Source organism: Winogradskyella sp., from assembly GCF_013042245.1.
Classification (GTDB): domain Bacteria; phylum Bacteroidota; class Bacteroidia; order Flavobacteriales; family Flavobacteriaceae; genus Winogradskyella.
Genome location: NZ_JABDQL010000075.1, coordinates 1 through 45,237, shown reverse-complemented (window position 1 = coordinate 45,237; position 45,237 = coordinate 1). Strand labels below are relative to the sequence as shown.

Genomic DNA, 45,237 nt, shown 5'->3' with positions numbered 1-45,237 from the left:
GGAAAATGCCTATTAGAAATTGGGGAATCATTTTAAACCAATTTTTAGCTATATTTGAAAACAGAATTAAACTATGAAAAAGCTAATCCTGTAAATTTTACTTACACACTTCGCGGGAAAGTGTCTTAAAATTATTTTTCAAAAACACAAAATTCTGGATAGACTCATAAATTTAGGTAAACTCGACTACCAACTGTTTACCGAATACTGCTTACTAAATTAAAGTCCCGGAATATTAGGCATACCTTCTTTTGCAACAGCAGCTAATTCTGTTTCGTTTACTGTAGTTGCGCGTTCAATAGCTTTGTTTAATGTTAAGATTAAATAATCTTCAAGCATTTCTTTATCGGTCAATAACTCTTCGTTGATATCTATAGATTTTAAAGTTCTGTTTGCTGTTATTGTTACTTTGAGCTTATTGTCATTACTTGCTTCATCCAATAAAACATCATTCAAACGTTCTTTAGTTTCTTCAACTTTCTTTTGGGCTTCTTTCAATTTATTCATCATGCCCATCATGTCTCCAAACATATTTATTGTATTTAAAATTATTACGCTTCAAAATTAGTAAATTGCGTTTCTTTTTTTGAATTCATTGATTTAAAATTTTCATAATTCAGCATGGCAAATATTTCAGATGTAAAACCACCAAAAGCAAAAAAAATTCCAAAATTGTTAGAAGCGCATGCAGATGTGCGAACAGACCACTATTTCTGGATGAAAAATCGTGAGGACGAACAAGTTATTAATCATCTAAGAGCTGAAAATGATTATACGGATGTGATGATGGCGCACTCCAAAGATTTTCAGAAAGATTTATTTGAAGAAATGAAAGCCAGAATTAAAGAAGATGACGAATCTGTGCCATATAAATACAATGGCTATTGGTACATTACACGTTTTGAGAAGGGGAAAGACTACCCAATTTATACCAGAAAGAAGGAAACACTAAAGGCTGTAGAAGAATTACTTTTCGATTGTAATAAAATGGCTGAAGGCGAGAGCTATTTTAAGTTAGTTGGTATATCAATAAGTCCTGATAATAAAAAGGTTTCTTTCGGATTGGATTTAACCGGAAGACGAAACTATACCATCTATATCAAGGATTTGGATACTGATAAAACAGAAACTGATAAAATTGTACAAACGACAGGTTCGTCGAGTTGGGCAAATGATAATAAGACACTGTTTTACACCAAGAAAGATAAAAAGACGCTGAGGGCTTTTCAGATTTACAAACATAAATTAGGAGAAATTGAAGACAAATTGGTATTTCAAGAAGGTGATGATACCTTTGGCGTTGCGGTTTATAAATCAAAATCTAGAAAGTGGATTATCATTGCATGTTATAGTACGTTGACTAATGAATATCATGTTTTGAACGCCGATACACCAGATGAAAAATTCAAAATATTCAGTCCGCGAGTCCGTGGATTAGAGTATAGTATAGCACATTATGATTCGCACTTTTATATACTAACTAATAATGATAAGTCGACGAACTTTAAATTGATGAAAACGTCTGAAGATGCTACCAATATTAATAATTGGGAAGAATTGATTCCACACAGGAAGGAAACTTTATTAGAAAGTATAGACATTTTTAAAAATTATTTGGTGTTGAGCGAACGTACTAATGGACTGAATCAAATTCGGGTTATGCGTTGGGACAAAACGGAAGATTATTATTTACCGTTTGAATCTGAAACATATACCTGCTACACAGGTACAAACATAGATTTTGATACTGAAATTCTTCGTTATGGGTATAATTCTATGACAACACCATCATCTGTTATAGAATTTAATATGCGCTCAAAAGAAAAAACAGTTTTAAAAGAGCAAGAGGTACTAGGTGGAAACTTTGATAAGAATAACTATACAGAAGAACGTATTTGGGCAACCGCAGAAGATGGCACGAAAATTCCGATGTCAGTGGTTTACAGAAAAGACATTAAAAAAGACGGAAACAATCCAGTGTTACAATATGCTTATGGTTCTTATGGTTCAACTGTAGACCCTTATTTCTCTACCATTCGCTTAAGTTTATTAGATAGAGGATTTATATATGTTATTGCTCATGTTCGAGGTGGAGAATATTTGGGACGTCATTGGTACGAAGACGGAAAACTTTTGAATAAAAAGAATACGTTTTCAGATTTTATTTCATGTTCTATCCATTTGATAAAAAAGCGTTACACGTCATCTGAGCATTTATACGCTATGGGTGGAAGTGCAGGTGGTTTACTAATGGGTGCAATTATTAATGAGGCACCAGAATTATATAATGGTATTATTGCAGCGGTACCATTTGTAGATGTTATAACAACCATGTTAGACACATCGATACCTTTAACGACAGGCGAGTATGACGAATGGGGAAACCCTAATGATAAGTTGTATTATAATTACATGAAAAGTTATTCGCCTTATGATAATATTTCAGCTAAGAATTATCCTAATATGTTGGTGACAGCTGGACTCCATGACTCTCAAGTACAGTATTGGGAACCAGCTAAATGGGTTGCGAAATTACGGGAATTAAAAACAGATTCTAACAAGCTATTTCTAAAAATAAATATGGATGCTGGACATGGTGGTGCTTCAGGACGTTTTGAGTCTTTAAAAGAAGACGCTGAGGAGTTTGCCTTTCTTTTGGACCTTGAGGGAATTACTGATTAATTCAAAAAAATATTGTAGTTTTGCACGGTTTTAGGTAATAATTTTTTATATTATTACTAGTAAATTACAAATATGACTAAAAGTAAACACATTTACGATAATGTACTTCAGTTAATAGGAAGTACACCCTTAATTAAATTAAACAAGGTTACTGAAGGTTTCCAAGGCAATTTTTTTGCTAAAGTAGAAGCTTTCAATCCAGGTCACTCTTCAAAAGACAGAATCGCACTTCATATCATCGAAGAAGCAGAGCGTCAAGGCATTTTAAAACCTGGAGATACAATTATAGAAACAACCTCTGGCAATACAGGTTTTAGCATTGCTATGGTTAGTATTATTAAAGGATACGAATGTATTTTGGCGGTTAGTTCTAAATCTTCACCAGACAAGATTGATATGTTGAAGTCAATGGGAGCTAAGGTTTACGTATGTCCTGCTCATGTAAAAGCAGATGATCCAAGGTCTTATTACGAAGTTGCTAAACGCTTGCATAAGGAAACTAAAGGCTCTGTATACATTAATCAATATTTCAATATTCTAAATACTGAAGCACACTATAAAACAACTGGTCCTGAAATTTGGGAACAAACTGAAGGAAAAATAACGCATTTAGTTGCTTGTAGTGGAACTGGCGGTACTATTTCTGGGATTGCAAGATTTTTGAAAGAGAAAAATAATGACATTCAAATCATTGGTGTCGATGCTTATGGCTCGGTATTAAAAAAATATCACGAAACTCGTGAGTTTGACTCCAATGAAATTTATCCATACCGTATAGAAGGTTTAGGTAAAAATTTAATTCCAACAGCAACCGATTTTGACGCTATTGATAAATTTGTCAAAGTCACGGATGAAGAAAGTGCACATTCTGCTCGTGAGATTTCATCTACAGAAGGTCTTTTTGTGGGTTATACAAGTGGTGCAGCGTTGCAAGCCATAAAGCACTTAAATGAAGAAGGAGAATTTAAATCAACAGATAATATAGTTGTTGTTTTTCCAGACCACGGTTCACGCTACATGAGTAAAGTTTATAATGATAAGTGGATGCAAGACCAAGGTTTCTTTGATACACAAACTGAAATGCAAGCAGCAATTGAATACATAAAATAATTTCAATAAATTAATGTTAAAAACTCACTAAGTAATTGGTGGGTTTTTATGTTTAAAACTTGGTGGATATTAAGATTAAATAAATTATGCAGTCATAATAATTTGACTTAATTTTGCCCAATTAAACTAAACTATTTTACAAATATTTAAGAGAATTTAACAATTCAATTAAAAAAGATTTCTAATGCGATAATATGAAGGATTTATTCGAAAAGATATACAGAGATAAAGGACCGCTAGGAAAATGGGCATCACAAGCCGAAGGATATTTTGTTTTTCCAAAATTAGAAGGACAAATTTCTAACCGAATGAAATTCCAAGGTAAGGATGTTATTACTTGGAGTATTAATGATTACTTAGGACTCGCAAACCATCCTGAAGTACGTAAAGTTGATGCTAAAGCTGCTGCAGAATATGGTTCCGCTTACCCAATGGGTGCACGTATGATGTCAGGCCACACAGAATTACACGAGCAACTTCAGAATGAACTAGCTCAATTTGTAAATAAAGAGGCCGCTTATCTCCTTAATTTTGGCTACCAAGGTGTCATGTCTACTATTGATGCTTTAGTTGGTAAAGATGATATTATAGTTTACGATGTAGATGCGCATGCTTGTATTATAGACGGTGTGCGTTTGCACATGGGTAAACGTTTTACATATAAGCACAACGATATAGTTAGTTTAGAGAAAAATCTTGAGCGTGCTACAAAAATGGCAGAACAAACAGGAGGTGGTATATTAGTGATTTCTGAAGGTGTGTTTGGAATGCGTGGAGAGCAAGGCCGATTGAAAGAAATTGTTGAGCTTAAAAAGAAATTTAACTTTAGATTCTTAGTTGACGACGCCCACGGTTTTGGAACGCTAGGTGCTACAGGCGCTGGTGCAGGTGAAGAACAAGGTGTGCAAGATGATATAGATGTTTATTTTGCAACATTTGCAAAATCTATGGCAAGTACAGGAGCATTTATTGCTGGTGACCAAGAGATTATCGATTACTTAAAGTATAACTTACGTTCGCAAATGTTTGCAAAATCATTGCAAATGACGTTAACTAAAGGGGCTCTTAAGCGTTTGGATATGTTGCGTACGATGCCAGAATTAAAGCAGAACCTTTGGAAGATTGTAAACGCTTTACAGTCAGGTCTAAAAGAGCGTGGTTTTGATATTGGGACTACGCAAAGTTGTGTAACACCTGTATATTTAAAAGGCAGTATTCCTGAAGCAATGGCTTTAGTTAGAGACTTAAGAGAAAATCATGGAATCTTCTGTTCTATAGTAGTTTATCCTGTGATACCTAAAGGCTTAATTTTATTAAGAATGATACCTACTTCGACTCACACTCTAGAAGATGTAAGTCTTACACTTGATGCTTTTGATGCAATTAGAGAACGATTAGATAATGGAACATACAAACGTATGTCAGCTGCTCTAATGGCTGCAATGGGTGAGTAGTTTCTATTGGAAATTGAATATTAAAAAGCTACCAATTGGTAGCTTTTTTTGTTTATATATCTTTCCGGAATGTTTTTCGTCTTTTATAAACTTTAGGGTCAAAATGTTTCCAGATTTTGTGTATTGCTTCATTATCTTCTAATTCTGGAGTTCTGTAGCAATATTGAATTCCTTTTGCAGTAAAGGTTTCATACATTTCATTAAATAATATGGCATGAACACCTTTATTCTGATAGTCAGGGTGAACACCAATTAGATAAAAAATGACATCTTTACTATGTTTCTTAGCCTTAAGAATATGATATACTCCGAAGGGAAATAATTTCCCATTAGCTCTCTGTAAAGCTTCAGCAAAACGCGGCATTACAATAGCAAAGGCTAAAAGTTTTTCATTTTCATCAACTACAAACTTTATGTATTCAGGATTAACAAAGCTTATGAACTTCTTTTTAAAGTATTCTTTTTGGATATCCGTAATCTCTACAAAAGAAGATAACGAGGCATAACTTTCATTAAATAAATCAAACATACGGTCGGCGTAGGGCATGACTTCACTTGTTTTACTAAAGTTAAGTGCTTTTAGTTTATAGCGTCGTTTTATAAGGTCTTGTGCCTTTTTAAAGAATTCTGGTTTTACATTTCTAAAGGGAAATTTACTTTCCGAATATTCTTTTTCTATTTTATAGCCATGAGCTTTGTAGTGCTCAGCATAATAGGGGTAATTATACCACGTTATCATGGTAGCAATGCTATTGAAACCCTCAGTCATGACGCCAACCTTATCGAGATTTGAAAAGCCGACAGGACCTTCAGCATACTTTAGATTATGAGATTTTCCGATTTCTATAACTTTTTCAAGTAAGGCTTTACTAACTTCTAGGTCATCTATAAAATCGAACCAACCAAAACGCATCTTCTTTATATTTTGGTTTTTTATCTCGAGCCAATTCATTATCGCAGCAATTCTACCAACGATTTTCCCATTTCTATAAGCTAGAAAAAAGCGTGCATCAGCGTCATTAAAAACTGGATTTTCAGACTTGTCGAAAGTTTTTAATTCTTCAGAAATTATTGGCGGTACCCAATATTTCGAATCTTTATAGAGTTGAAAAGGAAATTTGACAAATTGTTTGAGTTCCTTTTTTGAAATTGCTTCTTTAATTTCAATCATTAGGCATAGTTGTTATTTGTCAAAATCAGATTTCTTTTTGCGCTTATTAATTTTTCGTTTAGATGTATCAACCTTATCATCTACTTTACCGCCATTGTCAATTTTCTTATCCTTATGCCAGTCTAATCGATAAGAGGCGCCAAAAGCAATATTGAAAACAGAAGGTGTATCCTTTGTGTTAAATGCAATATTGGCGTCTAATTGAAAATCTTTTGACCACAAATAAGCACCTCCAAATCTAAAGATATTGTCGGAGTAAAAATCACTCTTTATACCTTGGGCTTCACCGAACAAAACCCATTTATCTGAAAAAGAATGTGTTAAGGTTAATACATATTGAAAATCAGAAAAATCGCTACCAATACGGTCTTTCAAGAAGTTCATAACAAATACCCAACCACCTGAAAAGTTGTTTTGTGTAACCACCATTATTTTTGGACTGATACCACCTTCACGAGAAGGAGCGAAAATTGGAGAGTAGGGAACAAAAGGATTATTCTCTGAATCAAAATTAACACCAGCATAAACCGAAACAGCAGGTATTAGTGTTTTCCACTTAAACTTTCTGTTGGCATGATAGCTGTAAATATTGGGTTTATCTTCTTCGTCGTTTTTATAAGGATCAAAAACTAAATATTTGGCACCGATTGTAAAGCTTCTAAAGTTTGATCGTGATGTTTCAGGAGCATTATTAAATGAGAACGAATCATTTTGATAAACTCCCTCCATATTTATTTCTAATTCTTCTAATAATAAACCAAATCGCGCTGCAAAGTCAATACCAAAACCTGAAATTTCATAATTAAGAGGTGTATGTTCCTCCTTAACACTAAAGCCACCTACCTCAAACTGTAAAACATTTGTGCCCACAGAAAAAGCTGCTTTAGAAACTCCTGGTCTATTAGAATTTATGACATCTGTATATTGAGCTAAAGCTGGTATAGAGGCAACCAACATTAGAGAAACAAATATTAATTTTAATTGTCGCATTGTACATAGGTTAGAATTCAAATATAGATATTTTATAGATTTTTTAGGGAATTATAACGGATTATAAATGATGATAATTGTATTTTTGAAATATAATAAAAACCTATGATTTTTACATTATCAGTTGTTGGAGTCGCTAGAACTCTACTATGGATAGTCGCTATATACTTTATAATAAAAATTTTATCACGAATATTTGCGCCAATTTTGTTGCGCTATGCGGCTAAAAAAGTAGAAAAGAAGTTTGGTCAACAGTTTAATCAACAGCGCCAACAATCAGAACAAAAAGAAGGTGAAACGATAATTGATAAAATGCCTTCTGATAGTACCTCTTCGAACAAAAATGTTGGTGAATACATCGATTACGAAGAAATTGATTAATTTTCGCCCATATCCATTTAATTAGTTTTCATGTCTTTATATTTTAAGCGATTGCTGCCACACCTATTGGTATTACTAGGATTTGTTGTTTTATCACTTGCCTATTTTAGTCCTGTTTTGCAAGGCAAAAAAATATACCAAAGTGATATTTTGCATTACAAAGGTATGGCGAAGCAACAATTAGATTATGCTAAGAAGACAGGTAAAGAAACGTATTGGACCAATAGTGCCTTTGGAGGTATGCCTACCTACCAACTTGGCGCAAAGTATCCACATAACTATATCAAAAAATTAGATTTAACTATAAGGTTTTTACCTCGACCTGCAGACTATTTATTCTTGTATTTTATTGGATTCTACATCTTATTGCTAAGTCTTAAAGTAGATTTTAGATTATCGGCATTAGGAGCACTGGCTTTTGGTTTTTCTACTTATATGATAATTATACTTGGTGTTGGCCATAACTCCAAAGCTCATGCTATCGCTTACATGCCATTAGTATTATCTGGCATAATTCTTACATTTAGAAAAAAATATATTTGTGGATTTTTACTTACAGTCATAGCCTTAGGGTTAGAAATAGTAGCTAATCATTACCAAATGACCTATTATTTATTGCTTTTAGTAGTGGTATTAGGTTCTGTGTATTTGATAGATGCCTACAAAAAGAAACAACTTACTCATTTTTTTAAATCTGTTGGTTTATTATCTGTTGCAGCTATTATAGCCGTTGGTCTTAATGCTACCAATATTATGGCAACGCGAGAATACGTTAAAGAGAGTACGCGTGGAAAAAGTGATTTAACTATTAAAGCAGATGGTACTCCAAAAGTAAACAGTGATGGTTTAGACCCAAGTTATATTACAGAATACAGTTATGGGCTTTTGGAATCATTCAATCTATTTATCCCAAAATTTATGGGTGGAGGTAGTGGAGAAGATGTAGGTAAAGACTCTGAAACTTATAAGACCTACATTAATCTTGGTGCTTCACCAATAGAAGCTATTGAAGCTTCTAGAAATGCGCCAATGTATTGGGGAGGCCAAACTATTGTTGAAGCACCAGCTTATGTTGGAGCAGTGATTATATTTTTGTTTGTACTGGGTGTATTCTTGGTGAAAGGACGTTTAAAATGGTGGCTTGTAGGTGGCACTTTGCTATCTCTATTTTTATCCTATGGAAAGAATTTTAGTTTACTTACTGATTTTTTCATTGATTTTGTCCCTTTATATGATAAGTTTAGAGCAGTAAGTTCTATCCAAGTTATTCTGGAATTATGTATACCTGTTTTAGGCATTTTTGCTTTGGTAAGACTATTCAATAATTTTCAGAGTAAAGAAGAAAAGTTTAAAGCTTTAAAGAATACAGTTTTAATTTGCGGAGGTTTAGCTCTATTTTTTCTTTTGTTCCATTCAGTTTTATTTGATTTTAAAGGTGCGATAGATGAAAGAGCACCAGAACTTTTAGCAGAAGCGTTTGTTAATGACAGAAAATCACTTTTTTTATCGGATACTATTAGAACATTAATTTTGGTACTCCTTTCAGCTCTGGCTATATTTTATTTCTTAAAAGAAAAATTATCCGAAAATACTTTAATTTTAGTTTTTGGAGTCTTAATCTTATTTGATTTGGTCACTGTTAATCGAGAATATGTTAATACAGAGAACTTTATTGCAGCACGTCTGGTTGATAAACCATACCGAGCCACAGCGGCAGATAACGAAATATTTAAAGATAAGGGACATTATCGCGTTTTTGATGCTTCACCAGAAGGGCAACAAAAACCTGCAAGAGCGGCATATTTTCATAACTCTTTATCGGGTTACCATGCGGCGAAACTGAGTCGATTTGATGCCCTATTGGATTTTCATATTTATAGAAACAATCCTGAAGTCCTAAATATGCTAAACACAAAGTATGTTATTGTAGGCGATGATAAGGGTAGAGTAGAAGCATCAACCAGGTATACGCAACCAAATGGTAACGCTTGGTTTGTAAATAATCTAAGAATTGCAGAAACAGGAGATGAGGAGATTTTGGCCTTAGACAGTTTAGAGACCAAAACAGAGACTATTTTACAAAAATCATTATTCAATGAATTTAAGCTTAAAAGCGATTACATAAAAGATAGTACAGCTTCAATCAAACTCATTGAATACAAGCCTAACTATCTTAAGTACCAGTCCACAAATCCTAACGCTGGCTTTGCTGTATTTTCAGAACTTTATTATTACAGAGGTTGGAAAGCTTATATTGATGGAGAATTTTCGCCACATCTTCGCGTTAACTATGCATTACGCGCTATGGAGATACCAGACGGTAAGCATATTGTAGAATTTAAGTTTGAACCTGAAGTAGTAGAAACAGGAAGTAAAATAGCTTTGGGTAGTTCCGTTATATTTGGCTTTTTATTACTTCTAGGTCTCTTCTTTCAATTTAAAAGAAGTAAGTCCACATCATAGGTTATGGACGGTAAGAAAAAGGTACTAATTATTACATATTATTGGCCGCCAGCAGGCGGGCCAGGCGTCCAACGGTGGCTAAAGTTTGTAAAGTATTTACCAGAATATGATATAGAGCCAATAGTCTATTGTCCATTAGACCCTAATTATCCTATTGTAGATGAGAGTCTTTTGGACGAGTTACCAGAGCATATAAAAGTGATTAAACAGCCTATATCTGAGCCGTATCGCTTTGCAAAATTATTATCTAAGAAAAGCTCCAAAGCCATAAGTACAGGTGTTATACCTAAAAAAGAAAAACAGTCTCTAATAGAACGTTTGTTGCTTTATGTGAGAGGTAACTTCTTTATACCAGATGCACGAAAGAGCTGGGTAAAGCCTTCAGTGAAATTTCTTTTAGATTACATTAAAAAAAATGATATTGAAACTGTAATTACAACTGGCCCACCACACAGTCTGCATTTAATTGGCTTAAATTTAAAGCAGAATATAGGTCTAAATTGGATAGCCGACTTTAGAGATCCATGGACAACTATTGGTTATCATAAAGCTTTAAAATTGAGAAAAAGTGCTAAGCAAAAGCACTTACAATTAGAAAGTGATGTCTTAACAAATGCAGACCAGATTATAGTAACTAGTAATCATACTAAAAAGGAGTTTTTAACCAAAACAGATAAGCCAATAGATGTTATAACCAATGGTTATGATTCGCACTCAGTCATTGTCGAAAAAAAAGATTCAGATTTTACCATTTCACATATTGGTTCGTTACTTTCAGAAAGAAATCCTACGATTTTATGGGAAGTACTTTCCGAATTAGTGAAAGAAGATGAAGCATTTGCTTCAAAATTGAAATTGAATTTAATAGGTGTGGTCAGTGATGCTATCATTCGCAGTATTAGTTCTTATGGTTTAGTCAACCATTTAAATACTCCAGGCTATGTAAATCATTATGAAGCGATTGCTTTTCAAAAAAAATCCCAATTATTATTACTCATTGAAATTGATTCCGAAGATACAAAAGCCATTATTCCAGGTAAATTGTTTGAATATATGATTTCAGAAACACCTATCGTCGCTTTTGGTCCAGAAAACTCAGATGTAGAAGGCATAATTAAGAAAACAAATACGGGGACATACTTTAGATATTCTGATAAGTTTATATTAAAAGAACATATAAAAGAAGCTTTTAATACCTATAAAGCAGGAGCGCTAAAAACACATCCAATTGGTTTACAGCAATACAGTAGGCAAAGTCTAACAGAATGTTTGGCGAAGTTGGTTAAAAACGTATAATACGTTTAAAAAAATTGTACATTTAATTCTGTGGGAATAGTTATAAAGCAATCATTTAGAAATATTTTAAGCACTTATATCGGTTTTGGTATTGGTGCTGTAAATGCACTGTTTCTCTACACCAATTTCCTTAGTGAAGATTATTATGGTTTAGTCGCATTTTTACTTTCTGCAGCCAATATTATGCTGCCATTTATGGCATTTGGAGTGCATAATGTTCTTATTAAATTCTATTCGTCTTTTAAGACAAAAAACAGCTTGAATAGTTTTCTTACTTTAATGCTTTTATTGCCTTTGGTGTTTATTATACCTGTCGGTTTATTAGGAGTCTTTGGCTATGATTTAATCGCAGGTTTATTATCTCAGAAGAATAATTTAATCGAAGGTTACGTATGGCATATTTATATTACTGCGATTGCTATGGCATATTTCGAAATCTTTTTTGCATGGTCAAAAGTGCAAATGAAAACAGTCTTTGGCAACATCATGAGAGAAATTTTTCATCGTATTTGCATCATGGTGCTTTTAGGATGTGTTTATATGGATTGGATTGATGTAAAGCTGTTTATAAATGGAGTAGTCGGCGTATATGTTGTTAGAATGCTTATTATGAAATTCTATGCTTATACCTTAAGATTTCCTGTCATTAAGTTCAATAAAATCTATAATATCTCTTCAATTTTAAAGTACAGCTTCTTAATTATTATTGCGGGTTCCATCGCTATGGTAATTTTGGATTTAGACAAGTTTATGATTGGACAATATCTAGAAATTGAAAATGTGGCCTACTACAGTGTTGCTATTTTTATTGCCACAGTAATATCAGGGCCACAACGTTCAATGCATCAAATAATGATGCCACTTTGCGCACAATTTTTGAATAGTGGTGATGATAAAGAGTTAAAATCTCTATACCAAAAAAGTTCATTGAACCTTTTAGTAATAAGTGGTCTGATTTTTCTGCTAGTGGTCATTAATATTAATATGCTTTACCAAATATTACCAGATAAGTTTACAGGAGGTTTGTTTGTTGTAATTATAGTATCATTAGCGAAGCTATATGATAATGCACTAGGAAGTAATAATGCTATTTTATTTAATAGCGACTATTATCGTGTGGTTTTATTTTTTGGTGTTTTATTAGCGTTTTTAGCAGTAATTTTTAATATGATTTTTATTCCGTTATATGGAATTAATGGTTCAGCATTAGCAACATTTCTAGCGATAGCTATTTACAATACACTCAAGTTAATGTATGTAAAGCTGAAATTAAAAATGCAGCCTTTTAGTTGGGCTACTTTTAAAATGATTGGAATTTTAATGGTGTTAGGATTTGGTTTTTATCACATAGAATTTAGTTTTCATCCTCTTTTAAATATTGCTTTAAAATCTTTTATTGTGACTCTAATCTATCTCATTACCATTTATAAATTCAATATTTCTGAAGATATAAATTTACAGTTACGAAAGTACTTTTCATTTTCGTAAATAAGAATATCCCGCAATGAGCTTTGAGGCATACACTTGCGAGATATTCAATCTAACTATACAAAAAAAATATTTTACTCTCTTGTTCTTGAGCGTCTTTCTGTTGCTCTACTGTTAGCACTTCTAGAAGATTTTGTAATTCGTTTTACTTTACTACTTGCGTTGTTTTGTCTTACTGTAGTACTTCTAGAGCTTACTTTAGGCTTAGCCTTTGAAGCTTGTTTCGTTCTAGCAGTTCTTGCTGAAGATGAATTGCTACTTCTCGTTCTTTTATTAACAGTACTTCTTTCAGTTCTCGAACTTCTGGGTGAGCGTGCTTCAGACTTTACTCTACCTCTTGAGCTTCCTACAGTATTATCATTACGGTTTGAAGTTGTTCTTTTAGCAACTCTATTACTTGAACTACGTCTATTAGTTACTGTACTATTTCTTCTAGACGATTCTGCTCTAGCCACAGTGTTTCTTCTTCCGCTGTCTGCATTTGCAACTCTTGTACTTCTGCTTCTTGAAATACTCTGATTTCTTTCCTGTATGCGTCTACCTATTGAACGTTCACTAGCATTTCTAGGAGTTTGTACATAACGTCTATTAAAGTTATTATTACCGCGTCTTCCAAAGTTATTATTACCGCGTCTTCCAAAGTTGTTATTTCCTCTACGACCGTTGACATTCACAAGTCTGGTATTGTTTCTGTATGGTCTGTAGTATACATGTCTAACAGGGCTATAAAATTGTCTGTAAGGTCTTGTGTTTACAATACACAAATCAAACGCAGGAACTCTGTAAAATCTATGCCATGGTCTATATATATAACCTCTATTCCAGCGGTTTATGAATCCCGAGTGTCTCAAAAAGACATTACCATTCCAAAATATATTTAATCCTCCAAGTCTATTAACTCTACCAAATCTATTGTAATTAATAAAGATGTTTCCTATTTGTGATACACGACCATAGAAGTCATAAAATATTGGTGTGTTTTCAACTTGAATAACAGCTCCAAAGCTATCGTACTGAACAAAAGGGTTGTAGTCAAAACCTGTGTTGAAACTGAAACTTACATTTCTGTTATTAAAACCAACATTAAGGTTTGGTCCAAAATTTTGTGCATAAAAATCGAATTGTCCATCAGGGAAAACAGCGAATTCAATTCCGCCTTCAACAAATATGAAAGAATTTCCATAACCTCTCACAAAATTTGTTAATGAAGCTTCCGCTTTCATAGTGTTGGTTGTCGCTGTTGCAGTTGTGCTAACTGACACTAACATTGCAACTAAAAATAATACTCTTTTCATAATCATTGGGTTTTAAAAATTAAACTCACTTATCTTATAACCAAACAGCGTGCCAAATTTCAATACTTATGTTTATGTATTGATTATCAGTTGTATAATATTTTTTAGTTTGAAATGAAACAAATCGGGATATCAATCTTTGTATATAAATAAGACTAGTTTAGTTTTTGTAATTTTAACGTATCTAGCTAAAAAAAATGAAAACAGAGAAGATAAAATGTCTAAATTGTGAAGTACCCTTTGAAAAGGGTTTTAAATTTTGTCCCAATTGTGGTCAAAAGACTAACGAAGACCTTACGATTGGGGTACTCTTTTACAATACGATTAGTAATTACTTTTCTTTTGATGCACGTTTTCTAAAAAGTTTCTTCCCATTAATGTTTAAACCAGGCTATTTGGCAAAACGTTTTTTAGAAGGTAAACGCTTGCTGTATTTGCATCCAGCTCAGATGTATTTGTTTGTATCAGTTATTTTCTTTTTTCTTTTTTCATTTACTGTTAATGATTGGATAAAGGACGCAAACAAGGCAACTCAGGAGTTAGCTACTTCAGATTTTAAGAATAAATTAGATAAAACCTCAAAGCAAGCCATTGATTCAATTATAAAGAATGCAATAAAAATTCCTGTAGCAAATTCGAAGTTAGACTCGATTCCAGCTTATGACGAAACTCAGAAGGCTATTGATTCTGTTATAAAAAATATTAAAGGTGCAGATAGTGTTCCTAGGACTATTAATTTTGGTATATCAAAAACTAAGTTAGATTCCTTACGTTCTGTAGGTGTATCTGAAGAAGATATCTATAAAGAAATGGGTATGGAAGAAGATGCAGGCTTTATGAAAAGGGGCTTTTACAAATCTATGGTTGAATTTTCCGAAGGTAATGGTGCTGGTAATTGGATAAAGCGTTTCGCCGATACTATCCCAATCGCTATGTTTTTTTTATTACCCATTTTTGCGTTAATTCTGAAAATATTTTACTTCAGACGAGGTCGCTATGCATACCACTTGGTGTTTAGTTTTTATTTCTTTTCGTTTCTTTTTACCGTTTTCGGTTTATTATTAGCTTTTGACCGTTTTATTTTTGAGATTCCAGTATGGATTAGCGTTCTCATTGTTCTTTCAATATTTTTATATTTCTATCTGGCATTACTGAACTTTTATAAACATAATTGGTTTTTTACATTTATAAAAAGTGGTATCATAACATTTTTATTTTTATTATTCGTTATACCATTATCAGCAGTTATGATTACTGCATTTGCTTTTGTAAATGCTTAATTAGAGGTTTTTGTAATATTCGAACGCTTGAAGAATGATATCGCTAGAAACCTCGCAATCTATTCTAGCTTTACCGATAGCTTCTAAAAGAACGAACTTGATAACCCCATGACTATTTTTCTTGTCGTGCTTGAGAAGTTCTATAATATGATCGTAGTCTCTAGTTTCAAATTCTACCTTTGCAAATGTTTTTAAAATTCCTGTCGAAATTTCAGAAAGTTCATTATTACTAAAATTAAGAGTTTTTGAAGATATGTAGGCTTCTAATAACATGCCAATAGCTATGGCTTCACCATGTAGCATTGTCGTTTTATTTTCGTTTTCTAGAAAGTAACTTTCTATAGCATGACCCAAAGTATGACCAAAATTTAAAGTCTTTCTTAAACCATTCTCTGTAGGGTCTTGAGTGACAATATTATTTTTTATAATAACAGAATCGTAGATTAATTTATCTAAGTCAGAAATATCTAAGTTTTCTAGGTGCGTAAGCGTATGCCAATAACTATCATCAGTAATTAATCCATGTTTTAGCATTTCAGCAAAACCTGAAACCATCTGATTTTGTGGTAAAGTACCTAAAAAAGACACATCAATAAGTACCATAACACCTTCAGATATGACACCAACTTGATTTTTTAACGGACCTAAATCAACACCTGTTTTTCCTCCGACGGAGGCATCAACCATGGCTAGTAGCGATGTAGGAACATTGATATAATTAATTCCGCGCATGTATGTACTCGCTACAAAGCCTCCTAAATCAGTTACTACACCACCACCAAGATTTATCAACAAGCTCTTACGGTCGGCACCATATTGTGACATGGCTTCCCAAACGCCCATACAAATGTCTATGGTTTTGTGGTTTTCTCCTTCTGGTATTTCCATGACCTCAGTTTGAATATTACCATTATCTAAGTTTGCCATAAACTGGGGTAAACATAAATCGTGAGTATTTGTATCTACCAAAATGAAAATTTTTGAGGGGTTCTCTTTTTTTATGTAATTATTGAGTTGTGTGTATACCTCTGAATTAAAGTAAACAACAGCATTTTTGGTGGATATAGATTGCATAATTTTGTACAACTTATTTTAATAACGTGAAAATAGCGCGTTATTTTCAAAAATTAATAAATCTTATATTTATTTTTGTTACAAATCTATCTTAAATGGCGAATAATTCCCTTTTTAATAATACGCAAACTGCTTTTAGTTTAAAGACTGATTCTGAGCTTGAGCGTGCTTATTTTTTGTTCAAAATGATATCCAAAGAGCCTTTGGTGCGAATTGGTACTGCTGTTACAAAATTTGCCCTTAATGCAAGTTTACCTGTTGAAGGCCTAATCCGTTCAACAGTATTTGATCATTTTTGCGGTGGCGTTAATGAAAAAGATTCCTTGCCAGTCATTGACAAGATGTTTACCAAAGGCGTGAGTTCTGTTTTAGACTATTCTGTTGAAGGAAAAGAATATGATGCTCAATTCGACGAAGTATGTGAAAAGATATTGAAGATTGTAAACTTCTGTCATGACCGTGAAGCTATGCCAATAGTTGTTTTTAAACCTACTGCTTTTGGTCGTATTTATTTGTATGAAAAAAAGTCTGAGGGCATTAGGTTCTCACCAGAAGAGCTTGAGGAATGGAATAGAGTAGTAGAACGTTTTCATAAAGTTTGTCGTTTTTCTAAAGAAAAAGATGTTGAAGTTTTGATTGATGGTGAAGAAAGCTGGATGCAAACAGCAGCTGATGATTTGGTTGAAGATATGATGAGGACATATAATACCGAAAAAGCTATTGTATATAACACGTTACAGCTGTACCGATGGGACCGTGTAGATTATTTAAAGGCTTTGCATAAGCGTGCTAAGACTGAAGGATTTAAGATAGGTATGAAGATTGTTCGCGGTGCCTATATGGAAAAGGAGCGTAGTAGAGCAGAGGAATTAGGATATCCGTCGCCCATTTGCGAAACCAAACAAATTACAGATAATAACTTTAATGAAGGTTTGCGTTACATACTAGAAAATAATACTGATATATCCATATTTATTGGAACGCACAATGAACTCAGTTGTTATTTGGCTATAGATATAATGGAGGACTTGAATATTGATAAATCTGATAACAATGTGTGGTTTGGTCAGTTATATGGCATGAGTGATCATATCAGTTTTAATTTAGCAGAGTCTGGATATAATGTTGCTAAATATCTCCCTTTTGGACCTGTAAAAGACGTGATGCCATACTTAATAAGACGCGCTGAGGAAAATACATCAGTAGCTGGACAAACCAATAGAGAGTTAGAATTAATAAAGAATGAGCGTAAGCGTAGGAAGCTTTAGTTTTCAATCTTAAAATCGAGGATAGTTGCAACTAAGCTACAATTTTTGACACGCATAATAACTTCACGTTCTTTATAAGTGTTTTCTATCTGGTAAACCTTACAAGGTTCTGCCTTGGTGTCACTTTCAGAAAAGTTTACGTTGCCAAATTGTATTAGTTTTATTATAGTTGTAGAATCGATACTCTGACTATATAGTACAGAAGATGTATTTTCAGAGTACGCTATCTTTTTTGAGCTAATATTTTTTACGGTTCTTGCATTAGGTCCATAATCACATGAGGCATCTTTTCCGTTTAAAAAAAACATTAGGATTATTAAACCTATAGCAAAACCACCGAGGTAAAAGCCTAAACGATGTATAAATTTCATAAGATTACGATTAAAACAAGACTGAAATTATTTTAGCATTAAAAGATTAACAAATTGGCATCACTAAAATCTAATCCAAACCATTCAGCAACAGATTTACTAGTTAAAATTCCGTGGTAAAAATACAATCCATTTCGTAAACCTTTATCAAATCTTAATGTATTTTCTATACCACCATTCTCTCCAATTTCTAGTAAGTATGGTGTAAAAATATTACTTATTGATACTGAGGCTGTTCGGGAATATCTTGCAGGAATATTTGGAACGCAATAATGCGTTACACCGTTATAATCAAAAGTAGGATGGTCATGTGTTGTGACCTCACTAGTCTCGAAACAGCCACCCATATCAATGCTTACATCAATAATCACTGCTCCAGGCTTCATATTATCAACCATAGATTGTGTTACTACAACTGGCGAACGATTACTTCCTCTAACCGCACCTATAACTATGTCACAACGTTTTAGAGCCTTTAAAATATTCTTGGGTTGCATGGTTGATGTATATACTGTTTGACTTAGGTTAGTTTGTAAACATCGGAGTTTTGTAATTGAATTATCAAAGACTTTAATATTTGCACCAAGACCTATTGCAGAACGTGCTGCAAACTCACCAACCGTTCCAGCACCGAGAATTACAACTTCGGTAGGTGGAACACCATTTATATTACCAAACATTAAACCATTACCACCATTAACGTTTGATAATAATTCTGAAGCAATAAGGATAGAAGCTGTACCAGCTATCTCGCTTAAAGATCGCACGGCTGGATAAGCACCTGCTTCATCTTTAATAAACTCAAAAGCGAGTGCAGTGATTCGTTTTTCTGCTAGTGCTTTAAAATACGCTTTGGTTTGTGTTTTAAGCTGTAAAGCTGATATTAATATGGTTTGTGGATTTATAAGTTTTATCTCATCTATTGATGCGGGTTCAACCTTAAGAATAATTGGGCACGAAAACACTTTTGCGGTATCTTTTGTGACTTCAGCTCCAGCATCACTGTAGTTTTTATCTTTAAAATTAGCGCCATTTCCTGCGCCAGATTCTATCATAACGCGATGTCCATTTGCTGTTAAGGCAGATACTGCATCAGGTGTTAGGCAAACACGAGTTTCTTGAAAATGGGTTTCTTTGGGTATACCTATAAAAAGTTCACCTTTTTGTTTAAAGATTTCAAGAGTTTCTTCTTGAGGTAATAATTGTGCTTTTGTAAATGGTGAAAGCGATTTGCTCATTGAGTGGTAAAGATTAATTTGTAACTCAAATTACAAATAAAAATAAAACTTTACGGTATTAATATTAAAAATACTGCTTAACCTTACCCCAAAGCGTTTTTGGCTTAATCATAAACTCGGCTTCTAATTCCTCCATGGTTTTATCTGCATAATTTATTTTATTAAATATTTTTGCTCTTATTAGATAAATTGATGGCACTATAATTACTAAAAGTGGCAATAGCATTAGTAATTGGTTTTCATCTATATTAGTGTCTTCTATATTATATGTCTGTATAATTTGATAGGAATACATGACTATAGGTATCAAAAGAACATGATACCACCAATGTCTATTTGTGAAAAACCAAATTGTAACTAATATTAGAGGTATAATTTTCCCTGTAAAGACCCACATAGCATATTGAGCATCTCCCCAGAAATTACTATCATATGTAAATAAAAAAGTGTTCCAGATTCGTGTATCTGGAACACTTTCATATAAGGAAAATAACAATGGAGTAGAAGCAATAAAAGTTGCTATAAGACTACCTACAATTGCACTCTTCGATAAACTATTGCTAGTGTGTTGACATGAGCTTTCGTTTTCCTTTTTTAATTTCTGTTTTAGTTTGTCCATCTAAGTCAATGATGTTAGTTGCTTCCGCAGTAAACAACATGCCACCAAAAATAGCAATAGTTAAAATTAGTTTTTTACTTTTCATAATTCAAGGGATTTAATTAATTATGGTACAAAATTAAGGTAAGTACACCCTATAATTACGACCAAAGTATGTTAAAAAAGAATGAATTTTGAAGTTTTAATTACGGAAAAACCGTAATAAGTCAACTAGTAAAGGTGGTATTATGTATGTTATTTTAGCTGTTCATAAGCTTTGATTTCGGTTAAAGAGTTAGTTTTTATGGTTAATTTGAGGGTTCTTTTTGTTTTAGAATCGGTTTTAATATCTACGACACAGGCATTCTCTGGTATTAAGGACAGTATACGTTCTGGCCATTCTATAAATAGCCACTTATTGGAAAATAAGTAATCTTCTACACCAAAATTGTATGCCTCCTCAATATCTTCGATCCTGTAAAAGTCAAAATGGTAAATTATATCTTTTGGTAAATTATATTCATTTACTATGGAAAATGTAGGACTCGTAACAATATCAGAGCTACCCATAGATTTAACTAACGCTTTTATGAGTGTTGTTTTACCAGCACCCATGTCTCCATTAAACAAGACAATCTTACTATTAAAATAGCCTTGAAGCTCAATAGCAAAATCATCAATAGTATCTAGATGATATATAAAAGTCTTAGATTCCATAAATGTTAAGGAGCAATATTACATATAAAATCTCATAAAACCTAAAAAAAAGTGTATTTCATCGGATTTTTTGAGCCGTACGAAGATTTATTTAGGGTCTAAAACCACAAATGGAATTATCATTTCTTCTAAAGAAACGCCACCATGTTGATAGGTATTTCTATAATAACTTACATAATGGTTAAAGTTATTTGGATAGGCTAAAAACAAATCATTCTTTGCAAAAATAAAAGAACTGCTCATTGTTATTGAAGGAAGAAGTATAGATTTTGGGTCTTTAATTGCCAAAACGTCTTTTTCTTGATAAGTGAGACTTCTGCCAGTTTTGTAACGCAAATTAAGACTTGTATCTCTATCACCGATGACCTTGGTTGGAGCAGTAACATTTATGGTACCATGATCAGTGGTTAGTATGAGTTTAAAACCCAACTGTTGAGATAGCTGAATCATTTCTAATAAAGGCGAATTCTTAAACCAACTTTTGGTTAATGAGCGGTAAGCCTTATCATTTGAGGCTAATTCTTTAACGACTTCCATCTCTGTTTTTGAGTGAGATAGCATGTCTACAAAATTATAAACAATAACATTTAAATCATTGTTCTTTAAGCTTTTAAAATTATCAACTAATTTTTTCCCTCCTTTAAGACTTGTAATTTTATTGTAGGAATAGCTAACGTGAGATAAACCCAAACGTTTCAATTGTTCTCTTAGAAAATCTTCTTCATGCATATTTTTACCACCTTCGTCTGTATCATTTTTCCAGTATTGTGGATATAGTTTTTCCATATCACTAGGCATTAAACCAGAAAAAATGGCATTTCGCGCATATTGTGTTGCCGTAGGTAAAATACTGTAGAAAGAGACTTCAGATGCTTTTTTGTAATAATTATTTATTGTAGGTTCAAAAGCTTTCCATTGGTCATATCGCAAATTGTCTATAACTATTAAAAGTGTTGGCTGTTTATCACTTAACTCAGGAACCACCTTTTCTTTAAATAGATTATGAGATAGTAAAGGTGCATCTGCACTTGGAAGAAACCAATCTGCATAATTTTTCTCTATAAACTTCCCAAACTGACTATTGGCCTCATTTTTTTGAGATTCTAATATATCTGTCATACCAACATCTTCAATATCCTCAAGCTCGAGTTCCCAGTAAATGAGCTTTTGATAAAGTTCTGACCATTCCTTATAAGTATTTACCATTGATAAATCCATGGCAATTTTCCTAAATTCTTGTTGATAATTAGAGGTGGTTTTTTCTGAAACTAAACGCGAATGCTCTAAATTCTTTTTTAAGCTCAATAAAATTTGATTTGGGTTTACTGGCTTAATAAGATAGTCTGCAATCTTATTTCCGATGGCTTCCTCCATTATATATTCTTCTTCACTTTTGGTAATCATAACAACAGGAAGATTTGGTCTGCGTTCTTTTAATTCATTCAAAGTTTCAAGACCAGTTAGTCCAGGCATATTCTCATCTAAGAACACAATGTCAAAATTAGTTTGGTCAATAATTTCTAAAGCTTCTGTTCCACTTTGACATGTCGAAACGTTATAATCTTTCTTCTCTAAAAATAGAATGTGTGGCTTAAGTAAGTCAATTTCGTCATCTACCCAAAGAATATTTATAGTGTTCATGTATATTTGTTTTTTTGATTAATTAAATTTAGCCGTTTGTCAAATAATAAGCTCAAAATATTTAACGATCCAATTTACGGATTTATTACAATCCCAAATTCACTGATTTTTGATTTAATAGCGCATAAATACTTTCAGCGTTTAAGGCGAATTTCTCAAATGGGAATGTCTTATTTAGTATATCCTGGTGCGCATCATACAAGATTTCATCATGCACTTGGAAGCATGTATTTAATGCAAAAAGCGGTCAATGTACTTCGTTTTAAAGGGGTTACAATTTCTGATGATGAAGAAACAGGTTTGTATATAGCTATATTATTGCATGATATTGGTCATGGGCCATTTTCTCATGCTATGGAACATAGCATCGTAAACTCGATTTCACATGAGGAGATTTCGTTGTTTTTCATGGAAAAACTTAATGCCGAATTTAACGGAAGTTTAACCTTAGCGATATCAATTTTCAAAGGCGAATATCATCGAAAGTTTATGTGTCAGTTGATATCTAGTCAATTAGATATGGATAGAGCAGATTATTTGAAGCGAGATAGCTTTTACACGGGTGTTGCTGAAGGAAATATAAATAGTGAGCGTCTTATTACCATGCTTAACGTTATTAATGATGAGCTAGTTGTAGAAGAAAAAGGGCTTTATAGTATCGAAAAATTCTTAATTGCCCGACGTTTTATGTATTGGCAAGTTTACCTTCATAAAACGGGATTGGTTGCAGAACAGTTACTGACTCGTATGCTACAAAGAGCTAAAGAATTAGTAAAATCAGGAATGTCACTTGAAGCAAGTGAACCACTAGCTTATTTTCTTAAGCATGAGGTAAACCTTTCAAATTTTGATGACAAACGCTTAGAGATTTTTTCAAGATTAGATGATTATGATATAGTTTCTGCTATGAAATCTTGGCAGTATCACGATGATTTTGTATTAAGAAATCTGTGTGATATACTAATCAATAGAGATTTACTTCGTGTTAAATTAAAAAACAAACCGATAAGCAAGTCGCGATTAAATACGCATAGAAAAGCCTTGATGGAAGAATATAGCATTACTCAAGATGAAGCTGACTATTTTGTCTTCCAAGGTAAAATAACTAACCAAGCTTATAAGAGTAAAAAAGAACAAATTAATATTTTGTTTAAGAATGGTAAAGTCAAGGATATTACTAAAGCATCAGACCAATTAAACCTGAAAGCGTTGAGTAAACCAGCGACCAAATATTATATCTGCTATCCTAAAAACAAAATGTGATACATTTTTTCTATTTTTGCGAGACCAATCAAAAACTTAAACAAAACACTTGAAATTTACAGCAGAACAAATTGCAGGCATTTTAGAAGGAACAGTAATTGGTGATGCGAATGCTGAAGTTTCTAAGCTGTCTAAAATTGAAGAGGGAAAAGAAGGCTCTTTGACTTTTTTGGCAAATCCTAAATATAAATCCTATATATATTCAACCAAGGCATCAATTACGATTGTAAATGATGATTTTGTTGCAGAAAAAGACTTGTCAACAACGTTGATTAAGGTTAATGATGCTTACAAAGCTTTCACCAAGTTATTAGAATATTACAATCAGATAAAACTAAATAAATTAGGTGTTGAAACACCTTCATATATTTCCGATACTTCATCAATTGGCGAAAACCACTATATCGGCGCATTCTCATATATTGGCGATAATGTAAAAATAGGGGATAACGTGAAGATTTTTCCTAACACGTATATTGGAGACAATGTAATTCTAGGCGATAATACTATTATTTTTTCTGGTGGAAAGATATATTCCGAGAGTATAATTGGTAATAATTGTGTCATTAATTCAGGTGCTATTATAGGTGCAGATGGTTTTGGTTTTGCACCAGATGAAAAAGGAGAATATTCTAAAGTACCACAAATAGGTAATGTCATTTTAGAAGATAATGTAGACATTGGAGCCGGAACGACAATAGATAGAGCCACATTGGGGTCTACAATTATTCGTAAAGGAGTAAAATTAGATAATCAAATCCAAATTGCTCATAACGTTGAAATTGGTAAAAATACTGTCATTGCAGCACAAACTGGAATCGCAGGTTCAACGAAAATTGGTGAAAACTGCCAAATCGGTGGGCAAGTTGGTATCGTAGGTCATATTACTATTGGTAATAATGTAAAAATACAAGCACAATCAGGTATAGGTAGAAGCATTAAGGATAATGAAGTGCTTCAAGGTTCTCCAGCATTAGGTTATGGCGATTTCAACAAATCGTACGTACATTTTAAAAACCTACCAAAGATTGTAAAGAATATAAACTATTTAGAAAAGAAATTAAATGGCGATAGTTAAATCTCAAGAAAAGCAAAGAACTATTGATAAAGAAGTTACTTTAGAAGGTGTAGGCCTTCACACTGGTGATGATGTAACATTAGTTTTTAAGTCGGGTGCACCAAACTCTGGTTTTGTTTTTGAGCGTGTAGACTTAGAAGATAATCCTAAAATTGAAGCGGATGCAAACTATGTAACAAATACTCAGCGCGGGACTTGTATGGAGAAAAATGGTGTCACTATCCAAACATGTGAGCATGTCTTGGCAGCATTAGTTGGTTTAGATATTGATAATGCTATAATTCAGCTTAATGCTTCCGAACCTCCAATTATGGATGGGTCTTCTAAGTATTTCGTTGAAGCTTTAGAAAAAGCTGGTATTGTTGAGCAAGATGCCTTACGGGAAGAATATGTGGTTACAGAAGTTGTTTCTTACACTGATAAAGAAACTGGCAGTGAAATTATTTTAATGCCATCTACAAGTTATCAAGTAACAACGATGGTCGATTTTGGAACCAAGGTACTTGGAACTCAAAATGCAACACTAAATAAGTTGTCAGATTTTAAAACTGAAATTGCAGATTCACGTACATTTAGCTTTCTTCATGAAATCGAAATGCTATTAGAGCATGGTTTAATAAAAGGTGGTGATTTAAATAATGCTATTGTTTATGTAGATAAAGAATTGTCTCCTGATACAATGAAAAAGCTTCGTATAGCATTTAACAAAGAACATATCGCGGTAAAGCCAAATGGTATTCTAGATAATTTAACCTTACATCATCCTAATGAAGCTGCTAGACATAAATTACTTGATGTCGTGGGTGATTTAGCATTGATAGGTACACGAATAAGAGGTAAAGTTATTGCAAATAAGCCTGGGCATTTCGTAAATACACAATTTGCTAAAAAAATGTCTAAAATTATTAAGAATGAAAGACGAAATAATGTACCGCAAGTAGATTTGAATTCGGCACCCTTAATGGATGTCAATCAAATTATGGATATGTTACCACATAGACAGCCATTTCTATTGCTAGATAAGGTTTATGAGCTTACTGAAAATCATGTCATAGGAATGAAAAATATAACTATGAACGAAGAGTTTTTCAAAGGTCATTTTCCCGGAGCACCTGTAATGCCAGGCGTTTTAATAGTTGAAGCTATGGCGCAAACTGGAGGTATCTTAGTTTTAAGTACTGTACCAGACCCAGAAAACTATTTAACCTTTTTCATGAAAATGGATAAAGTTAAATTTAAACAAAAAGTGGTGCCTGGAGATACATTAATATTTAAATGTTCTTTAATAACACCTATTCGAAGAGGAATTTGTCATATGCAAGGTTATGCCTATGCAAATGGAAAACTCTGTGCAGAAGCCGAATTAATGGCTCAAATTTCTAAAGTTAAATAAGATGAACCGAGCTACTCTAAAATTGTTATTCATTGAAGACAAGCTGATAGGCGAACACATTTTCACCTATTTATTAAATATAAAATTAAGAAAATGAACCAACCATTAGCATACGTACATCCAGGAGCCAAGATTGCCAAAAATGTAGTTATAGAACCCTTTACAACGATACATAATAATGTAGTTATTGGAGAAGGCACATGGATAGGTAGCAATGTTACTATTATGGAAGGTGCTCGTATCGGAAAGAATTGTAATATTTTTCCTGGAGCTGTAATATCTGCCGTTCCACAGGATTTAAAATATAACGATGAGGATACAACAGTAGAAATTGGTAATAATGTTACCATCAGAGAATGTGTTACTATTAATAGAGGTACTGCAGATAGGATGAAAACTGTTATAGGAAACAACTGTTTAATAATGGCATATTGTCATATTGCTCATGATTGTATTGTAGGTGATAACTGTATATTTTCAAACAATAGCACATTAGCAGGACACATAACCATTGGAGATTACGTAATTCTTGCAGGTATGACAGCTGTTCATCAGTTTGTTTCTGTAGGTAATCATGCATTTGTAACTGGAGGTTCCTTAGTTAGAAAAGACGTTCCGCCTTATGTTAAAGCTGCAAGAGAACCTTTATCTTATGTTGGTATAAATTCTGTAGGTTTAAGGCGAAGAGGATTTACAACAGAGAAAATAAGAGAGATACAAAGTATTTACAGATTACTATATCAAAAAAATTATAATAATACGCAAGCTTCTGAAATTATTGAAGCAGAAATGGAAGCTACTTCAGAACGTGATGAGATTCTTCAATTCATAAAGAATTCACACCGCGGAATTATGAAAGGCTACTTTAAATCAAATTAAAGAACAAAATCACTATATGGCAAATACATCAGATATCAGAAACGGATTATGCATTAAGCACAATAACGACATTTATAAAATTATAGAGTTTTTACACGTTAAACCCGGAAAAGGGCCAGCTTTTGTAAGAACAAAATTAAAAAGTGTTACCACTGGAAAAGTCTTGGATAATACATTTTCTGCGGGTCATAAGATTGATGATGTACGCGTTGAAACTCATAAATTTCAGTATTTATATACAGATGGTGAGTTTTATCACTTTATGAATGAAGCCGATTATACGCAAATACGTTTACTCGAGTCTGCTTTGGATAGGCCAGACTTAATGAAAGAAGGAGAAATCGTTACTATTCAGATTAATACTGAAGATAACATGCCTTTATCTGTTGAGATGCCAGCTACAGTAATATTGAAGGTTACACATACTGAGCCAGGTGTTAAAGGCAATACAGCAACTAATGCTACTAAACCTGCCACTGTAGAAACCGGTGCAGAAGTTAATGTGCCTCTATTTATCAATGAAGGTGATAAAATTAAGGTAGAAACTGATAAAGGTACTTACAAAGAACGCGTAAAGGAGTAATTAATGAAATATTCAAAATCTCTTTTACTTTTTGTTTTTCTATGCTTATTAAGTTGTGTAGATTTTGCCAAAGGTATTGCTGAAGGTTTTGAAGACAACAATACCGAGTCATTATCTGAAAGTAATTTTAAAACCATTACAATTGATAGTTTATACCAATTAGATGTCCCGAAGTATATGAAAAATATGCCTTCGCTACATCCTGATGCTTCTCTAGAATATGCTAACATTTATAAAGAAGCTTATTCAGTAGTAATTCATGAAAACAAGCAAGAGTTTATTGATATTTTTAAAGAAATTGATGAGTATGACGATAAACTATCTCCGATAGAGAATTATCTTCAAGTTCAAAAAAATATGCTTAGTGAATCTATTAACAATGCTAAATTTCAAGATTACGGATTAAACAATATAAACGGATTACCAGCTCGTCAAATCAAAGTCATTGGTAGGATAGATGGTATTGATGCATTTTATATTATTTGTTTTGTTGAAGGAGAAGAAAACATTTACATGTTAATGAATTGGACATTACAGAATAAAAGAAATAAATTTGAGAACACATTTGAATATATAAACGGAACTTTTAAATTATTATAGCCAATGAAGTTTCCAAGAGAACACACTCTAAAAGAAATTGCAGAAATCATCGATTCCAAGTATGTAGGAGCAGATGATTTTTCTGTTTTAGGAATGAACGAAATTCACGTTGTAGAAGCTGGCGATATCGTCTTTGTAGACCATCCTAAGTATTATGATAAGGCACTAAACTCTGCTGCTACCATTATTTTAATTAATAAAGAAGTTGAATGTCCAAAAGGTAAAGCGCTTTTAATTTCTGATGACCCTTTTAGAGATTTCAATAAATTATCGGATACGTTTAAGCCTTTCGTTAGCACCACAGTTTCAATTTCTGACTCAGTCATTATTGGTAGAAATACCGTAATCCAACCCAATACTTTTATAGGACATAACGTAAGTATCGGTAAAAACTGCTTAATCCATTCTAACGTTAGTATTTACGATGATACTATAATTGGTGACAATGTTACCATTCATTCTGGTACGGTGCTAGGTGCAAATGCATTTTATTACAAAAAAAGACCAGAAGGTTATGACCGCCTGAAGTCAAGCGGAAGAGTTGTTATTAAAGACAACGTAGATATCGGTGCATCTTGTACCATAGATAGAGGCGTAACAGCAGACACTACAATCGGTAAAGGTTCTAAATTAGACAACCAAATTCAAATTGGTCACGACACAGTTTTAGGAAAAAATTGTTTAATAGCTTCTCATACAGGTATAGCTGGTTGCGTTATTGTAGAAGATGATGTAACAATTTGGGGGCAAGTTGGTGTAACAAGTGGTATAACTATTGGTGCAAAAGCGGTAATCCTTGCCCAATCGGGTATTAGTAAATCTTTGGAAGGAAATAAAACGTATTTTGGCTCTCCTGCTGAAGATATTAGGGTCAAGTACAAAGAATTGGCATCCATAAAGCAGTTACCAGAAATTTTGAAAACTATTAAAGATCTAAAAAGATAAGAATGTCCCAAAAAATCTATTAAAAGAATTTTATAATTCAGATTTAGCGAATGATCAAAACATAATTCAAAATTTTTTTATTCGGATTGCGAATTGCATTGGAATAGTAGTAATGGTTTTTCATTACTGAAATATAATGATATTGTTTCTTTCTTTGAAGGCGTGAGAGCATCTTATGAGAGTATGCGATTTGGTCACACACATCTGTTTGAAACTGATAACTAAGTTACTAGCCGTCATCATTTATATGCTCAGACTATTGAGCAACCTGATTAAGAAATTCTTTTGGCTCATTTCATTGCAATTTGGGAGGTTAAAGATGGAAAGCCATATCGCTATTACGAGCTTAGTCAGCTTGCTGATTAGAAAACAATTAATTCTTAACAAATAATTTTAAAAATCACTTCGGGAAAACGTTACAAAAGAGTTATTTTTGCAACGTTTTAATCGAATAAAAAATACATATAAATGAGCGTTTTAGTTAATAAAGATTCAAAAATAATAGTTCAAGGTTTTACTGGTAGCGAAGGTACATTCCACGCTGGTCAAATGATTGAGTACGGTACTAACGTTGTAGGAGGTGTTACACCAGGAAAAGGTGGTCAAACGCACTTAGACAAACCCGTTTTTAATACCGTTTCTGAAGCTGTAGAAAAAGTTGGTGCAGATACTACTATTATTTTTGTTCCGCCAGCATTTGCTGCAGATGCTATTATGGAAGCTGCTGATGCAGGTATCAAAGTAATTATTACAATTACTGAAGGAATTCCTGTTGGCGATATGATTAAAGCTGCTGATTACATAAAAGATAGAGATTGTCGCTTGGTCGGACCTAATTGTCCTGGAGTAATTACACCAGAAGAAGCTAAAGTTGGTATTATGCCAGGGTTTGTATTTAAAAAAGGTAAAGTTGGTATTGTTTCAAAATCCGGAACATTAACTTATGAGGCGGCTGATCAAGTAGTAAAACAAGGTTTAGGTATCACAACAGCTATTGGTATTGGCGGTGACCCAATTATTGGTACTACAACTAAAGAAGCTGTAGAACTTTTAATTAACGACCCAGAAACAGAGGCAGTAGTTATGATTGGAGAAATAGGAGGTCAATTAGAAGCTGATGCTGCCCAATGGTATAAAAATTCTGGTAGTAACAAGCCAGTTGTTGGTTTTATTGCTGGCGAAACAGCACCTGCAGGTCGTACAATGGGTCATGCTGGAGCAATTGTTGGTGGTAGCGATGATACTGCACAAGCGAAGAAAAAAATTATGAGAGCATGTGGAATCCACGTTGTAGATTCTCCTGCAGAGATAGGAAAAAAGGTAACTGAAGTTTTAGGCTAATCATATATAAAATTATACTGTTAAAAACCTTACGAAATCTTGTAAGGTTTTTTTATTAGGTACAAGTTGTAATTTATATCTTTGAAAGACTTAACAACTAATTAATCGAAATATTTAGACATGAAATTATTAGAAGGTAAAACCGCAATAATCACGGGAGCTTCTCGAGGCATTGGAAAAGGTATCGCAGAAGTTTTTGCAGAACACGGTGCAAACGTTGCATTTACATACAGTTCTTCTGTAGAGGCTGCAAAAGCGCTTGAGGTAGATTTAAATGCCAAAGGTGTAAAAGCCAAAGGTTACCAAAGTAATGCCGCAAGTTTTAATGAGGCTCAGCAATTAGCTGAAGACGTTCTTAAGGATTTTGGCGCTATTGATATTTTAGTCAATAATGCTGGTATAACCAAAGATAACCTTCTTATGCGTATGGGAGAAGAAGATTTTGATAAGGTTATCGAAGTCAACCTAAAGTCTGTTTTTAATATGACAAAGGCTGTACAGCGTACCATGCTAAAGCAGCGCCATGGTTCTATTATTAATATGAGTTCTGTTGTAGGCGTAAAAGGTAATGCAGGACAAACTAATTATGCTGCGTCTAAAGCAGGAATTATTGGTTTCTCTAAATCAGTTGCTTTAGAGTTAGGATCTAGAAATATTAGAAGTAATGTCATTGCTCCAGGTTTTATAGAAACTGAAATGACAGCAAAACTAGATGAAGAAACTGTAAAAGACTGGAGACAGGCTATTCCTTTAAAACGTGGAGGAACACCTGAAGATATAGCCAATGCCTGTGTGTATTTAGCAAGTGATTTAAGCGCTTATGTAACCGGACAAACGCTTAATGTAGATGGTGGTATGTTAACCTAGATTTTAAAACTTTCAAAATGAAAAAAAATCTTTTATTAATTATATCTATCACATTGACTTTCAATGGTTTAGTGGCGCAAAATTGGACAAGATATAAATCTGAAGATTTAGCTTTTGTTGCAATGTATCCTAGCCAACCTGAAAGAACAGTGCAGAAAATACCTTCCGCAGTTGGAGAACTTGATATGCACATGATTATGTATGCGCCCCAGTCAGGTGATAACAATACTTTATATTCGGTTATACGATCAGATTATCCTAAAGAGCAATTTGAAGGTGCAGATGTAACTTACAACAATAACGTTCTAGACGCTGCTTTAGAAGGTGCTGTGACTAATGTTAGTGGGAAACTTCTTAAGGATAAAAAAATAGTTTTTAATGGTTACTCTGGTAGAAGTATAAAAATAGAAATTCAAGCAGGGTTTATTTATATGAATGCATATCTCGTGGGGCATATAATGTATATAACTCAAGTTATTACGTTAACAAATAATGATGGAAACACGAGTATTGATAAGTTTTTCAGTAGTTTCGATATACTTAATGTCAAAAATTAAATTTGGTAAGCATTACAATTATACTCATAATATTATCTGGAATCTTAGCGCTCTTAGTAGCGCTTTTTCAGTATGTATATAAATCAAAGACCTCTAAGATTAGGAATTGGTTAGTTTTATTACGTTTTTTAAGTGTTTTTGGAGTTTTGCTTCTTATCGTTAATCCAAAGTTTGAAGCTGTAAGTTACTATGAAGAAAAGCCAAATTTAATAGTTGCTATTGACAATTCTAAATCTATCAACTATTTAGGTCAAGACCAAAAAGCAAAAGTATTTTTCGAAAATTTTATTTCAAATGACTTGCTAAACGCAAAGTTTAATGTCAAAGCTTTTAAGTTTGGTTCTGATGTCAAAACAGCAGATTCTTTAACTTTTATAGATAACCAATCCAATTTCTCTAGCTTTTTTAAGCGATATAACGAACTTTATAAAAATACCATCGCTCCAATTGTATTGATTACAGATGGAAACCAGACCATGGGTAGCGACTATTCGTTTAATACTTCTCGTATTAAACAGTCTATATACCCTGTCATTTTGGGTGATACGACATCTTATTCAGACTTACGTGTTGGTCAAGTTAATGTTAATCGTTTTGCATATTTAAAGAATAAATTTCCCATAGAAATAATAACAAATTATTCTGGAGAAGAGGCTGTAGATGCGGTATTAAGAATACGTTCAGGAAATGCTATTTTATTTTCAAAATCATTAAAGTTCAATTCAACTAAAACGTCGGAAATTGTTACAGTAAATTTAAATGCTAGTAGTGTAGGTGTTAAAACATATTCTGTAGAGTTGGCGCCTCTAGCTAATGAAAAAAACATAACCAACAACTATAAAAATTTCGCGGTAGAAGTTATAGACCAAAAGACTAATATCGCATTAGTCGCTAAAACCATTCACCCAGACTTAGGAGCTTTGAAAAAAGCTATTGAAAGTAATGAACAGCGTAGCGTTTCAATTTTAAACCCAAAAGAATTTTTATCACAAAATACTGATTTTAATTTAGTTATGTTATTTAGTCCAAATCGTAACTTTAAATCTGTTTATGATAAAATATCAAGTCAAAAACTAAATACATTTACTATAGCCGGCTCTAGTACAGATTGGGATTTTGTAAATAAAAATCAATCCTTTTTTAAACAAGATGTTACTAATCAGTCCGAAGATTATCAACCATCTTTGAATTTAAATTATGGCACATTTATAGTAGATAACATCACTTTTGATAACTATCCACCATTAAAATCAGAGTTTGGTTATACATCATTTTTAGTTCCTGAAGAAACGCTATTATACAAATCACTAAATGGTATCGATACAGGGTCTTCTTTGTTGAGCACGCTAGAGTATAATGGCCAAAAGCACGCCTTACTCAATGGAGAAGGTATTTGGAAATGGCGTGCACAAAGTTATTTAGATACTGATACTTTTGAGGATTTTGACAATGTTATAGGTAAGCTCATTCAATATTTGAGCTCTAATAAAAAGCGACGACGTCTCAATATAGACTTTAAATCGTTTTATAATCAAAATGAAAGTATAGTTATCAATGCACAGTTTTTTAATAAAAATTACGAATTTGATCCTAATGGTAATTTGTCAATTTTTTATAAAAATATTAATACAAATACAACATCGACACTACCATTATTACTTAAGAACGCCTCTTACAGAATAGATTTAAGCGGCATTACACCAGGGAATTATGAGTTTACAGTTAGGAGTAATGACGAACCAGTTTCAGCTTCAGGAAAGTTTAAGATTTTGGCTTACGATGTAGAAAAGCAATTTTTAAATGCTGATGTAACAAAACTTAAAACTATAGCGGCCAACACTAAAGGCAAATCATATTTTATAAATAGTGCTTATGTATTAATAGATGACTTAGTTTCTAATGAGAGTTATACAACTATTCAAAAGAGTAAACGTAGTACAATTTCGTTAATAGATTACAAATATTTGCTTGCATTAATTGCATTAGCCTTATCTTTGGAATGGTTTATTAGAAAATATAACGGACTAATTTAAAAAATAAAAAAAATGGAAAAATTACCTAAAATAGGATTGCCAATCTTAATTGCTGTAGTGGCATTAATAGTTATAATAGCAAAATCTGCAGTAACCATAGATTCAGGTGAAGCAGGAGTTTTATTTAAAACCTTTGGTGAAGGTGTTGTAGTCGACGAACCGCCATTGGGAGAAGGATTTCATATTGTTGCGCCCTGGAACAAAGTATACGTTTACGAAGTAAGACGTCAGGAGATTTTTGAAAAAATGAAAGTATTATCGTCAAACGGACTAGACATTCAGTTAGATGCTTCAATTTGGTATCAACCAGACCAAGCAAATTTGGGTAAGTTGCATCAAGAAATTGGTGAAAATTATTTGAATCGTATTATACTTCCAACGATGCGATCGGCAGCAAGAAGTGTTGTAGGTCGCTATACACCTGAGCAGTTATACTCTAGTAAAAGAGACGCTATTCAGCAAGAAATTTTTGAAGAAACAAAGAAAATCGTTGAAGACCAGTTTATTGTTATAGATGAAATTTTAGTAAGAGACGTAACATTACCTCCAACGATTAAAGACGCGATAGAGCGTAAGCTGAAACAAGAGCAAGAATCGCTAGAATATGAGTTTAGATTAGTTACAGCTGATAAAGAAGCTCAAAAACAACGTATAGAGGCGCAAGGTAAAGCAGATGCAAATAGAATCTTAAGTGCTTCACTAAATGATAAAATCCTTCAGGATAAGGGTATTGAAGCGACTTTGAAGTTGTCAGAATCACCAAACAGTAAAGTTATTGTAATTGGTTCTGGTGATTCAGGCTTACCAATAATTCTAGGAAATCAATAAAAGTTTGTTAAAGGCTTGGAATTGTAAAATTATTTTTTAAAACTTTGTTTTTAAGAAAAGCAAAAATGAATATAGTTCAATTACATCACCATTTTCATATAATCGCTCAAGCGAGGTGAAGATGTATTGAATCTAATCAATGATATATTTAAAACCCGTTTGAAAATTTCAAATGGGTTTTTTATTTTAACTCATGATGTTTTCAAACTAACTAAAATTCAAAAATGAGTGAATTAAAAATTGCAGTTCAAAAGTCGGGTCGTCTTAACGAAGACTCAATGAAAATTTTAAAAGCCATAGGTATTTCAATTGATAATGGTAAAGACCAGCTTAAAGCTTCAGCTCGTAACTTTCCGTTAGAGGTTTTTTATTTAAGAAATGGTGATATTCCTCAATATTTGAGAGATGGTGTTGTAGATGCCGCAATAATAGGTGAGAACATACTTATAGAGAAAGGAAATGATGTAAATATTGTTGAGCGTTTAGGGTTCTCAAAATGTCGTGTGTCAATAGCTGTTCCTAAATCTTCTGAAGCAAAATCTTTAATGGATTTAGAAGGAAAACGTATCGCTACCTCGTACCCAAATACAGTAAATCAATTTTTAAAAAAAGCAGGAATAAATGCAAATCTTCACATTATTAATGGTTCTGTTGAAATTGCACCAAATATTGGTTTAGCAGACGCTGTTTGTGATATTGTTTCTAGTGGTAGTACGTTATTTAAAAATGGATTAAAAGAAATAGATAAACTTTTAACCTCTGAAGCAGTTTTGGCAACTTCTCCCAGAATTTCAGATGAAAATCAAACCATCATTGATAAGATTCAGTTTAGGCTTAAATCAGTTTTGCGAGGTAGAGAGAACAAATATGTGCTTTTAAATGCTCCGAATGATAAAATGGATAACATTATTAAAATTTTACCAGGAATGAATTCCCCAACAATTTTGCCACTAGCCAAAGAAGGTTGGAGTTCTCTACACTCTGTAATTAATAAAAATGATTTTTGGAATGTCATAGATGAACTTAAGTTAAACGGAGCAGAAGGAATTCTTGTATGTCCAATTGAAAATATGGTGCTGTAATGAAAACATTCATAAACCCAAAGCGAAACGAATGGAAATCAATATTAAAACGTCCAACAAAAACTGTAGATGATATTGAAGCGACTGTTCTAGATGTTTTTAAAGATGTTAAACGCAATGGAGATAATGCCATAAAATCATATACTAAAAAGTTTGACAGAGTTGTTTTAGAGAATCAAATTGTTTCAGAGAAAGAAGTAATCGAAGCTTCAAATAATGTTGCAAATGAATTAAAGGAAGCTATTCAATTAGCAAAGTCAAATATTGAAGTATTCCACAAAGCGCAAATTACTGATAGAATAGAACTCACAACAATGGATGGTGTTGCATGTTGGCAAGAAAAAAGACCAATCCAAAAAGTCGGATTATATATTCCTGGCGGAACAGCACCTTTATTTTCAACAGTTTTAATGTTAGCTATACCTGCAAATATTGCTGGATGTAAAGAAATTGTATTATGTTCGCCACCAAACAAAGATGGCAAAATAGCAAATGAAATTTTATATGCTGCTCAACTTTGTGGTGTTACTAAAATTGTAAAAGTTGGTGGAATTCAAGCTGTGGCAGGATTAACATTTGGAACGGAGTCTATTCCTCAAGTGTATAAAATATTTGGTCCAGGAAATCAATATGTAACGGTTGCAAAGCAACTAGCAACAAAATATGGTGTAGCCATTGATATGCCTGCTGGGCCAAGCGAATTATTGGTTATGGCAGATGAATCTGCAAATGCTGCATATGTGGCCTCAGACTTGTTAAGCCAAGCAGAACATGGGTCAGACAGTCAAGTCATTTTAGTTACAACATCAGAAGTTTTTGCTAACAAAGTAAATACTGAAGTTTACAAACAGCTTGATATATTACCTAGAAAAGCAATAGCAACTGATGCGATAAATAATTCAAAATCCATAGTCGTCAATAATTTTGAAACAGCTTTAGATTTAATTGACAAATATGGACCTGAACACTTTATTGTTACTACAAATAACGATGGCTATTTTGTAGAAAATATAGGTAATGCAGGTTCTGTATTTATTGGTAATTATACACCAGAAAGTGCAGGCGATTATGCATCAGGAACTAATCATACATTACCAACAAATGGGTTTTCAAAAGCCTATTCTGGTGTTAACTTAGATAGTTTTCAAAAGAGTATGACTTTTCAGAAAATATCTGCGAAAGGTATTACTAATATTGGACCAGCAATTGAATTAATGGCTGAAGCTGAAGGGTTACAAGCGCATAAGAATGCTGTGACATTACGATTAAAAGATTTAAAATCATGAATGTAGAAAATCTTTTAAGAGAAAATATAAAAAATATAAAAGCGTATTCTTCAGCAAGAGATGAGTATAAAGATGCGACAGCAGAGATGGTTTTTATTGATGCCAATGAGAATCCTTTTCAAACTAATGTCAATAGATATCCTGACCCTCAACAGTCCAAAGTAAAGGAGTGCTTAGCTGAAATTAAAGGTGTAACAACTTCTCAAATATTATTAGGGAATGGAAGTGATGAAGTTTTAGATTTATTATTTAGAGCCTTTTGCGAACCAAATCAAGATAATGTTATCACATTACCACCAACATATGGTATGTATTCTGTTTTGGCAGATTTAAACGCTGTAGAAATCCAATCAGTTTTATTAGATGATAATTTTGAGCCAAAAGTTGAAGAGATTCTTACAACTCAAAACGACAATTCAAAAATCTTGTTTCTATGCTCACCTAACAATCCAACGGCTAATAGTTATAACTCCAATAAAGTTGAAGAGTTACTAAAAAAGTTCAAAGGAATAGTTGTAATTGATGAAGCCTATATTGATTTTTCAAGTAAAGAGAGTTGGGTAAGTCGCTTAAATGATTTTCAAAATCTCGTAATCACACAAACGCTTTCAAAAGCTTATGGTTTGGCGGGAATAAGACTTGGAATCTGTTATGCTTCAGAATTTATTATTTCAATTTTGAATAAGATTAAACCACCGTATAATGTCAATCAATTATCTCAGGATAAAGCTCTAGAGCGTTTGAATGATTTAAACGTTGTTAAACAAGAGATTGATTTAATTTTAAAAGAAAGAGAATTATTAACATCTGAATTAAGCGAAATTTCATTTATAAAAATAGTATATGCTTCAGATGCTAATTTCCTTTTAGTAGAAGTGGATGATGCTAACTTTCGTTATTCGCAATTAATTAAAAAAGGTGTCGTGGTAAGAAATCGAACAAATCAGCCATTGTGCCAAAACTGTTTACGATTTACAATTGGCACACCTAATGAAAATAAAATACTAATAAAAATTTTAAACCAACTATAATGAAACCAGTACTGTTCATAGATAGAGATGGCACTTTAATACGAGAACCAGAAGACGAACAAATAGATTCATTTGAGAAATTAGAGTTCTACCCAAAGGTCTTTCAATACTTAAGTAAAATAGCTAAAGAATTGAATTTTGAAATCGTCATGATTACCAATCAAGATGGTTTAGGTACAGATGTCTATCCTGAAGACACGTTTTGGCCTGTACACAACTTTGTTTTAAAAACTTTTGAATCAGAAGGTGTTGTTTTCGAAGAGCAATTTATAGACAAAACATTTGCAAAGGATAATGCACCAACAAGAAAACCCAATACCGGTTTATTGACTAAGTATTTTTCTGAAGATTATGATTTAGCTAATTCATATATCATAGGAGATAGATTGACGGATGTAGAATTGGCTAAAAATTTAGGTTCTAAAGCTATTTTCATCAACGACAATACAAACCTTGGTACTGATGAAGTCACGGTTAGCAATAATCAATTACAAGACTATATAGCTTTAGAAACTAATGATTGGGAAGTAATTTATAGATTTTTAAAAACGACAGAACGTATTGGTGGTATTGAGCGAAACACCAATGAAACTAAGATTAAAATAGACCTTAATCTTGATGGAACGGGTAAAAGTAATATCGATACTGGTATTGCATTTTTTGACCACATGTTAGATCAGATTGCACGTCATGGTCAAATGGATTTAAATATTAATGTAGATGGTGATTTAGAAGTAGATGAACATCATACCATAGAAGATACAGCCATTGCCTTAGGCGAAGTATTTGCAAAGACACTTGGTAACAAATTAGGTATTGAACGTTACGGTTTTTTATTACCAATGGATGATTGCTTAGCTCAAGTTGCTATTGATTTTGGTGGTCGTAATTGGCTAGTTTGGGAAGCAGATTTTAAACGAGAAATGATTGGTAAGATGCCAACGGAAATGTTTTATCACTTCTTTAAATCCTTTACAGATGGCGCAAAGTGTAACCTAAATATAAGGGTCGAAGGCACAAATGAACATCATAAGATTGAGGCCATTTTTAAAGCTTTTGCAAAGGCGATTAAAATGGCTGTAAAACAAGATGTAGAAAAAATGATTTTACCATCAACAAAAGGAGTGTTGTAATGGATTTGAAAATAGTTAATTACGGTGCAGGGAATATCAAGAGTATTCAATTTGCTTTTCAGCGTTTGGGATATAATGCGGTATTATCTAATAATCCAGACGAAATAATAACCGCAGATAAAGTTATTTTTCCAGGAGTAGGAGAAGCAAGTTCAGCCATGCAAATGCTCAAAGAAAGTGGGCTTGACTCCTTGATTCCGAAGCTTAAACAACCCGTTTTGGGTATATGTTTAGGCATGCAACTGATGTGTAATTATACAGAAGAAGGAGATACTAAAGGATTAGGGATATTTAATACTAACGTTAAGCGTTTTTCAAAAAGCGTAAAGGTGCCACATATGGGATGGAATACTATAAAAAATATTAAATCTGATTTGTTCAAGAATATTTCTGAAGGTGATTATATGTATTTGGTGCATAGTTATTATGCTGCAAATTGTGATGAGTCCATTGCAACTTCAGATTATGAAATAGAATATGCTTCAGCATTAGAAAATGATAATTTCTTTGGTGTTCAGTTTCACCCAGAAAAAAGCGGTAAAACTGGAGCGCAATTACTAAAAAACTTTTTAGACTTATAAAATGAGAATTATACCAGCAATTGATATTATAAATGGGCAATGCGTCCGTTTAACCAAAGGTGATTATGACACCAAAAAAGTATATAACGAGAATCCTTTGGAAGTTGCAAAAATGTTTGAGGATGCAGGTATTCAATACTTACATGTTGTTGACTTGGATGGTGCAAAAGCTAGTCATATTGTTAACTATAAAATTTTAGAAAGTATTGCTAGCAAAACAAATCTTAAGATAGATTTTGGAGGTGGATTAAAGACTGATAAAGACTTAAAAATTGCTTTCGAATCTGGAGCGCATCAAATAACAGGTGGTAGTATAGCAGTTAAAAAGCCAGATATATTTGAAAAATGGATTTCTAAATTTGGCTCTGATAAAATCATTCTTGGTGCGGATTGTAATAATGAAAAAATAGCGATTTCTGGTTGGCAAGAAGAGAGTAATTTGGATGTGATTCCTTTTATCAAGGGCTACCAAACTAAAGGTTTTTCTTATGTAATATGTACAGATATTTCAAAAGACGGAATGCTTGACGGACCTTCGTTTGAGTTATATAAAAGAATCTTAAATGAAGTAAATGGAGTTAACTTAATAGCTTCAGGTGGTATTTCAAAATTAGATGAATTACCACAACTGTTAGAAATGGGTTGCGAAGGTGTTATATTAGGAAAAGCTATCTATGAAAACAGAATTTCATTAAAAGAAATAGAACAATTTATTATCAATAATTAATTATGCTCACAAAACGAATTGTTCCTTGCTTAGATATAAAAGATGGACGTACCGTAAAAGGTGTCAATTTTGTAGATTTGCGTGATGCTGGTGACCCTGTAGTACTTGCTAAGCAATATGCAGAGCTTGGGGCAGATGAATTGGTTTTCTTAGATATTGCTGCAACACTAGAAAACAGAAAAACCATGCACGACATGGTCTTAAAAGTCGCAGAACAAGTCAATATACCATTCACAGTTGGTGGCGGGATTTCATCTGTTGAAGACGTAGATGATTTATTGCACTGTGGTGCAGATAAAGTATCTATAAATTCATCAGCGGTAAAGCGACCAGAATTAATTAATGAATTATCTAAAAAATTTGGAAGTCAATGCGTCGTTGTTGCTATTGACGCTAAGCAAATAGAAGGCGAATGGTTTGTGCATCTAGCAGGTGGAACCATACCAACAGATATTAAATTATTTGACTGGGCCAAAGAAATAGAAGACCGTGGTGCTGGTGAAATCTTATTTACATCCATGAATCATGACGGAACCAAAGGCGGTTTTGCGAATGAGGCACTGGCCACATTATCAGAATTAGTTAATATTCCTATTATCGCTTCTGGTGGTGCCGGAACTATTCAGCATTTTGCTGATACATTTAAGTTAGGCAAAGCGGATGCAGCTTTAGCAGCTAGTGTTTTTCACTTTGAAGAAATATCAATCATAGAATTAAAAGAGGAATTACGAAAACAGAATATAGAAGTGCGACTTTAGTCGTTATGCTGAACTTGTTTCAGTATCTCATAACTAACATAATATGAATATAGATTTCGATAAAAATAAAGACGGGTTAGTGCCAGCTATCATACAAGATGCATTGACAAAAAATGTGTTGATGCTTGGGTATATGAATCAAGAAGCTTTTGATAAAACAAAAACTTCAGGTTTAGTCACTTTTTTCAGCAGGACTAAAAATAGATTGTGGACAAAAGGAGAAGAAAGTGGAAATGTTCTAAATCTAGTAAATATGAAACTTGATTGTGATAGTGATACGCTTTTAATTTCAGTAAACCCCAAAGGACCAACATGTCATAAAGGCTCGGATACCTGTTGGAATGTAACTAATGAACAATCATTTGGTTTTATTTCAAAATTAGAAAACACCATTACATCTCGAATAGAAAACGCAGATACACAAAAATCATATGTTGCCTCATTATTTGCTAAAGGTATTAATAAAGTTGCGCAAAAGGTAGGAGAAGAAGCTGTAGAGGTTGTTATTGAGGCAAAAGACGATAATGATAAATTATTTTTGGAAGAAAGTGCAGATTTACTCTTTCACTATTTAATGTTACTGCAAGCCAAAGGCTTTAAGCTCAAACACGTAGTTAATATTTTAAAGGGACGCGACAGATAGTTACCGTGTATAGGTCATTGTAGAAACTATATTTCCCTCTTTATCGTAATAAGTCCATTTGCCGATAGGTTGTTTGCAATGTAAATATTGCCCTTTTGATTTGATGTTACCATCTTCGTAGAAAAAAGTTCGCTATTAATCATTCCTTTGGGTGATAATATGTTTAGCATGCTCGTTTCATAATAAATAGAACCTAATTTATATGCTTTCTCATAAGTCCCAGACATTGCAACTAATTTTGGCTTTTGTCCAAAACCGTAGCAAACACATAGCATAATCAAAATACTTGATCATAGAGTTGTCATAATCTTCGTTATTGATTATCTTTTTTAATCATAAATTGAAAAATATAATGATTTCTCTGTCATTTCGAGCGTGGTCACAGAGCGTAGTCGAAGTGTAGTCGAGAAATCTAAAGTATTGTTTTACAAGGTATTTCGACCACTATCAATGTGACAGAATGTGTTTGAAATTTTAATTATTACTCATTACGGACATTTAAATCTGAGTTTAATATTTATACAAAAAAATAAATTGAATCAAAAAAGCACCAGAAACTCTGATGCTTTAAAAATATAATATTAAGCATTTAATTTATCCAATTCTTTTTAATAGAGTTTTTAGCGAAATATATTAAGTACAAACAAACAGCAATTACTAGTATAGGCATTACCAATTGAGTTCCTGTCATTTCAACAGTTATAAATAAATAAATATGCTGTATGATTGCACCTAAAGCAGATAAAACAAATAGGATATATGCCATTTTTTTTCGGATTAATAAACATAATGCGCCTACTATACCTGCAAAAACGGCTATCGCAAATGCTGCTGTATACCAAGCAGGGAATTCCATTAAAAATTCTACTTGTTGTTCTTCTGGTGGTGCAGCAATCATCTCTTCTGTTGCAAATGCTTTGCCCAAATAGGCTAGTACGCCCATACCGTTCCAAATCAGTGCTAAAACACTTATAATCCAGAACCAAATTGGTGGTTTTGTTGTTGTCATGGTTATATTGATTTTGATAGTTAATTGTTTCAAGTTAAAAAAAATTTGATAGACTAGGACATAAGAATTACTTTCGGTACTAATATGATTTTCGAAAAACGCTTTTATTATTTAATAAAAATTCAGTATTTAGGTTATCGTTTCCACGGTTGGCAGAAACAGCCTGATGTAAAAACGATACATCTAATGATAGACCGAACTCTAAAATATATTTTAGGAAAACAACGTTTTAAAACACTTGGTGCTGGTCGTACTGACGCCATGGTTTCGGCTAATGAAGGAGCTTTGGAGTTATTTCTCTATGATTTTCCTATAGAAAATTTTGATGCTTTTTTAGAGTTGTTTAACCATAACTTACCACAAGATATTAGGGCCTTAAGTATTAAAGAAGTTAATAAAGATTTTAATGTTATTCAGGATTCTAAGACTAAGGAATATCATTATGTATTCTCAGAAGGTCAAAAGAATCATCCGTTTTGTGCACCTATTCTAACAACGATTTTAGAGCCTCTAAATGTTGAACTCATGAAGCAAGGCGCATTACTATTCAATGGTACACATAATTTTAAGTCTTATTGTTATAAGGCTTCTGCAACCGGTCAGTTTATAAGAACCATAGAAAGCTGCGAACTAATTGAAAACTGTATATATACTGCTAACTTCTTTCCTGAGACCTCTTATGTTTTAAAGGTAAAAGGAAAGGGCTTTATGCGTAACCAAATACGACTTATGTTTGGTGTGTTGATTAAGTTGGGTAGAGGTGAAGTAAGTCTAGATTATATTGAGAACTCTTTATCTAAAACGAGTACTGAAATTATGAACTATATTGCCCCGGCTTCGGGATTAATACTTCACTCTATAGATTTTGAATAATAAAATTGATTATTTTCAAACGAAAACCTAACTTTAAATTTTATTAAACCATTGACGCTTACTTACATCAGAAACAATATAATACAACAAATAAGCAATAATTGGTATAATAAAGTAGCGTATATTTTCTGGGAGAGAAAATAACTCATACATCTTTCCAATAAATACATTGTAGATATACTGAACAATTATTCCTGCTAATGATATTAGGAATAAGGTTTTAGACCATTCCTTTCTTAAAAACATTCCAATTACACCAATGATACCTGTAAACACAGCTACTGCAAATGCACCAATTGCCCAAGCAGGCATTTTATCGACTACCATTAATTGTTCTGGTGTGTACATTGCTCTATATGCAGATGTATTGTAGGCTTGGGAAAGATAATAGTATATTCCTAAACCATACCAAAGTAAGGCCAGCAGGGAAACTATCCAATACCAAAATGGGGCTTTTGAGTTAGCTGAATTTGTCATAATTGTTGATTGTTTTAGTTAATAAGCACTAATAAATTGCCATAAATCAATCAACAAGATATAAAGAAAAAAAAGGAATAAATATGAGAAATATCACATTTTGAGAGAATATTCTCTATCCTGCGACATGTACTTTAGGATCTTTGTTAACAAACTTACCATTAACACATTCGCCTAATATTATAACTTCTTTAGAGCGCTCATACATTTTTATAGAACGTTCCATTTGAGCTTTTGTAGCGTTATATAACTTCACACCAGATCTAGAACCTTTATTGCGAATTTCGATATAAAAACCATCTTTTAATTTTGTCGGCTTTGTTGCGGGTCTACCCATAAATAAAAATTGTAATTGTAAATTTTATGCATTATAGTGAAAATTCCTTCAGCCCACAAATTATTTCTAATTATTCTAAAGGATATTTATATTTATAATATTATTCTCTCTAAGGGTAATTTTAACAAGCTGTAGAGAACAAAAATAACTACAGATTAAAAAATTGAAGAAGGCTTAGACGAAGCTGGTGATGCAATAGAAGAAGCAGCTGATGAAGTCGAAGATGCTGTAGAAAGCTAAACAGATTAGCTGTAAAATTGCCAATGATAAAATACAGTCATAAACATTGACTTTATTCGCTTTCAGGTTTAATACCTCGAGGCTTGCCTCGTTAATTATTACTATTTTGTGACTCGATGTCACAGAATAGTAAATATATCCATAAAAGTCATAATGTTACAGTTTTACTATATCAT

44 protein-coding genes and 1 pseudogene are annotated in these 45,237 nt (G+C 32.9%); 30 read left to right on the top strand and 15 right to left on the bottom strand.

The features are described from left to right. Positions 1 to 219: 219 nt before the first annotated feature. Positions 220 to 531 carry a YbaB/EbfC family nucleoid-associated protein gene (locus HKP48_RS06405; protein ID WP_296344012.1) on the bottom strand — a complete coding sequence of 104 codons (312 nt, stop codon included), beginning with the start codon at positions 529 to 531 and terminating at the stop codon, positions 220 to 222. Between the two features lie 90 nt (positions 532 to 621). Between HKP48_RS06405 and HKP48_RS06400 the strand changes: the two genes are divergently transcribed. The 3 genes from HKP48_RS06400 (at position 622) to HKP48_RS06390 (ending at position 5,246) form a co-directional block, all read left to right on the top strand. After that, the gene (locus tag HKP48_RS06400; protein ID WP_296344009.1) at positions 622 to 2,682 is read left to right on the top strand and encodes a S9 family peptidase; all 2,061 of its coding nucleotides are present in this window, start codon (positions 622 to 624) and stop codon (positions 2,680 to 2,682) included. Between the two features lie 72 nt (positions 2,683 to 2,754). After that, complete coding sequence (locus tag HKP48_RS06395) at positions 2,755 to 3,792, top strand: pyridoxal-phosphate dependent enzyme (RefSeq protein ID WP_296344007.1); 1,038 nt, start codon at positions 2,755 to 2,757, stop codon at positions 3,790 to 3,792. 194 nt (positions 3,793 to 3,986) lie between these two features. Continuing rightward, positions 3,987 to 5,246 (top strand): aminotransferase class I/II-fold pyridoxal phosphate-dependent enzyme, encoded by a 1,260-nt coding sequence (locus HKP48_RS06390; RefSeq protein ID WP_296344005.1) that lies wholly within the window; start codon positions 3,987 to 3,989, stop codon positions 5,244 to 5,246. 52 nt (positions 5,247 to 5,298) lie between these two features. On the opposite strand, the gene HKP48_RS06385 is transcribed toward HKP48_RS06390, so the two are convergent. After that, entirely contained in the window at positions 5,299 to 6,417 is a 1,119-nt protein-coding gene (locus tag HKP48_RS06385) for a GNAT family N-acetyltransferase (protein ID WP_296344003.1), read from the bottom strand. 12 nt (positions 6,418 to 6,429) lie between these two features. Then, positions 6,430 to 7,407, bottom strand: a complete 978-nt coding sequence (locus HKP48_RS06380; RefSeq protein ID WP_296344001.1) for a transporter — start codon at positions 7,405 to 7,407, stop codon at positions 6,430 to 6,432. Between the two features lie 105 nt (positions 7,408 to 7,512). Here HKP48_RS06380 and HKP48_RS06375 point away from each other — a divergent pair, with 105 nt between their 5' ends. Genes HKP48_RS06375 through HKP48_RS06360 form a run of 4 tightly spaced genes read left to right on the top strand, consistent with a single transcriptional unit; the run spans position 7,513 to position 13,035 of the window. Beyond that, positions 7,513 to 7,788: a DUF4834 family protein gene (locus tag HKP48_RS06375; RefSeq protein ID WP_296343999.1), complete on the top strand. Its 276-nt coding sequence runs from the start codon at positions 7,513 to 7,515 to the stop codon at positions 7,786 to 7,788. Between the two features lie 30 nt (positions 7,789 to 7,818). Then, the gene (locus HKP48_RS06370; RefSeq protein WP_296343997.1) at positions 7,819 to 10,251 is read left to right on the top strand and encodes a YfhO family protein; all 2,433 of its coding nucleotides are present in this window, start codon (positions 7,819 to 7,821) and stop codon (positions 10,249 to 10,251) included. Positions 10,252 to 10,254: 3 nt separating this feature from the next. Then, positions 10,255 to 11,547, top strand: coding sequence for a glycosyl transferase family 1 (locus HKP48_RS06365; RefSeq protein ID WP_296343996.1), 1,293 nt, complete (start codon positions 10,255 to 10,257; stop codon positions 11,545 to 11,547). Between the two features lie 30 nt (positions 11,548 to 11,577). Beyond that, entirely contained in the window at positions 11,578 to 13,035 is a 1,458-nt protein-coding gene (locus tag HKP48_RS06360) for a polysaccharide biosynthesis C-terminal domain-containing protein (protein ID WP_296343994.1), read from the top strand. Between the two features lie 74 nt (positions 13,036 to 13,109). Here the strand turns inward: HKP48_RS06360 and HKP48_RS06355 are convergent, their stop codons facing one another. Continuing rightward, a complete protein-coding gene (locus HKP48_RS06355) occupies positions 13,110 to 14,330 on the bottom strand; it encodes a hypothetical protein (RefSeq protein ID WP_296343992.1) in 1,221 nt (406 codons plus the stop codon). Between the two features lie 197 nt (positions 14,331 to 14,527). Here HKP48_RS06355 and HKP48_RS06350 point away from each other — a divergent pair, with 197 nt between their 5' ends. Beyond that, entirely contained in the window at positions 14,528 to 15,610 is a 1,083-nt protein-coding gene (locus tag HKP48_RS06350) for a DUF3667 domain-containing protein (RefSeq protein WP_296343990.1), read from the top strand. Here HKP48_RS06350 and aroB read toward each other — a convergent pair whose 3' ends face one another. After that, positions 15,611 to 16,684, bottom strand: coding sequence for a 3-dehydroquinate synthase (gene aroB / locus HKP48_RS06345; RefSeq protein WP_296343988.1), 1,074 nt, complete (start codon positions 16,682 to 16,684; stop codon positions 15,611 to 15,613). A gap of 95 nt (positions 16,685 to 16,779) precedes the next feature. On the opposite strand from aroB, the gene HKP48_RS06340 reads away from it, so the two are divergent. Continuing rightward, positions 16,780 to 17,952, top strand: coding sequence for a proline dehydrogenase family protein (locus HKP48_RS06340; RefSeq protein ID WP_296343985.1), 1,173 nt, complete (start codon positions 16,780 to 16,782; stop codon positions 17,950 to 17,952). Here HKP48_RS06340 and HKP48_RS06335 read toward each other — a convergent pair. From HKP48_RS06335 to HKP48_RS06310, 6 genes are all read right to left on the bottom strand, one after another. After that, complete coding sequence (locus tag HKP48_RS06335) at positions 17,949 to 18,323, bottom strand: hypothetical protein (RefSeq protein WP_296343983.1); 375 nt, start codon at positions 18,321 to 18,323, stop codon at positions 17,949 to 17,951. The genes HKP48_RS06340 and HKP48_RS06335 overlap by 4 nt on opposite strands. 38 nt (positions 18,324 to 18,361) lie before the next feature. After that, complete coding sequence (locus HKP48_RS06330) at positions 18,362 to 19,561, bottom strand: alanine dehydrogenase (protein WP_296343981.1); 1,200 nt, start codon at positions 19,559 to 19,561, stop codon at positions 18,362 to 18,364. 64 nt (positions 19,562 to 19,625) lie between these two features. Next, on the bottom strand, positions 19,626 to 20,180 hold the full coding sequence (locus HKP48_RS06325; protein WP_296343979.1) for a hypothetical protein: 555 nt from the start codon (positions 20,178 to 20,180) through the stop codon (positions 19,626 to 19,628). Continuing rightward, complete coding sequence (locus HKP48_RS06320; RefSeq protein WP_296343977.1) at positions 20,122 to 20,265, bottom strand: hypothetical protein; 144 nt, start codon at positions 20,263 to 20,265, stop codon at positions 20,122 to 20,124. Before HKP48_RS06320 ends, HKP48_RS06325 begins: the two co-directional genes overlap by 59 nt. A 149-nt stretch (positions 20,266 to 20,414) precedes the next feature. After that, complete coding sequence (gene tsaE, locus HKP48_RS06315; protein ID WP_296343976.1) at positions 20,415 to 20,876, bottom strand: tRNA (adenosine(37)-N6)-threonylcarbamoyltransferase complex ATPase subunit type 1 TsaE; 462 nt, start codon at positions 20,874 to 20,876, stop codon at positions 20,415 to 20,417. Between the two features lie 87 nt (positions 20,877 to 20,963). Next, the gene (locus HKP48_RS06310; protein WP_296343974.1) at positions 20,964 to 22,517 is read right to left on the bottom strand and encodes a bifunctional response regulator/alkaline phosphatase family protein; all 1,554 of its coding nucleotides are present in this window, start codon (positions 22,515 to 22,517) and stop codon (positions 20,964 to 20,966) included. 36 nt (positions 22,518 to 22,553) lie between these two features. On the opposite strand from HKP48_RS06310, the gene HKP48_RS06305 reads away from it, so the two are divergent. The 20 genes from HKP48_RS06305 to hisIE all read left to right on the top strand — a co-directional run bounded on the left by HKP48_RS06305 (position 22,554) and on the right by hisIE (position 42,125). Further along, positions 22,554 to 23,780 carry an HD domain-containing protein gene (locus HKP48_RS06305; protein ID WP_296343972.1) on the top strand — a complete coding sequence of 409 codons (1,227 nt, stop codon included), beginning with the start codon at positions 22,554 to 22,556 and terminating at the stop codon, positions 23,778 to 23,780. 49 nt (positions 23,781 to 23,829) lie between these two features. After that, on the top strand, positions 23,830 to 24,858 hold the full coding sequence (gene lpxD / locus HKP48_RS06300) for a UDP-3-O-(3-hydroxymyristoyl)glucosamine N-acyltransferase (protein ID WP_296343970.1): 1,029 nt from the start codon (positions 23,830 to 23,832) through the stop codon (positions 24,856 to 24,858). Next, positions 24,845 to 26,251, top strand: coding sequence for a bifunctional UDP-3-O-[3-hydroxymyristoyl] N-acetylglucosamine deacetylase/3-hydroxyacyl-ACP dehydratase (locus tag HKP48_RS06295; RefSeq protein ID WP_296343968.1), 1,407 nt, complete (start codon positions 24,845 to 24,847; stop codon positions 26,249 to 26,251). The genes lpxD and HKP48_RS06295 overlap by 14 nt, the downstream gene beginning before the upstream one ends. Before the next feature lie 93 nt (positions 26,252 to 26,344). Next, complete coding sequence (gene lpxA, locus HKP48_RS06290) at positions 26,345 to 27,130, top strand: acyl-ACP--UDP-N-acetylglucosamine O-acyltransferase (RefSeq protein ID WP_296343966.1); 786 nt, start codon at positions 26,345 to 26,347, stop codon at positions 27,128 to 27,130. Positions 27,131 to 27,146: 16 nt separating this feature from the next. Next, positions 27,147 to 27,713, top strand: coding sequence for an elongation factor P (gene efp / locus HKP48_RS06285; RefSeq protein WP_296343964.1), 567 nt, complete (start codon positions 27,147 to 27,149; stop codon positions 27,711 to 27,713). Between the two features lie 3 nt (positions 27,714 to 27,716). Continuing rightward, complete coding sequence (locus tag HKP48_RS06280; protein WP_296343962.1) at positions 27,717 to 28,313, top strand: hypothetical protein; 597 nt, start codon at positions 27,717 to 27,719, stop codon at positions 28,311 to 28,313. A gap of 3 nt (positions 28,314 to 28,316) precedes the next feature. Continuing rightward, a complete protein-coding gene (locus tag HKP48_RS06275) occupies positions 28,317 to 29,258 on the top strand; it encodes a UDP-3-O-(3-hydroxymyristoyl)glucosamine N-acyltransferase (RefSeq protein WP_296343961.1) in 942 nt (313 codons plus the stop codon). Positions 29,259 to 29,726: 468 nt separating this feature from the next. After that, the gene (gene sucD, locus HKP48_RS06270) at positions 29,727 to 30,599 is read left to right on the top strand and encodes a succinate--CoA ligase subunit alpha (protein ID WP_296343959.1); all 873 of its coding nucleotides are present in this window, start codon (positions 29,727 to 29,729) and stop codon (positions 30,597 to 30,599) included. Positions 30,600 to 30,719: 120 nt separating this feature from the next. Continuing rightward, positions 30,720 to 31,466 carry a 3-oxoacyl-[acyl-carrier-protein] reductase gene (gene fabG, locus HKP48_RS06265; protein WP_296343957.1) on the top strand — a complete coding sequence of 249 codons (747 nt, stop codon included), beginning with the start codon at positions 30,720 to 30,722 and terminating at the stop codon, positions 31,464 to 31,466. 17 nt (positions 31,467 to 31,483) lie between these two features. Beyond that, positions 31,484 to 32,023, top strand: coding sequence for a hypothetical protein (locus HKP48_RS06260; protein ID WP_296343955.1), 540 nt, complete (start codon positions 31,484 to 31,486; stop codon positions 32,021 to 32,023). Between the two features lie 2 nt (positions 32,024 to 32,025). After that, a complete protein-coding gene (locus tag HKP48_RS06255; RefSeq protein ID WP_296343953.1) occupies positions 32,026 to 34,056 on the top strand; it encodes a VWA domain-containing protein in 2,031 nt (676 codons plus the stop codon). Positions 34,057 to 34,068: 12 nt separating this feature from the next. Beyond that, entirely contained in the window at positions 34,069 to 34,884 is an 816-nt protein-coding gene (locus HKP48_RS06250) for a prohibitin family protein (RefSeq protein WP_296343951.1), read from the top strand. Positions 34,885 to 35,108: 224 nt separating this feature from the next. Next, a complete protein-coding gene (hisG, locus tag HKP48_RS06245) occupies positions 35,109 to 35,966 on the top strand; it encodes an ATP phosphoribosyltransferase (protein WP_296343949.1) in 858 nt (285 codons plus the stop codon). Continuing rightward, entirely contained in the window at positions 35,966 to 37,252 is a 1,287-nt protein-coding gene (hisD, locus tag HKP48_RS06240; RefSeq protein ID WP_296343947.1) for a histidinol dehydrogenase, read from the top strand. The genes hisG and hisD overlap by 1 nt, the downstream gene beginning before the upstream one ends. Beyond that, entirely contained in the window at positions 37,249 to 38,283 is a 1,035-nt protein-coding gene (gene hisC / locus HKP48_RS06235) for a histidinol-phosphate transaminase (protein ID WP_296343945.1), read from the top strand. The genes hisD and hisC overlap by 4 nt, the downstream gene beginning before the upstream one ends. Continuing rightward, positions 38,283 to 39,416, top strand: coding sequence for a bifunctional histidinol-phosphatase/imidazoleglycerol-phosphate dehydratase HisB (gene hisB, locus HKP48_RS06230; protein ID WP_296343944.1), 1,134 nt, complete (start codon positions 38,283 to 38,285; stop codon positions 39,414 to 39,416). Before hisC ends, hisB begins: the two co-directional genes overlap by 1 nt. Beyond that, positions 39,416 to 39,997, top strand: coding sequence for an imidazole glycerol phosphate synthase subunit HisH (hisH, locus tag HKP48_RS06225; RefSeq protein ID WP_296343942.1), 582 nt, complete (start codon positions 39,416 to 39,418; stop codon positions 39,995 to 39,997). Before hisB ends, hisH begins: the two co-directional genes overlap by 1 nt. Before the next feature lies 1 nt (position 39,998). Continuing rightward, a complete protein-coding gene (hisA, locus tag HKP48_RS06220; RefSeq protein ID WP_296343940.1) occupies positions 39,999 to 40,724 on the top strand; it encodes a 1-(5-phosphoribosyl)-5-[(5-phosphoribosylamino)methylideneamino]imidazole-4-carboxamide isomerase in 726 nt (241 codons plus the stop codon). A 2-nt stretch (positions 40,725 to 40,726) separates the two neighbouring features. Continuing rightward, positions 40,727 to 41,482, top strand: coding sequence for an imidazole glycerol phosphate synthase subunit HisF (hisF, locus tag HKP48_RS06215; RefSeq protein WP_296343938.1), 756 nt, complete (start codon positions 40,727 to 40,729; stop codon positions 41,480 to 41,482). A gap of 43 nt (positions 41,483 to 41,525) precedes the next feature. Next, positions 41,526 to 42,125 carry a bifunctional phosphoribosyl-AMP cyclohydrolase/phosphoribosyl-ATP diphosphatase HisIE gene (gene hisIE, locus HKP48_RS06210; RefSeq protein WP_296343937.1) on the top strand — a complete coding sequence of 200 codons (600 nt, stop codon included), beginning with the start codon at positions 41,526 to 41,528 and terminating at the stop codon, positions 42,123 to 42,125. On the opposite strand, the pseudogene HKP48_RS12240 reads toward hisIE, so the two are convergent. Together HKP48_RS12240 and HKP48_RS06200 are read right to left on the bottom strand one after the other, a co-directional pair. After that, a pseudogene (locus tag HKP48_RS12240) lies at positions 42,126 to 42,233 on the bottom strand (hypothetical protein); the annotation flags it as partial. Between the two features lie 481 nt (positions 42,234 to 42,714). Continuing rightward, a complete protein-coding gene (locus HKP48_RS06200; RefSeq protein WP_296343932.1) occupies positions 42,715 to 43,134 on the bottom strand; it encodes a hypothetical protein in 420 nt (139 codons plus the stop codon). An 87-nt stretch (positions 43,135 to 43,221) separates the two neighbouring features. On the opposite strand from HKP48_RS06200, the gene truA reads away from it, so the two are divergent. After that, positions 43,222 to 44,007: a tRNA pseudouridine(38-40) synthase TruA gene (truA, locus tag HKP48_RS06195; RefSeq protein ID WP_296344014.1), complete on the top strand. Its 786-nt coding sequence runs from the start codon at positions 43,222 to 43,224 to the stop codon at positions 44,005 to 44,007. A gap of 33 nt (positions 44,008 to 44,040) precedes the next feature. Here the strand turns inward: truA and HKP48_RS06190 are convergent, their stop codons facing one another. Beyond that, positions 44,041 to 44,484: a hypothetical protein gene (locus HKP48_RS06190; protein ID WP_296343930.1), complete on the bottom strand. Its 444-nt coding sequence runs from the start codon at positions 44,482 to 44,484 to the stop codon at positions 44,041 to 44,043. A gap of 115 nt (positions 44,485 to 44,599) precedes the next feature. After that, positions 44,600 to 44,821 carry a hypothetical protein gene (locus HKP48_RS06185; RefSeq protein ID WP_296343928.1) on the bottom strand — a complete coding sequence of 74 codons (222 nt, stop codon included), beginning with the start codon at positions 44,819 to 44,821 and terminating at the stop codon, positions 44,600 to 44,602. Between the last annotated feature and the right edge of the window lie 416 nt (positions 44,822 to 45,237).

Bases quoted from the DNA above. Each gene is read 5' to 3' on its own strand.
- HKP48_RS06405 (WP_296344012.1), bottom strand. From the start codon at position 531: ATGTTTGGAGACATGATGGGCATGATGAATAAATTGAAAGAAGCCCAA.
- HKP48_RS06400 (WP_296344009.1), top strand. From the start codon at position 622: ATGGCAAATATTTCAGATGTAAAACCACCAAAAGCAAAAAAAATTCCA.
- HKP48_RS06395 (WP_296344007.1), top strand. From the start codon at position 2,755: ATGACTAAAAGTAAACACATTTACGATAATGTACTTCAGTTAATAGGA.
- HKP48_RS06390 (WP_296344005.1), top strand. From the start codon at position 3,987: ATGAAGGATTTATTCGAAAAGATATACAGAGATAAAGGACCGCTAGGA.
- HKP48_RS06385 (WP_296344003.1), bottom strand. From the start codon at position 6,417: ATGATTGAAATTAAAGAAGCAATTTCAAAAAAGGAACTCAAACAATTT.
- HKP48_RS06380 (WP_296344001.1), bottom strand. From the start codon at position 7,407: ATGCGACAATTAAAATTAATATTTGTTTCTCTAATGTTGGTTGCCTCT.
- HKP48_RS06375 (WP_296343999.1), top strand. From the start codon at position 7,513: ATGATTTTTACATTATCAGTTGTTGGAGTCGCTAGAACTCTACTATGG.
- HKP48_RS06370 (WP_296343997.1), top strand. From the start codon at position 7,819: ATGTCTTTATATTTTAAGCGATTGCTGCCACACCTATTGGTATTACTA.
- HKP48_RS06365 (WP_296343996.1), top strand. From the start codon at position 10,255: ATGGACGGTAAGAAAAAGGTACTAATTATTACATATTATTGGCCGCCA.
- HKP48_RS06355 (WP_296343992.1), bottom strand. From the start codon at position 14,330: ATGAAAAGAGTATTATTTTTAGTTGCAATGTTAGTGTCAGTTAGCACA.
- HKP48_RS06350 (WP_296343990.1), top strand. From the start codon at position 14,528: ATGAAAACAGAGAAGATAAAATGTCTAAATTGTGAAGTACCCTTTGAA.
- aroB (WP_296343988.1), bottom strand. From the start codon at position 16,684: ATGCAATCTATATCCACCAAAAATGCTGTTGTTTACTTTAATTCAGAG.
- HKP48_RS06340 (WP_296343985.1), top strand. From the start codon at position 16,780: ATGGCGAATAATTCCCTTTTTAATAATACGCAAACTGCTTTTAGTTTA.
- HKP48_RS06335 (WP_296343983.1), bottom strand. From the start codon at position 18,323: ATGAAATTTATACATCGTTTAGGCTTTTACCTCGGTGGTTTTGCTATA.
- HKP48_RS06330 (WP_296343981.1), bottom strand. From the start codon at position 19,561: ATGAGCAAATCGCTTTCACCATTTACAAAAGCACAATTATTACCTCAA.
- HKP48_RS06325 (WP_296343979.1), bottom strand. From the start codon at position 20,180: ATGGACAAACTAAAACAGAAATTAAAAAAGGAAAACGAAAGCTCATGT.
- HKP48_RS06320 (WP_296343977.1), bottom strand. From the start codon at position 20,265: ATGAAAAGTAAAAAACTAATTTTAACTATTGCTATTTTTGGTGGCATG.
- tsaE (WP_296343976.1), bottom strand. From the start codon at position 20,876: ATGGAATCTAAGACTTTTATATATCATCTAGATACTATTGATGATTTT.
- HKP48_RS06310 (WP_296343974.1), bottom strand. From the start codon at position 22,517: ATGAACACTATAAATATTCTTTGGGTAGATGACGAAATTGACTTACTT.
- HKP48_RS06295 (WP_296343968.1), top strand. From the start codon at position 24,845: ATGGCGATAGTTAAATCTCAAGAAAAGCAAAGAACTATTGATAAAGAA.
- lpxA (WP_296343966.1), top strand. From the start codon at position 26,345: ATGAACCAACCATTAGCATACGTACATCCAGGAGCCAAGATTGCCAAA.
- efp (WP_296343964.1), top strand. From the start codon at position 27,147: ATGGCAAATACATCAGATATCAGAAACGGATTATGCATTAAGCACAAT.
- HKP48_RS06280 (WP_296343962.1), top strand. From the start codon at position 27,717: ATGAAATATTCAAAATCTCTTTTACTTTTTGTTTTTCTATGCTTATTA.
- HKP48_RS06275 (WP_296343961.1), top strand. From the start codon at position 28,317: ATGAAGTTTCCAAGAGAACACACTCTAAAAGAAATTGCAGAAATCATC.
- sucD (WP_296343959.1), top strand. From the start codon at position 29,727: ATGAGCGTTTTAGTTAATAAAGATTCAAAAATAATAGTTCAAGGTTTT.
- fabG (WP_296343957.1), top strand. From the start codon at position 30,720: ATGAAATTATTAGAAGGTAAAACCGCAATAATCACGGGAGCTTCTCGA.
- HKP48_RS06260 (WP_296343955.1), top strand. From the start codon at position 31,484: ATGAAAAAAAATCTTTTATTAATTATATCTATCACATTGACTTTCAAT.
- HKP48_RS06250 (WP_296343951.1), top strand. From the start codon at position 34,069: ATGGAAAAATTACCTAAAATAGGATTGCCAATCTTAATTGCTGTAGTG.
- hisG (WP_296343949.1), top strand. From the start codon at position 35,109: ATGAGTGAATTAAAAATTGCAGTTCAAAAGTCGGGTCGTCTTAACGAA.
- hisD (WP_296343947.1), top strand. From the start codon at position 35,966: ATGAAAACATTCATAAACCCAAAGCGAAACGAATGGAAATCAATATTA.
- hisC (WP_296343945.1), top strand. From the start codon at position 37,249: ATGAATGTAGAAAATCTTTTAAGAGAAAATATAAAAAATATAAAAGCG.
- hisB (WP_296343944.1), top strand. From the start codon at position 38,283: ATGAAACCAGTACTGTTCATAGATAGAGATGGCACTTTAATACGAGAA.
- hisH (WP_296343942.1), top strand. From the start codon at position 39,416: ATGGATTTGAAAATAGTTAATTACGGTGCAGGGAATATCAAGAGTATT.
- hisA (WP_296343940.1), top strand. From the start codon at position 39,999: ATGAGAATTATACCAGCAATTGATATTATAAATGGGCAATGCGTCCGT.
- hisF (WP_296343938.1), top strand. From the start codon at position 40,727: ATGCTCACAAAACGAATTGTTCCTTGCTTAGATATAAAAGATGGACGT.
- hisIE (WP_296343937.1), top strand. From the start codon at position 41,526: ATGAATATAGATTTCGATAAAAATAAAGACGGGTTAGTGCCAGCTATC.
- HKP48_RS06200 (WP_296343932.1), bottom strand. From the start codon at position 43,134: ATGACAACAACAAAACCACCAATTTGGTTCTGGATTATAAGTGTTTTA.
- HKP48_RS06190 (WP_296343930.1), bottom strand. From the start codon at position 44,484: ATGACAAATTCAGCTAACTCAAAAGCCCCATTTTGGTATTGGATAGTT.
- HKP48_RS06185 (WP_296343928.1), bottom strand. From the start codon at position 44,821: ATGGGTAGACCCGCAACAAAGCCGACAAAATTAAAAGATGGTTTTTAT.